Here is a 56,378-nt window from a genome sequence, read left to right on the forward strand (position 1 = left end):
CGTGTTGCGGGTGCGGTCGAGCGTAGCCAGGGCACGGATCTGCCCATTCTTCACGAAGGGCGCCTGGGAGGCGATGCCTTCGACCAGGAAGTCCACATTGCCCGCCATCATGTCGGCATAGACCAGGCCAGCGCCGCGATAAGGCACATGCACTGCCTGGGTGTTGGTGCGCATGTTGAGGAGATGCGCACCGAGATGGTTGATGCCGCCGGTGCCGGAGGAGCCGTAGGTGAGCTGGCCCGGACGTTCGCGCATCAGCGCGATCAGCTCCGGCAGGCTGCGGGCCGGCACGTGGTTGCCGACGGTCAGCACCATCGGCAAGGTCGCGACCAGCGAGACCGGTGTGAAGGCGGTGCGTGGATCGAGCCGCGGGTTGCGGATCAGTCCTGCGTTCAGCACCGCGTTGGTGATGCTGAAGAAGGCCAGGGTATGCCCATCGGCCGGTGCCGAGATCACCGCCTCCGCGCCGAGCACGCCGGCGGCGCCGCCGCGATTCTCGATCACCACGCCACGGCCACCGAGCCGCTCCTGCATGCCGGGTGCCAGGATGCGGGCGATGATGTCCGTGGTGCCGCCGGGTGCGAAGGGCACCACCAGGCGGATCGGCTGGCGCGGGAAATCGGACGCGCCCTGCGCCCGCGCCACCGCCGGCAGCGCGGCGCCCAGGGCCGCAAGGCCCCGGCGTGTGACGTTCATTGTGTTTCCTCCCCGATAGTGATTTCAGGCGAGCACGAACTGGGCCCCGCAGCCGGCGCAGATGTCGCGGATCTTGGCGACGAGCGTCCCCGGCACCGGGATGCCGTCGCGCAGGCGCGCGGCGCGGGATGCGGCTTCCGGATCACCCGGGACCAGCACCGGCAGTGCCGGGTCGGCAGGCGTCGTCGCGTGCAGCACGTCGATGGCATCATCGAGATCGGCCTCGAACTCGCCTTCGTCGCGGAAGGCCTCGGGGTTGAGCGCCATGAAGAAGTGGCCGAGATTGTCGGGATCCTGCGGCCGCTGCGTCTTCACCCGCAGCGGTGAGAAGGAGGCGCCGGACAGCACGCCGCCCAGGATATGCACCATCATGCCGAGGCCGTAGCCCTTGTGGCTCGCCATCGCGGCGGTGCCGCCGACCGGGGTCAGCCCCCCTTCGTCGCGGTTCTTGATGGTGTCCCAGGCTTCGGCGGCATCGGTGACCGGATTGCCCTTGCCGTCCAGCACCCAGCCGGCCGGCAGCGCTTTGCCCTGTAGGTCGTAGACCTTGACCTTGTTCGCCGCCGTCGTGCTGGTCGCCATGTCGAGCCGGAAGGCACGGTTGCGCTTGGCGGGGGCGGCGAAGGCGATCGGGTTGGTGCCGAGCACCGGCACCGCCGCCCGGGTCGGCACCACGGAGATGGTACGCGTCGCGCTGGTGACGAATCCGACCAGACCTTGCTGCGCTGCCATCTCGGCGTAATAGCCGGCCGCGCCGAAATGGTGGGAGTTGCGCACCGTCACCACGCCGACGCCGGCAGCCTTCGCCTTCCCGATCGCGAGTTCCATGCCGAAGACCGCGGCCGGATGGCCGAGCCCGGCATCGGCATCGACCAGCGCAGTCACCGGATTCTCCCGCACCACGCGCGGCCTGGCAGCGAGGTTCAGCTTCCCCTTCCGGCGCGAGTCGTCATAGTCCATCAGCATCGAGATGCCGTGGCTATCGACGCCCGCGAGGTCGGTTTCGATCATCACCTCGGCGGTGGTCGCGATCAGCGCCGGGTCCATGCCCCAGGCGGTGAGCACTGCGACGATCTGGGCGCGGCAGGTTTCGGCGGGGATACGCTGCACGTGGGTCTTCTCCTTCAGGCGACGCGGCTGAGCGCCGGACGACCGGCCAGCACATCCAGGACCTGCCGCGCGACCAGCTCGGAACTGCGCGCCTGGGTCTCCTCGGTACCGCCGGCGGCATGCGGCGTCGCGACCAGGTTGGGCAAGGAGAGCAGCGGCGTCGATTCGAGCGTCGGCGGCTCCACTTCGAAGACGTCGAGGCCGGCGCCGAACAGGCACCCTTCGCGCAGCGCATCATAGAGCGCTGCCTCATCGACGATGCCGCCGCGCGCCGCATTCACCAGGACGGCGCCCGGTTTCATCAGCGCCAGCTCGGCGCGGCCGATCATATGCCGCGTCTCGGCGTTCAGCGGGCAATGGATGGTGAGGATATCCACCTGCGGCAGCAAGGCCTGCAGCGTCGGCGCCCGCTCATGCGGCAGATCGGCCCAATGCGTCGCGGGTACGTAGGGATCGTAGCCGATCAGGCGCAGATCGAAGGCGCCGCGCCATTTGCGCGCGACCCGGGTGCCGATATTGCCCATGCCGATGATGCCGACGGCACGGCCTGAGGCTTCGAGGCCGAGATAGTCGTCGCGCCGCACCTTGCCGCCGCTGCGCACCGCGCGGTCCATCTCCGCGACGCGGCGCGTGACGGCGAGACCCAGGGCCAGGGCCAGCTCCGCCACCGCCTCGCTGTTCACGCCCGGCGTATTGCAGACCGCGACGCCATGGGCGGCGGCGGCCGCGAGATCGATGGTCTCGATGCCGACGCCCTGCTTGACCACCACCTTCAGGCGCCGTGCACGGGCGAAATCCTCAGCCCGCAATGGCGTCATGCGGACCATCAGCGCATCCGCCTCCTCCCGCCAGTTGACGACGGCGGGATCGTCCCAGAGCACCAGATCCGCCTCCTCCGCAGCGATGGCGATGCCGGCCGGGTGGAAGACGTCGAGGACGAAGATCTTCGAGCGATTGCTCACGTGCCGGGCTCCGCCAACGCCTTGCGCAGGCCGGTGGTCCATTGGCTGGCCGCGGCGGTCAGGAAGCCGATATCGGTCTGGGTTGTGACGAAGCGCACGCCGCGCCGGATCGCCGCCGCCTGCCGCGCCACGTCGCGGTTGCCGCCGCAGCCGGCATGGATGCCGTGCTTCTCGGCCGCCGCGATGGCGCGGTCCATCGCTTCGGTCACCGCGGGATCATCGAACCGTCCCGGCTTTCCAAGCGAGACCAAGAGGTCGTTGGCGCCGACATGGATGACGTCCACGCCGGGCACCGCCGCGATCTCCTCCAGCGCCGCCAGGCCCTGCGCGGTCTCGATCATGCAGACGACGAGGGTCGCGCGGTCGAGCGCGGGCACCGCCTCCGCGATCGGCATGCTGCGGTAGTCGAACTGCGGATAGCCGCCGGAGACGGAGCGGCCGCCGATCGGCGGAAAACGGCAACGGCCGACGGCGCGACGCGCCTCCTCGGCGCTATTGACGTCGGGGAAGACGATGCCGGAGACGCCGTTGTCGAGCAGCAGCGAGACATCCGGGTCGTCGACGCTGCGCACCCGCACCACCGGCGCGACACCGATCGCGAGCGCGGTATGGGCAATGCCGATGATGGTCTCCAGGTTGAAGATCGAATGCTGGACATCGATGAAGAGGAAATCATGCCCGGTCGCCTTGGCGATGCGCGCGATGTCGGGGGAGCGCGCCAGGCGCACGCTGAGGCCGAGTGCGGCCTCCCCGGCCTGCATCCGCTCCTTCACGGGGTTGATCAGCATGAGCACTCCTCCGGATCTATTCGGGCTTGAGGCCAGCGATCTCGACGCCACGCCGGGCCTTGGCGATCTCGGCCTCGAGATAGGGGATGAAGCCTTCCGGCCGTTGCTGCGCCGGCGTCGCCAGCGCACCGCCGAGGGCGAGCAGCCGCGCCTGGATCGTCGCGTCGGCCAGGGTCGCGACCAGCGCCTCCTGCAGGCGCGCCAGCGCCGGTGCCGGAGTGCCGGCAGGGGCGGAGACGCCGACGAAGGCTTCGGCGGTGAAGCCCCCGAACCCCGTCTCGATGAAGGTCGGCACCTCCGGCAACGCGGCGGAGCGTTCGGGCGCGGCCACCGCGATGATGCGGGCCCGGCCGGTGCGGTGCAGGTCGAGCACGCCGGACAGCTCGGTCAGTGCGCCGGAGACGGTGCCGGCGACGATGTCCGGGATCGCAGCACCGCCACCGCGATAAGGCACATGCATCAGCCCGGCGCCGGTCGCGGCGTTGAAGAGCTCCAGCGGCAGGTGATTGGCGCCACCGATGCCAGAGGTCGCGATGGAGATGCGCCCGGGCTGCGCCTTGGACAGCGCGACCAGCTCGGCGAGGCTGCGCGCCGGCACGGCATTGCCGAGGATGATGACCATCGGCATGCGGCTGATCAGCCCGACATGGGCGAAGTCCCGCAGCGGATGATAGCTGAGGTTCGCCTGCACCAGCGGATTGATGACCAGTGGTCCCGCCGTGGCGCCGAGCAGCGAATGGCCGTCCGGCCGCGCACGGGCGATCTCCGCCGTCCCGATGCTGCCACCGGCACCGGGCCGGTTGTCCACCACCATCGGCTGGCCGAGCCATTCGGCGAGGCCCGCCGCCGCGATGCGGATCGTCAGGTCGCCATTGCCGCCCGGCGCGAAGGGCATGACGATGCGCATGGCCCGGTCAGGCCAGGCCCAGGCGCGGTTCGCGGCCAGCGTGCCCGCCGCCGCCAGGCCGGCCATGATTCCGCGACGATGGATGCTGCGCATGCGCCTGGCCGTGCCCCCTCGCGCGCCGTCGCCGGCGCTGTCCTTGTGCGGAAGCCTGCGGGGGGCATGCCGGATCGGTCCAATCGCAAGACCGCCGCAGCCCATAGACGCATGCTATGGGCGAGTGACCAGCGCGTCCGCCACCGCGTCCAGGATCAGCGCCGCCAGCGACTGGCCGAGGCATTCGCCGAGCCGGTCGGCGGCGGCGACCCGGCCCTCGCGCGGGGTGCGCTCCAGGTCGATGCTCTCATTGTCGGCCCAGTGCTGCATCAACTCGTAACGGTTGAAGAGCGGCACGCCATGGGTGGCGGCGGCGATGCGCAGCACCGCGCGATAGGGTTCGATATCCGCATTGGCACGCATGAATCGGGAGAATTGCTGGTCCATCAGCACCGCGTCGATGCCGCGCTCCCCGAGCTTCGTCAGCCCGGCATCCAGCCGGGTCGCGAGCCAGTCGGTATCGACACCGCGTGCCGCCTCGACCGTGCCAGCCTGCCAGATGACGAGGTGCGGCGGCGGGTTCGCAGCGGCATCGAGCAGCGTCAGCATGTCGGCCGCCGTCAGGCCGCGGCCACCCCGCACCGCGACCTCGACGCGCAGGCCTGGACGCAGAGCACGCAGCCGCGCTTCCAGCCGCGCCGGCCAGGCGGCGGCAGGACCGCTGCTGCCGGGGCCGAGGACGGAGGCGGACCCGACCACCAGGATGCGCAGCGCCCCCTCTCGCACGGCTTCAGCCGTGATGGGCAACGGTGCGTCGGAATCCAGCCATTCCGCTGGCGCGTCGCAGGGTCCGGCCTGCACGGGGGAAGCCGCCGTCGCCAGAAGCATCAGGCCAAGCAGGGCGGCACAGGGGATCCGCATCAGGCCGGCCTCCCCGGGGTGACGGGCTGCGGCGTCGCCGCGCGGGGCGCACGTTCCCGTTCCTTATACCAGGCGGCCAGCGCGCCGACGGCAACGAGGCTCAGCAGGCCAGCCAGGTTGACCGCGGCCTGCATCGTCCAGCGGTCCGACTGCTCCAACGCCAGGCGGCCGAGAAAGGCGAACAGGATGCCGCTGCAGAAGACCGGCAACCCCTGCTTGCCCATCAGCACGAAGGGCGCGGCCATCCGGGAGCGGAGCCATGCAGCGCCGATCGGCACCGCATGGGCCACCAGATAGGTCAGCGCCAGGATCGAGAGCAGCCGGAAGGGATGCAGCGAGGTCTTGTCCACATCGGTCAGCAGCCCGGTGAACCAGCGCGGTGCCAGCAGCCCGAGGTTGGGGCGGTGCCAGCCGAGGAACAGCAGCACGAAGGTGAAGACCAGCCACAGCGCCACGGCGGCGCCGAGCAGCCAGTGCCAGCGGATCGCCAATGGCGGGCGAGCGCCGTCGGGCGCCCGGTAGCCAAGGGTGCAACCGATGAAGAACAGCAACTGCCAGGCGAGCGGGTTGAAGAACCAGCCACCACCCGCCCAGGTCGGCAGCTCCAGATTGAAGGCGCGCACCACCGCATAGAAAACCACCGCCAGCGCCAGCAACAGGCGCGGATGGCGCAGCAGCGGCAGCAGCAGCGCGAATTGCAGCAACAGCACGATGTAGAGCGGCAGGATGTTCAGGAAGGCAGGCTGGAAGCGCAGCAGCAGCGCCTCCAACAACGCGCGGTAGGGCTCCTGGCCGAAGGCGTCGAGGTGCAGCTCGTCGATGTAGATCGCGGCGTCCAGCGTCGCGGCTGAAAGCCCGACCTGGGCTGTGAACATCACGAACAGCACGATATGCGCGACGTAGAGCGTGCCGACGCGCCGCACCACCTGGGCGCCGGCGAAGAGCCAGCCGTCGCGATCCAGCGCGGCACCATAGGCGATCCCGGCGGCATAGCCGGCGAGCAGCACGAAGGCCTCCGTCGCATCGCTCAGCGCCAGGTTGCGGAGCGTCAGGTTGCCGAGCCAGTTGCCCGGGATATGGTCGATGAAAATGAACCAGAGCGCCATGCCGCGAAAGAAATCCGCGCGGAGGTCGCGCGGGCGGCGATCGCCGGCGGCCGGCGGGGCGCGGGTCGAACCGTCCATGGCGCGTCTCCTTCCGGGAGGAGGAAGGCACTCCGGATCGTTAATGGCGAGGCAAAATTCCGTGGCGGATGACTTGGCGGCGCCGCGCCTTGCAGGCCATGATGCCCCATGCCCCGCCTCCCCCGCCGCGCGGCGCTTCTGGTCGCGCTGGTCCTGACCTCCTTCCCTGCCTGGGCTGCCTGCCCCGCTCTGCCGGTGCCGGGCTTCACGCTGCCGGCCACCCGGATGGCGGTGGCGGAGGGGCGGCCGGTGAGAATCCTCGCCTTTGGCTCCTCCTCGACCGAGGGCTTTGGCGCGAGCGGACCGCTGGCCACCTATCCCGCGCGGCTCCAGGCGCGGCTGCGGGCCGCCCTGCCCGGACAGCGGATCAGCGTGATCAACCGCGGCAAGGGCGGCGAGGACGTGTCGGAGATGCTGGCGCGGCTGCGGCGGGACGTGTTGGACGCCGGGCCGACGCTGGTGATCTGGCAGGCCGGCGCCAACGCCGTTCTGCGGCACATGGACCCGGCGGCATTCCGTGCCGGCATGGAGGCTGGGCTGGACCAGCTTCGCGAGGCGGGTGTCGAAGTGCTGCTAATGGACAGCCAGGTCGCGCCCCGCATCAACGCCATGCCCGGCCACCGCCGGTTCGAGGTGATCCTGGCCGAGATCGCCGCGGAGCGGCACCTGCCGATCTTCTCCCGCGCGGCGCTGATGCGCGGATGGGAGCATTCGGGGCTGGCCAACACTGCGGTGATCGGGCCGGACGGGCTGCACCATACCGATCTCGGCTATGATTGCGTCGCCGGGGCGCTGGCGGAGGGCATCATCGGGGCCCTGCGCCCACCCACTACCGCCGCCAGGCGGTAGTATTTGCTGCCCTCAAACGCCGGGCGCCGGCATCCGCCGGCTTGGCTTCCGCGCTGTCAGGGCGCGCTGGCGATAACGGTCGGTCGCGCGCGGGGCCGCATTCGCGGCCCCGGAGCATCGGCTTCGCCTCGCTCCGCCGAACCGGATGGCGGCCTGCGGCCGCGGCACTTGCACCGTCCGCTATTTTATCTGGGCCGGTGCAGCACGGGGCGCTGGCGCGTCACCGTGCGGCGGCCGCGCTTGTAGGCCATCAGAACCGGCGCCACGCGGCGCAGCGCCATCACCTCGTCCGACGCGTCCAGCACGACGAGATCGGCCGGATTGCCTTCCGCGACGCCATAATCGTCCTGGCGCAACAGCTTCGCCGCATCCTCGGTGATCATGCGCCAGATCGCGGCCACCTCCGCGTCGCTGCCGCGCTGGGTGACAATGCCCTGCATGTTCGCCTGACGCAGGAGCTGGCCGTCGCCGAAGGGCGTGAAGGGGTTCAGGATGTTGTTCGAGGCGACCGAGCAGAGCACCCCATGCTGGGCAAGGCGGTTCGCGTCGACCACGCTGCGCGGCACATCGGCGTCGCGGTGGCGGCCACCGAGGTAGAGATCGGTCGCGGTCAGCACCGTCAGCGCAACGCCGGCGCCGGCCATGCGCTTCGCCACCTCATCGACGCGGGCCGGTGATGCCGCCGCTAGCTTGGTGACATGGCCGACCGCGACGCGGCCGCCATAGCCGTATTGCTCCGTCAGATCGCAGACCAGCAGAGTATCGAGATCATCGGCACTGGCACCGCTGTCGAGATGCATGTCGATATCGGCGTCGAAGTCGCGCGCGATCTCGAAGACGCGGCGGATCTGCGCGGCACGGTCGCTGTCGTAGTTGGGTGCGGCGCCGACGACGCGGGCGCCGGCTTGCATCGCAGCGACCATCAGCGCGTCGGTGCCGGGATTGTTGGTCAGTCCTTCCTGCGGCATCACGCAGATCTCGAGGTCGATGGCCCAGGCATAGGCGGCGATCAGCGCCTTCACGCCCTCCAACCCGCGCAGCGCGACCTTCGGGTCGACCTCGACATGGGTGCGCATGCGGGTGGCGCCGTGCAGGATGCAGTTCTCGATGGTACCGGCCGCGCGCTCGGTCACATCCTCCACGGTGAATGTGTGCTTGACCTCCGAGACGCGTTCCATCGCGCGGTGCGGCATGCGCGTCGCTTCGCAGGCGCAGCGGGCGAGGATGCAGGATTTGTCGAGGTGGATATGCGTCTCGACGAAGCCGGAGCAGACTAGGCGGCCCTCGGCATCGGCCTCCTCCCGCGCTGCGGCGGCGAGGCGCGGGGCGATCGCTGCGATGCGGCCATCCTTCACGCCGATATCGAGTAGGGGGTCGGACGGCGCTGCCTTGGGCAGACGCGCCTGTCGCAGGATCAGGTCGAAATCCATCATAGTCTCCGCTGTCGCGTCCTCTGGGTGTCGATGGGACCACGCGGCACGGTGATTGCAAAGCCTGCGCCAGAGCGTCTCTCGACATGGAGCTTCCGGACATGCCTTCCGTCATCCTTCCGCGCCGGGCCCTGCTGGGTGGTGCGGCCCTGCTCGCGGCCCCTGCGGCACTGCGCGCGCAACCCGCCTGGCCGGAGCGGCCGATCCGCTGGATCGTCAACTTCCCGCCGGCCGGGGCCGCCGACATCCTGTCCCGCGCCATGGGCGACTGGTTCGGCAACCGGCTTGGCCAGCCTATCGTCATCGAGAACCGGCCCGGCGCCGGCGGCATGGTCGGCAGCGACCTGCTGGCCAAGGCGCGTGGCGACACGCATATGGTGATGATGTCGAATGCCGCTTCGCACGGCATCGGGCCGGTGCTCTACGCGAATGTGCCCTATGACCCGCTCGGCGATTTCACCCATCTGCACCTGGTCGGCACCTTCCCGAGCGTGCTGCTGGTGAGCCCGAGCTTCCCCGCGCGGACGCTGGCCGAGTTCATCGACCGCGCGAAGGCGCCGGGCGGGCTGCAATACGCCTCCGGCGGCAACGGCACGATGAACCACCTGGTCGGGCAGTTGCTGGCGCGCGCCGCTGATGTCGAGCTGACCCATGTGCCGTATCGCGGCTCGGCGCCGGCGATGACCGACGTCATGGGCGGCCAGCTTCCGGCGGTGATGGAGAGCCTGCCGACCGCCATGGGCCACATCCGTGCCGGCCGGCTGCGTCCGCTCGCGGTCAGCGAGGCCGAGCGCGATCCGACCTTGCCGGAGGTGCCGAGCTTCTCCGAGGCCGGACTGCCGGCGGTGACCTCCACCAACTGGTTCGGCTTCTCGGCCGCTGCCGGCATCCCCGCCCCGATCGGCGCTCGCTGGCAGGCGCTGATCGCCGAGGCGCTCGCCTCCACCATGGTGAAGGAGCGCTTCGCCGCGATCGGCGTGCGGCCGGGCGCACTGGCTGCCGCCGAATACACCGCCCTGATCTCCGGCGAACTGACCCGCTGGCGCGAGGTGATCCGCAGCGGCGGCATCCGGGCGGACTGAGCACGCCGGTGCGGCAGGTGCTTCCAATCCTGCCACACCACCCCATCTGCGCCACCGACGGAGCGAGGAGCAGGCGCGATGTTCGAGATCATGGTGAACGGCACGGCGCGACGCGTCGATGTGGAGGCGGACACCCCGCTGCTCTGGGTTCTGCGTGACACGCTCGGCATGACCGGCACGAAGTATGGCTGCGGCGTCGCGCAATGCGGCGCCTGCACCGTGCTGATCGATGGGCAGGCGACGCGGTCCTGCCAGGTGCCCGTGGAGAGCGTCGGGACGGCGCAGGTCACCACCATCGAGGCGATCGGCGCGGATCCGGTCGGTGGCCGCGTAGTCGCGGCCTGGGTGAAGAACGAAGTGCCGCAATGCGGCTATTGCCAGTCCGGCCAGGTGATGGCGGCGACCGCGCTGCTGAAGGCGACGCCCAGCCCCTCCGCCGAGGACATCGCCTCGGCGATGACCAACCTCTGCCGTTGCGGCACCTACAACGCGATCGCGGCGGCCCTCGCCGACGCGCAGAGCGCGGGCTGAGGGAGACGGCGATGGACACCCATATGGATGGCCTGGCGCTCCTCCTCCAAGGCGAGGGTGCGGCCCTGAACCTCTCGCGGCGCGGCACGCTCGGCGCCATGGCGGCGGGCGGGCTGCTGCTGGCGCTCGGCATCCCGACCCGGCCGGCGCGCGCGCAGGAAGGGCCGGCGGTCATGGCGCATGCGACCAAGGTCGCCGCCTATCTGGCGATCCGTCCGGATGGTTCGATCACGTTGCAGAATCCCTTCGCCGAGGGTGGGCAAGGCATCCACACCGCGATCGCGCAGATCGTGGCCGAAGAACTGGACGCGGATCTCGCGCGCTTCGCGGTGGAGGTCGCGCCGCCAGGGCCCGACTACCTGCTGCTGATGGGCGGCAACGCGCGCTTCACCGGCGGCAGTTCTTCCGTCCGGTCGTCCTATGCGCATTTCCGCAAGCTCGGCGCCACGGCGCGCGCGATGCTGGTGCAGGCCGCGGCCACTGCCTGGCAGGTGCCACCGACGCAGGTCACGACCGAACCTGGCCGGTTGCTGCACGCGGCCAGCGGACGCAGCGCCGGCTATGGCGACTTCGCGGCGGCAGCGGCGGCGCTGACGCCGCCTGCGGATGCGGTCCTGAAGGACCGGGCCCAGTTCCGGCTGATCGGCAAGCCGGAGAAGCGCCTCGACGTCCAGGACAAATCCACGGGGCGCGCGCAATACGCCATCGACATCAAGGTCGAGGGCATGCTGCACGCCGCGGTCGTGCATGCGCCGCGCGCCGGCGCGGAGCCCGGGGCGGTGACCAATGAGGCCGCATTGCGCGCCATGCCCGGCGTCGTTTCGGTGCATCGTCTGCCGGGCGCCGTCGCGGTGGTCGCCGACAGCTTCTTCCGCGCCCGCAAGGCCGTGGAAGCGGCGGAGGTGCAGTGGACCGCGCTGAGCGGCACGGTGCTGCCGGAGAACTTCTCCTCCGCGAGCCTGTTGGAGACCTTCCGCGCCGCCGCCGACCAGCCGGGCAATCCGGCACGCGATGCCCTGGGCGACGCGCCGGCGGCGCTCCGGGCCGCGGCACGAGTGGTGACGGCGGACTACGACGCCCCTTATCTGGCGCATGCGCAGTTGGAGCCGCCGTCCTCCATCGCGCGCTTCAACGCCGACGGCACGCTCGATGTCTGGACCCCGAACCAGGCGCCGGAGCTGTTCCAGGGTGTCGCGGCGCGCACGGCGGAGATCCCGCCCGAGCGGGTGCGCATCCATTCGCCACTGCTCGGCGGCTTCTTCGGCCGGCATTTCGTCTACGGCCCGGCCAACCCGATGCCGCAGGCGGTGCTGCTCGCCAAGGCCACGCAGCGGCCGGTGAAGGTGATCTGGACGCGGGAGGAGGAATTCGGCCGCGACGCCTATCGCCCGCTCTCCTTCGCACGGCTGCGGGCCGGGCTGGATGCGCAAGGCCGCATCACCGGCCTGCATGCGAGCTGCGTCGGAGAAGGGCCGATCGGCAAGCATTTCGGTGCCGCGGCACTCGGCGATCCGCCGGTCGACGGCTCGGTCGTGGAGGGCGTGGCCTTCAAGCCCTATGCGATCCCGGCGCGCCGCATCGACCACGTCGTGGTGCCGCAGCCGGTGAATATCGGCTTCTGGCGCTCGGTCGGGCATTCGATGAACGACTTCTTCTACGAGAGCTTCCTCGACGAAATCGCGCATGCGACCAGCCGCGACCCGCTGGCGCTGCGACGGGAGCTGCTGGCACGGAGCCCGCGACACCTGGCGCTGCTGGATGCGGTGGTCTCGCTGTCCGGCGGCTGGCGTCCGGCCGCCTTCATGGCCGAAGACGGCACGCGGCGAGCACGCGGCGTGGCGATGGCCTCGCCCTTCGGATCGGAAGTCGCGACCATCGCCGAGGTCTCGGTCGCCGATGGCGAGGTCCGGGTGCATGACGTCTGGGTGGCAATCGATCCCGGCAGCATCGTGAATCCGGCGATCGTGGAAGCCCAGGTGCGGTCGGCGGCGGCGATCGGCCTCTCCTCGGCATTGTATGAGGAGGTGGTGTTCGAAGGCGGGCAGCCGCAGCAGCGCAACTTCGACACCTACCGCATCCTGCCGCCGGACCGGATGCCGCGCGTGCAGGTGCGGATCGTCGAAAGCGGTGCGCCGATGGGCGGCATCGGCGAGCCGGGCACACCCGGCGTGCCGCCGGCGGTCGCGAACGCGGTCTTCACCCTGACCGGCACGCGGCTCCGACGCATGCCTTTCGCGAACACGCGCCTGTCGGCGTCCTGAGAGGTGGTGCCGGACCACGCGCCGGCGCCACCATAAATCTGTCGCTTGACCCGGCCCCCCGCCTCTCGGGACAGTTGCGGGCCGGTGCGATGCGTGACCGTCGCCCTTGCGGGAAGGCAAAGGGGGTGTCGTCATGGCCGACTTCACAACCGAAGTCCGGGAACGGTTCAAAGCGACGAGCAAGGACCGCGCGGCAGTGCGGCGCCTCGTCGCTGCCGGGCGACGCGTGGACGCGGAGCCGAGCATCGACCGCAGCCGGGCCTTCGTCCGCCGCCGCATGCGCCGGGTCGCGCCGCGCGGCCCGGAAGCCTTTACCGGCGACATGATGGAGGCGCTCGGCACCAATTTCCTGTCGGAAGGGGCGCAGATCCGCCGCGCCGTTGGTTATGTCGAGGTCAACGCTCCACGGCGCTCGGTGACCGGCAGCGGCTTCCTGATCGGCGCCGGCCTTTTCATCACCAATTGCCACGTCATCGAGGACGCGGCCGCGGCCCGCGGCACCCAGGTCATTTTCGACAAGGAGATCGACGAGCTGGGTCGACCACGCGCGACGACGACCTTCCTGCTCGACCCCGACCGCCTGCTGCTGCTCTCGCCGCCTGAGGAGCTGGACTATGCCGTGGTCGCGCTGGGCCAGCGCAGCAACGGCATGGCGATGCCGGAGGAGCTCGGCTTCTGCGCGCTGTCCGACAGTCCGGACCGCCATGCACTCGGCATCAACGTCAACATCATCCAGCATCCGCGCGGCTGGTCGAAGATGGCGGCGCTGCGCAAGAATCTGCTCGTCGCGCGAACCGACACAACCTTGCACTACGAGACCGACACCGACCAGGGCTCCTCCGGCGCCCCGGTCTTCAACGATGACTGGGACGTCATCGCCCTGCATCACTGGGGCGAACCCTTCCTCGCCATCGAGGATGACAATGGGCATCCGATCGGCGGCAACCTGAACGAAGGCGTGCGGATCAGCGCCATCTACCGCGACCTCGAGGCCAGACTGACGAAGCTGGATGCAGAAGGCGGCAAGCTGCTGGCCCAGGCGCTCGACAAGGGAAAGCCGCAGACGGCCCTCACCGGCGCCCGGCGCCTCACCCCGCCCCGCCCCGCCGTCCATCGCGAAGAAGCGCACAGCCTGATTGGAGCCAAGCCCATGAGCACACCCTCCGAGCCCGGCACCATCCGCATCACCCTGCCACTCGAGATCACGATCCGGATCGGCGATGGCATGGCGCCGGCGCTGCAGGCCCCGGCCGTCGTCGTGACGCCGCCAGCGCGAAGCCTGACACGGGCAGCGGAGGCGCTGCGCCGCGACAACGACTACGCCAATCGCGAAGGTTACGATGCGGACTTCATCGCCGGCCACGCCCTGCCGCTGCCCAAGCTGAATGCGCGGCTGAAGAAACAGCTCGCGCCGCTGCGCGACGGCGAACCGGATGCGAAGGATGGCGAGCTGAAATACGTGCATTTCAGCGTCAAGGTGAACAAGATCCGGCAGATGGCGATCTTCACCGCCACCAATATCGACGGCGAGACCTATCTCGCCGTGAACCGCAAGACCGGCGCGGTCGAGGATGCGGCCGAGGGCGACACCTGGTTCAACGATCCCCGCGTCAGCGGCAGCTTCGTGCTCGGCCAGCCCTTCTACGGCGAATGGTCGCACCTCTTCGACCGCGGCCACCTGACGCGGCGCAGCGATCCGACCTGGGGCGATGCGGAAGACGCGGAGCGCGCCAACGCGGATACCTTCCACTTCACCAACTGCTCCCCCCAGCATTTCCGCTTCAACCAGGCGGCGCGCTTCTGGCAGGGCGCCGAACGCTACGTTCTGGAGAATGGCGTACTGGCGGCCGGGCAGGGCAAGCGGATCTCGGTATTCCAGGGGCCGATCTTCGACGACCGGATCGATCTTTCGGCCGGCGAGGTGCAGATCCCCTCCTGCTTCTTCAAGATCGTCGCCTGGGAAGGCGCCGACGGCCTGAAATCGGTCGGGCTCGTCGTCGACCAGAAGAATCTCCTCGCCGAAGAACGGAGGTTCATCGGCACGCCGAACGACCTGCCCTCGGTTGATGTGGCCCAGTGGCGGGTGAACATCGACACGATCGAGAAACGCACCGGACTCGATTTCGGCGATGCGATCCGCGATGCCGACACGATCCGCACGAACGGCCAGCCGCTGGTGGGCGGAGAAGCGCAGATCCTGGTGCGCGACTTCGCCGATCTGCTGCCGGTGTAAGAGCCCGCGACGGTCGGTTGTCGGCCGGTGAAAAGCCCGTATCCTCTCGATCAAGATCCTGGAGGAACACGGAATGACGACACGCCGCACCCTGCTCGCCACGTCACTCGCGCTGCCGGCGCTGGCCCGCGGCGCCGCCGCGCAGGGGCAATGGCCGGAACGCGTGGTGCGGGTGATCGTGCCCTGGCCGCCCGGCGGCTCCACCGACGTGATGGCGCGCATCCTGTCCGAACAGCTCAGCCAGAAGCTCAGGCAGAATTTCGTCGTCGAGAACCGGCCCGGCGCCGGCGGCAATATCGGCCACGACGCCATCGCGAAAGCCACGCCGGACGGCTACACCCAGGGCCCGATCACGGTCGGCGGGTGGTCGATCAACCAGTATCTCTATTCGCGCCTGCCCTATGACCCGGACCGCGACATCACCCCGGTCTCGATGCACTGGGAGCTGCCGAACATCCTGGTGGTCTCGGCGCAGCACAACCCGACGCAGAGCTTCGCGGAGTTCCTCACCTGGGCGAAGGCGCAGCGCAACGGCGTCAGCTATGGCAGCCCGGGCGTCGGCACCACCGGGCACCTCTCGGGCTCCATGTTCTGCAACCGCATGGGCATCGACGGCCAGCACGTGCCGTTCCGCGGCGCCGCGCAGATCATTCCGGCGCTGCTCTCCGGTGACTTGACCTTCGCACTCGACAACCTCGCGAGCTACGTGCCGGTGATCGCCGAAGGCCGGCTTCGCGCCTTCGTCATCTCCGGCGCCGAGCGCTGGCCGACGCTGCCCAACATCCCCGTGATGCGGGAGGTCGGAGTCGAGGATTTCGTCGTCACCTCCTGGTGCGCCTGGGCCGTGCCGAACGGCGTGCCGCAGCCGATCATCAACCGCGTGAACACCGCCATGAAGGAAGTGACCGACAGCCCAGAGCAGCAGCAGCGCTTCCTGCGCGCCGGCGCCCGCACCGTCTGGGCGACGCCGGAGGACACGCTGGCCCGCGCCCGGCGCGAGCGCAGCATGTGGCAGGAGTTGGTCCGTATCTCCGGCGCCCGGCTGGAATAATGCTGGCGGCACGAGTAGTTGCTCGTGCCGAGCGCCCGAATGGGCGCCGCCGGTAGTCCGGCGAAGCCAAGGCCGGCGGAGCCGGCCGCCCGGCGTTTGAGGGGGCGTCGGTCGCTCTTCGGGATCGACGCCACTCGTATAATGCGTCCCGGGACGCTACATGGGCGGCATGCCGGACGCCGCCCTCCCCGCCGCCAGGCCGCCCCGCCGGCGCTGGCTCAACAGCCTTTTCGTCGACCATGCGCTGCTGCGCATCGGCTGGCGGAACTGGGGCGTGGTGGCGCCAGGGCGGCTGTATCGGTCGAACCACCCCCTACCCTGGCAGATCCGCGCCGCGCAGCGGCGTTTCGGCATCCGGACCATCATCAACCTGCGCGGCCATCGCCTGGATTGCGGGTCGGATGCGCTGGGGCGGACGGCGGCGGCTTCACTCGGCCTGACCCATATCGACGCTCCCTTCGAAAGCCGTGGGGCGCCGCACAAGGACCGGATCCTGCGCCTGGTGGATATCCTGACGCGGGTCGAGGAGCCGATCCTGATCCACTGCAAGTCGGGCGCCGATCGCACCGGGCTGGTGGCCGGCATCTGGCTGCTGCTGCAGGGCCGGTCGGCCGCCGAAGCCGCGGCACAGCTCACCCTGCGGCACGGCCATGTCCGCCAGGGCAAGACCGGCATCCTGGACGCCTTCTTCGCCGAGTACGCGAAGGCCGGGGACAAGCCCTTCCTCGACTGGCTGCGCGAGGACTACGACGAAGCAGCGCTCCGTGCGCAGTTCCGCAGCCAGCCCTGGGCGGACCGGCTCCTGGACGGCGTGCTCAGGCGGGAATGAACGTGCCGGCTTGAGGCCACTTCGGCCGCAAAGCCCAGGCGATCAAACGGCAAGCACGTCCGAAAAGGCTTGGGTGCGGACCAGCCGGGCATAGAGGCCGCCGGCCGCCATCAGCGCGGCATGATCGCCCTGCTCCACCGCGCGGCCATTCTCCATCGCGACGATCAGGTCGGCATCGCGCACGGTGGACAGCCGGTGCGCGATGACGAGCGTGGTGCGCCCGGCACGGAGCCGGGCAAGTGCTTCCTGCACCAGCCTCTCATTCTCGGCGTCGAGCGCGCTGGTCGCCTCGTCCAGCAGCAGGATGCGCGGGTTGCGCAGCAGCGCGCGGGCCAGCGAGACGCGTTGCCGCTGCCCGCCCGAAAGGCGGGAACCGCCGGAGCCGAGCACCGTGTCGTAGCCCTGCGGCAGGGCGGCCAGGAACTCATGCGCCGCGGCGGCACGGGCGGCGTCCTCCACCGCGGCGCGCGTCGCGCCGGGGCGGCCATTGGCGATATTCGCGAAAGCCGTATCGTCGAAGATCACCGCCTCCTGCCCGACATAGGCGATGGCGTCGCGCAGGCTGACGAGGGTGACGCTGCGGATATCGGTACCGTCGATGCGGATCACGCCCTCCGTCACGTCGTGCAGGCGCGGCACGAGCGCGAGCGCCGTGGACTTGCCAGCGCCGGAAGGGCCGACCAGCGCCACGGTGCGGCCGGGCTCCGCGATGAAGGCCAGGCCGGTCAGCGCCGCATCCGTGCCGCCGCCCTCGTAGCGGAAGCCGACGGCATCGAATTCGATGCGGCCCCTGCCTTCCGGCAGCGGCACCGCGCCGGCGGCGTCGACGATGCGCGGGCGTTCATCGATCACCGCATAGACGCGGGCGAGGCCCGCCAGGCCTTCCTGCAGCGCCGCATTCAGCGACCCCAGCGCGCGCACGGGGCGGGAGGCGATCAGCAGGGCCGCGACGAAGCCGGTGAACTCGCCGATGGTCCCGGCGCCCGAGCTGACCCGCCAGCCGAGGAAAGCGATGACGGCCGCGACCGCGATGCCGCCCAGCGCTTCCAGCATCGGGTCGAGGCTGGAGCGGGTGCGGGCGATGCTCTGCAGGCTGTCGCGCAGCCCCGCGAAGATGCGGGCGGCGCGCGCCTCCTCCTGGTCCTCCAGCCGATAGGCGCGGACCACCCGCGCGGCGGCGAAGCTTTCGGTCAGCACCGCGGCGGTCTCGCCCACCCGGTCCTGCACGCCGCTGGAGGCGCGGCGGATGCGCTTGCCGAGCTTGGTGATCGGCAGGATCGCGATCGGGTACATCAGCCCGGCGATCAGCGAGAGCTGCCAGTCGAGCCACACCATCGAACCGATCAGCCCGACCACGGTCAGCACATCGGCGATGGCGTTGATGGATTTGGTCAAGGCTTCCCGGATCATCGCGGCATCAGCGGTGAAGCGGGCCGCATGGCGCGCCGGCGCATCACGCGCCACCGTCGCGAGATCGGCCCGGGTGAGCGCCCGGAACAGGTCCTGCTGCAGCCCCTCGATGACGCGCAGCACCACCGACTGGATCGCCACCGCCTGGCCGTACTGGGCCGCGGATTTCGCGAGGGTGACCGCGATGATCGCCGGCGGGATGAGCCAGAGCAGATCCATCCGGTTCGCGGTGAACAGGTCGAAGCTCTGCTGGATCACCACTGGATAGAGGGCGGTCAGCCCCGCCATCACCACCGTGCAGACCAGCGCCAGCACGATCCCCGGACGGTGCCGGCGGACCTGCTCCTGCCAGAGACGCAGGGTGAGGAGGCGGGTGGACGCGGGAAGCGGCTTGGCCATGGGCGCGGCTTAGAGCAGATCCCGTTCGGGTGAAATCACCCGAACGGGTGAAGATGCTCGCAAAACAAAAAGGTTGGAGCGGCCGAAGTGGGCGCCGCGAAGCTGAAGCCGCTCCCGCTGGTGCGGCGGTGATGCGCCGGCGGCCCGCCCCGGGGCCGCGGCGCCTTTCGAATTTCCGCTTGCGCCGGGCAAGGCGATGCAGTAGTTCTCTTTTTGTTCCGAGTGGTCAGACAGGCGGCGGGGTCGATCCCCCTCTCCCCTAGGCCCCGTCGTCTGCTTCTCGGAGACGCCGCGCGAGTTCGGCGCGGCAAGCTTCGGCGTCGTCGACGCAGCCCCGGTCCATCCACCATTCGCGCACGGCGGCCAGCAAGGCGCCGACCCTGGGGCCTGGCGCAGCGCCGAGCGCCAGTGCGTCGCGCCCATGCAGCGGGAATTCCGGGACCGGCAGGGCCATCAGACGGGCACGAAGCAGCGTGCGGTCGGTACCCTCCCGCGCCTCGGCCAGTGCCGTGCGGGCCAGCAAGGCGTCCCGACCATGGATCGCAAGAGAGCGTCGGAGCATGGCGTCGTCGCCCTCCGGCGCCGGACCGCGTGTTGCGGCGAGCGTTGCTTCCTCGGCCCGGGAGAGCTTCAGGCGGCGGGCCAGGCCCGCGATGTCGGCATCGTCCCGCAGCAGGGCCGAAAGGCGGAGCAGCGGGTCCGCCGCGGCGATCCGGGCCAGCACGTCCGGTGGACCGGCCTCCGGCAGGATGGCGGGCAGCACGCCGGTCGTGGCCATCAGGGCCAGCGACTCGGCGGCCAGTGGCCCGGCGAGAAGACGCTTCAGCTCCATCCAGACCCGCTCGACCGAAAGCCGCGCCAGGCCCGGGACCGCGGCCCGGATGGCCGCCAGGGCGTCCGCATCAGGCGCGCCGCGGCCGTAGCGCGCCTGGAACCGGAAGAAACGGAGCGCGCGCAGATAGTCTTCGGCCAGCCGCGTCGCGGGGTCGCCCACGAAGCGCACCCGCCCGGCCGCCAGATCTTCCCGCCCCCCGAAATAGTCGAACAGCGCGCCATCCGGGGCGAGCGACAGGGCGTTGATGGTGAAGTCGCGCCGCGCCGCATCCTGCCGCCAGTCGGTGGTCCATTCGACCTCCGCGTGGCGGCCATCGGTCGCGATGTCACGGCGAAGCGCCGTGACCTCCACCGGCACGCCGCCGCGGACCGCGGTGACGGTGCCATGCGCCAGCCCGGTCTCGATCACCTTGAGGCCGGCGGCGCGCAGCAGGCGGGCGATCTCCTCCGGCGGCAGCGGGGCCGCGACATCGACATCATGTACCGGCAGCCCGGCCAGCGCGTCGCGCACCGCGCCGCCGACCGCGCGGCTGCCGGGCAAGGCGGCCAGCACGGCCGCAGGGGCCGGCTCCGCCAGGGCCGGCGGCGGCGGGACATGGGCGACAGGCCGATCGGCACTCACCGGACCGGCTCCGTATGCCCGGGGATGATGCGGCCATCCTGCACATGCGGTGCCACGTAGTGGCCCGGGGCTTCGCGGCGGGACAGGCCGTACCAGGCGGCGAAGCCGACAGCGGCCAGCACCGCCACGGCCGCGAAGATCAGCACCGCGGCGGAGGGCTCACCGTCCGGGTTCCGCTTTCGCCACAGGACGAAGGCCGCGAAGGGGAGCAGGAAGAACAGGATGGCGACGACGAAGGACACGACGCCATCCTAACCACAAAACGCAGTCAGGAGGCGTCGTTGAGGTGGCAGGCGCTGATATGACCGGGTGCGATCTCCCGGAGCGCCGGACGTTCCACCTTGCAACGCGGCATGGCATGCGGGCAGCGCGGATGGAAATGGCAACCGGGCGGCGGGTTCAGCGGCGAAGGGATCTCGCCCTGCACCACCGAGAAGGCGCGCTTGCGGGAGTCGATCCGCGGCACCGCCGAAAGCAGCGACACGGTGTAGGGGTGGTTGGCGCGGGCGAAGACCTCGGCCGCCGGCGCGGATTCCACCACGCGGCCGAGATACATGATGACGACGCGATCGGAGAGGTGTTCCACCACGCCGAGGTCGTGGCTGATGAACAGATAGGTGAGGTCCAGCTCCCGCCGCAGCTTCATGAAGAGGTTCAGGATCTGCGCCTGGATCGACACGTCGAGTGCCGCCACCGCCTCGTCACAGACCAGGAAGTCGGGTTTCACCGCGAGCGCGCGGGCGATGCCGATGCGCTGGCGCTGCCCGCCCGAGAACTGGTGCGGATAGCGGCGCTTCAGCGCCGGGTCGAGCCCGGCGCGCCGCAGTTGCTCGTCCACATAGTCGTTCCAGTCGCGGCCGGAGACGATGCCATGCACATGCGGCGCCTCACCCACGATGTCAGCGACCCGCATGCGCGGGTTCAGCGAGGCGTAGGGATCCTGGAATATCATCTGCGTGCGCAGCTTCGCCTCGCGCGCATCCTGGGTGTTCAGCACCGTGATGTCGCGCCCCTGGCGCAGCACGGTGCCGTCCGAGGGCGGCAGGATGCCGGCGACCATGCGCCCGAGCGTCGACTTGCCGCAGCCGGATTCACCGACCAGCCCGACCACCTCACCCTTGGCGATGCTTAGGTCGACGCCGTCGACGGCGTGCACGATTTCTTCCCGCACCGGCGCGCCCAGGCGCTTGGCGATGCGGCCGGCGAAGTCGAGCTTCTTCTCGAAGCGGCGGCTGATGCCGCGCAGCTCGATCATCGGCGCAGCGGCGGGGGCCAGGGTCGTGGCACTCATGCGGAGGCGACCTCGGCGGCTTCGAGGATGGGGCGATGGCAACGGGCGTCGCGGCCGGGCAGGATTTCGCGGATCGGCGGTTCGATGCCGCATTCCTCGCCGGCGCGCGGGCAGCGCGAACGGAAGGCGCAGCCCGCCGGCAGCGAGAGCAGCGACGGTGTCATGCCGGGGATCTGGCGCAACGGTTCGCCGCGCTTGTTGCGCGACGGGACGCTGCCGATCAGGCCCGCGGTATAAGGATGCAGCGGGCGGTCGAGCACCTGTTCGACCAGGCCATGCTCGACGACGCGGCCGGCATACATGACGGCGATCTCGTCGGCGAGGCCGGCGACGACCGACAGGTCATGCGTGATCCAGATCAGCGAGGTGCCGGTGGTCGCGGCGAGCTTCTGCACCTCGGCGAGGATCTGGCCCTGGATGGTGACGTCGAGGGCCGTGGTCGGCTCGTCGGCGACGATCAGCTCTGGCCGGTGCAGCAGCGCGATCGCGATCGCGACGCGCTGGCGCATGCCGCCCGAGAACTGGTGCGGATAGGATTTCAGCCGCTCGTCCGGGGAGGGGATGCCGACCATGCCGAGCGTGTCGCGCGCGCGCTGGCGCGCCTCCTCATGACTGACCTTGGTATGCGCCCGGACCGTCTCGATCATTTGGGTGTCGATGCGCAGCACCGGGTTCAGCGTCATCATCGGATCCTGGAAGATCATCGCGATGCGGTTGCCGCGCAGGTGCCGCATCTCCTCCTCGGACAGGCTGGCCAGGTTCTTGCCTTGATAGAGGATCTCGCCACCGACGATGCGGCCCGGCGGATCGACCAGGCCGATGATCGAAAAGCCGGTGACCGTCTTGCCGGAACCGGATTCGCCGACGAGGCCCAGCACCTTGCCGCGCGGCACGGTGAAGGAGACGCCGTCTACGGCCTTCACCACGCCGGCGCGGGTGAAGAAATGCGTCTGCAGGTTCCGCACCTCGAGCGTCGGTGCGGCGGAGATGGGGCTGGCGGAGATGCTGGCGGCGGTCATGCCTATTTCTTCAACCGTGGGTTCAGCACGTCGCGAAGCTGATCGCCGACCAGATTGATCGAGACGATGGTGATGAGCAGCGCGATGCCGGGATAGAAGCTGATCCAGTACTTGCCACTCAGCATGTACTCATAGCCATTGGCGATCAGCAGCCCGAGCGAGGGCTCCGTGATCGGCACGCCGAGGCCGAGGAAGGACAGCGTCGCTTCCAACGCGATCGCGCGCGCCACCTGCATGGTGCCGACGACGATCAGCGGCGGCAGGCAATTGGGCAGCAGATGGCGGAACAGGATGCGTCGCGTCGGCAGCGCGAGGCATTGCGCCGCCTCGATGTATTCGCGCCGGCGCTCGACCAGCGCGGTGCCGCGCACGGTACGGGCGTAATAGGCCCATTCGACGATGACCAGCGCGATGACGACATTCGTCACGCTCTTGCCGAGGAAGGCCAGGATCATCAGCGCGGCGAGGATCGCCGGAAAAGAGAGCTGGAGGTCGACCAGACGCATGATCGCGCTGTCGGTCTTGCCACCTGCATAAGCGGCCAGCAGCCCGAGCGAGGCACCAACCAAGCAGGCGATCAGCGCCGAGCCGGCGCCGACGGTGAGCGAGATGCGCAGCCCGTACATGATGCCGGACAGCATGTCGCGGCCCTGATCGTCGGTGCCGAGCCAAAAGGTGAAGCCGTCGCCGCCGACCGTCCCCGGCTCCATGCGCCCGTCCATGATGTCGAGCTGGGCGAGGTCATAGGGGTTCTGCGGCGAGATCCAGGGCGCGAAGATCGCGATCAGCGCGATCAGCGTGAACACGATCAGGCCGCCGAGCGCGATCTTCGATTCCGCGAATTCCGAGACGAAGCGCCGGAACGGCGTCTCGACCTTGGGCGGTACCGCAGGAGCAGCGGGAGCCGCGGGAAGCGTGGTGGTGCTCATCACTTGCCCTCCAGCCGCACGCGCGGATCGAGCACGGAATAGGTGAGATCCACGACCAGGTTGATGGTGATGAACATCAGCACGATGATCATCAGATAGGCGACGATCACGGGACGGTCGAGCACGTTGATGCTGTCGATGATCAGCTTGCCCATGCCGGGCCAGGCGAAGACGCTTTCCGTCACCACGGAGAAGGCGATGGTGGAGCCGAGCTCCAGACCGACCACGGTCACGACCGGGATCAGGATGTTCTTGAACACATGCACGAAGGTGACGCGGGCCGGGCTCAGCCCCTTGGCGCGCGCGAACTTCACGTAATCCATCAGCATGGTCTCGCGCACCCCGGCCCGGGTCAGCCGGATGACGAGGCTGATCTTGAACAGCGCCAGATTCAGCGCCGGCATGGCCATATGGGCGAGCCCGTCCCTGGTGAGGAAGCTCCAGCGCATGCCGAGGATCTCCCGCGTCTCACCGCGGCCGGTGGAGGGCAGCCAGCCGAGCTGGACCGCGAAGACCATGATGAGCATGAGCCCGACCCAGAAGGTCGGCAGCGAGAAACCGAGGATGCTGCCGGCCATGATCCCCTTGCTGACCGGCGAGTTCGGCTTCAGCCCGGCATATAGGCCGAGCGGCAGCCCGACCAGCAGGGCCAGGAACATGGCGCCGAAGGCGAGTTCCAGCGTCGCCGGCATGCGGTTCAGGATGAGCTGCAGCGCCGGTTCGTTGAACACGAAGCTGCGGCCGAGATCGCCACGCAGCGCGTTGCCCAGGAAGGACAGGTACTGGAGCCAGAGCGGCTTATCGAGGCCGAGCGCCACGATCGCGCGCTCACGCTCGATCTGGTCGGCGTCCGGGCTGATCAGGATCTCGACCGGGTCGCCGATGGCGAAGACGCCGATGAAGACGATCAGCGACATCACCAGCACGACACCGAGCGCCTGGATGAGGCGCCGCAGAAGATAGACGCTCAAGCTCTTACTCCTTTACCGCTCCGCGGCGGGCTCCTTTGCCGCTCCGCGGCGCGCTTCTTATCGTGCCGCGGCGGGGCGCGCGTCCTGCGCCAGGGTCAGCTCGTCGGCACGCGCGTTGTAGGCGATGCCGCGCCGCGTCGCCCAGATATTGGTCTGGATGTGCAGGGGAATGACGCCGACATCCTCGGCCGCGATGCGCTGCGCCTGGATCACCAGCTCCTCGCGCCGTTCTTCGTTCAACTCGGACAGCGATTGCAGCAGCAGGGCATCGACCTGCTGGTTGGAATAGCGGCCGCGGTTGGACGAACCCCAGCCGCGGTCCCGGCTCACCGTCGCCAGGATGTTGCGCAACGGATGCGAGCCATCCGGGTTGCTGCCCCAGCCGATCAGGTGGGCGGAGGTGTCGGCCCGGCCGGCGCGGGCCACGAAGGTGGTCCAGGGCTGCGCATCGACTGCCGTGCGCACGCCGATGCGGGTCCACATCTGCCCGACGGCCTGGGCGATGCGGGCATCGTTGATGTAGCGATCATTGGGACTGGAGAGCGTGATACGGAAGCCCTGCGGATAGCCGGCCTCGGCCAGCAGGCGACGGGCACCGTCGGCATCGAAGGCGACCGGCGGCAGGTTGGGGACGAAGCCGTAGGTGCCTTCCGGCAGGAATTGCCCCGCGGGGACGGCAGCGCCTTCCATCACGCGGTCGACGATGGCGCGGCGGTCGATCGCCATGGAAAGCGCGCGGCGCACCCGCACATCCTGCAGCGGGTTGCGGCCGAGCGGCTGGCCATTGTTGTCCGTGATGAACGGTGAATTCTCGTTGGCGGCGCGCAGGTGATCGAGGCCGATGAAGATCAGCCGCAGGCCGACCCTCTCGGAAATCGACACCCGCTGGTCCTGACGCAGTCGCGCGAGGTCGCTGGTCGGCACCTGGTCGATGAGGTCGACATCGCCGGCCAACAGCGCCGCGGTGCGGGCCGCATCATTGGTCACCATACGATAGTTGACGCGGGCATAGGCGGGACGCTCACCCCAATAGGTGTCGTTCCGCTCCAGCTCGATGCGGTCGCCCATGCGGTGGGAGACCACGCGGAAGGGGCCGGTGCCGATCGCCGCGCGGCCGGCGTTGAAATCTTCGGTCGTCGAGCGCTCATGCGTCTCGCGGTCGAGGATGCGGACATTGGTCATGTCGAGCGGCAGCAGCGGATAGGGCTCGGCCGTATGGAAGCGGATGGTCAGCGGATCGACGATCTCGATACGCTGGATCGGGCGGGAATAGGCCGCGAAGGAGGATGGGCTGTTCGGCACGTTCGGCAGGCGGCCGAGCGTGAAGGCCACGTCCTCGGCCGTGAAGGCGCTGCCGTTCTGGAAGCGCACATTGGGCCGCAGCTTGAATTCCCAGACGGTCGGTTCCACCGCGCGCCATTCCAGCGCCAGGCCAGGCTCCTGGCGCGATCGCTCATCGGTGTTGACCAGCCGATCGAAGATCATGTCCGCCGCGGCGTTGTTCGGGGACAACTGGTGGTAGTGGGGGTCGAGGGAGGTGACCGGCGCACCGACTGCGATGGTGAGTGTCTGCGCCTGGGCGCTGGCCACGGCAAAAACGCCGAAGGCAGCGGCGACCGCCACTTTCTGCAACATCTTCATATAGCCCCCAGAACCGTCCCTAAGCCTCCCTTGTAGCAGCGCGATCAAAGCCTCGCTAGGCTCAGCTCGTCTATACAGCCTGGAGAAACACCGGATGCGTACGACCACACGCCGCGCCCTGGTCACGGCGCTGGCCCTGCTGCCTTTGGCGGCGCCTGCCGGGGCGCAGAACCTGACCATCGGCATCGGCGGCTCGGTGACGTCCCTCGACCCGCATTTCTACAATGCGTCGCCGAACAACAGCCTCTCGATGCATCTCTTCGACCGGCTGGTGGAGCGCGACGCACGCGCGCAGCCCTATCCGGGGCTCGCCACCGAGTGGCGGGCGATCGAGCCGACCGTGTGGGAGTTCAAGCTGCGCCCAGGGGTGAAGTGGCATGACGGCCGCGACTTCACGGCCGACGACGTCGCCTTCACCATCGAACGCACGCCGAACGTGCCGAACAGCCCGGGCGGCTTCGGTGGCTTCGTGCGCGCCATCCGGCGGGTCGAGATCGTTGATCCGCTGACCATCCGCTTCCATACCGCAGCGCCGCATCCATTGCTGCCGACCGAGCTCGCCTCGGTCGCCATCATCTCCCGCCACGCCGCGGGCAACGCCACGACCGAAGACTACAATGCCGGGCGCGCCGCGGTCGGCACCGGCCCCTATCGCCTGGTCTCCTACGCCAATGGCGATCGCACCGAGCTCGCCCGGAACGACGCCTATTGGGGCCAGCGGCAGCCCTGGGCGCGGGTCTCCTACCGGATCATGGCCAATGACGGCGCGCGCAGCGCGGCGCTGCTGGCCGGCGACGTGGACGTGATCGACCAGGTGCCCTCGACCGATCTGGAGCGCCTCGGCCGCGACCAGCGCGTCGTGCTGAGCCGCATCCAGGGCCTCCGGGTGATCTACCTCCAGGCCGATTTCTCACGCAGCGCGAACGTACCCTTCGTGACCGACAATGCCGGCCAGCCGCTGGCACGCAACCCCTTCCAGGATGTGCGGGTGCGCCGGGCACTGTCGGGCGCGATCAACCGCCAGGCGCTGGCCGAGCGCGTGATGGAGGGCACCGCGGCGCCGACCGGGCAATGGCTGCCGGAAGGCACCTTCGGTTACAACCCGGAGGTCGCGCCGCCGCGCTTCGATCCCGACGGCGCCCGCCGCCTGTTGGCCGAGGCCGGCTTCCCGCAGGGTTTCCGCATGACCCTGCACAGCCCGAACGACCGCTACCCGAACGACGCCAAGACCGCGCAGGCGGTCGCCCAGATGTGGACCCGCATCGGCGTGCAGACCCAGGTGGACGCGCTGCCCTGGGCATCTTTCGCGCAGCGCTCGAGCCGCCAGGAATTCGCCATGCGCCTGCTCGGCTGGGGCAGCGTGACCGGCGAGGCGAGCTACATGCTGGTCAATGTCCTCGGCACCTTCGACCGCGAGGCGCGCACCGGCGCGTCCAACATGGGCCGCTACTCCAATCCGCAGCTCGATGCGCTGACCGCGCGCGCGGCATCCACGCTGGATGACGGCCAGCGCGCGGCACTGCTGCGCGAGGGCGTGCAGATGGCGATGGACGATGTCGGGCTGATCCCGCTCTTCCAGTTGGTGAACATCTGGGCGCACCGGCGCACCATCGCCTTCGATCCGCGCATGGACGAGCGCACCCTGGCGATGAGCGCGCGTCCGGCGAACTGAGCGTCCGATCCGGCTGGAGCGGGGCGCGCTTTCGCGCACCCCGCTCAATCCTGAGGCAGGAAGCGGCGCCTCCGGAGAAAGGATATCGAGACATGGCGTAGCGGAGCGGAGTGGGAACGCTCTAGTTTCGCCGCTTCCTGTTTGCCGGAGACATCATCGATGCGCGTGACTTGCTGCCGAGCCCTGCTCGCCTCCTTCGCCCTGTTGCCCTTGGCGATGCCGGCGGCGGCCCAGACCCTGACCATCGGCATCGGCGGTGCGGTCACCTCCCTCGACCCGCATTTCCACAATGCCGCTCCGAACAACAGCCTCTCCATGCATCTCTTCGACCGGCTGGTGGAGCGGGACACCCATGCCCGCCTCTATCCCGGCCTCGCGACCGAGTGGCGCGCGATCGAACCCACCGTCTGGGAGTTCAAGCTGCGCCCCGGCGTCAAATGGCATGACGGCCGCGACTTCACGGCCGAGGACGTCGCTTTCACCATCGAGCGCACGCCGAATGTCCCGAACGCACCGAGCGGCTTCGGCGGCTTCGTCCGCTCGATCCAGCGCGTCGAGATCGTGGATCCGCTGACCATCCGCCTCCACACGGTCGCACCGCACCCGCTGCTGCCGACCGAGCTCGGCTCGGTCGCGATCATCGCGCGCCATGCGGCGATGGACGCCACGACCGAAGATTTCAACGCCGGCCGCGCGGCGATCGGCACCGGTCCCTATCGCGTGATTTCCTATACCAGCGGTGACCGCACCGAACTGGCGCGGAACGACGCCTTCTGGGGCGGGCGGCAGCCTTGGGAACGCGTCTCCTACCGCTTCCTCGCCAATGACGGTGCCCGCAGCGCCGCCCTCCTGGCCGGGGATGTGGACGTGATCGACCAGGTGCCGAGCGGCGACCTGCCGCGCCTGCAGCGCGAGAGCCGGATCAGCCTCGCGCGCATCCAGGGCCTCAGGGTGATCTATCTCTCGCCCGACCGCTCCCGCACCGGCAGCGAGCCCGGCGTCACCGACAATGCCGGCCAGCCGCTGGCCAGCAACCCCTTCATCGACCTCCGCGTGCGCCGCGCGCTGTCCATCGCGATCAATCGGGACGCCCTGGCCGAACGCGCGATGGAAGGCACCGCAGCCGCCACCGGCCAGTGGCTGCCGGAAGGGACCTTCGGCCACAATCCGGCGGTCCCCACGCCTGCCTTTGATCCGGACGGCGCGCGCCGGCTCCTCGCCGAGGCGGGCTTTCCCCAGGGCTTCCGCCTGGTGTTGACCACCCCCAATGACCGCTATCCGAATGACGCCAAGACCGCCCAGGCGGTGGCGCAGATGTGGACCCGCATCGGCGTGCGGACCGAGGTGCAGGCGCTGCCCTGGTCCTCCTTTGCGGGGCGGTCCGCACGCCAGGAATTCGCCATGCGCCTGGCCGGCTGGGGCAGCTCGACCGGCGAGGCGAGCTATACGCTGGTGAATATCCTCGGCACCTATGATCGCGAACGCCGCATCGGCGCCTCGAACGCTGCCCGCTACTCCAACCCTGAGCTCGATGCGCTGACGGCCCGTGCCGTCGCCACCCTCGATGACGGGCAGCGGGAGGCGTTGCTGCGCGACGCCGTGAAGATGGCGACGGACGACCTCGGGATGATCCCGCTGTTCCAACTGGTGAACATCTGGGCGCATCGCCGGACCATCGCCTTCGAGCCGCGGATGGATGAGCGGACCACGGCGATGAGCGCGCGGCCGGCGAATTGAGGGATCCGGGGCCGGGCACCGTTCATGCCCGGCCCCGACCTCTCCCGCGATTGAATCCTGGAAAAGCGCAGCAGAGACCTTCTAGGCTCACCGCATCCGGATCGCCGGGGGACCCATCGGATGCGCATGACCTCAGGCCGTGCCCTGCTCGCGGCAGTTGCCCTCCTGCCTCTGACCGCGCCGGCGGGGGCGCAGACCCTGACCATCGGCGTTGGCGGCTCGGTCACCTCGCTCGATCCGCATTTCTATAACGCGGCGCCCAATGCCAGCCTGGCGGTGCATATCTTCGACCGACTGGTGGAGCGCGATGCCCGCGCGCGACTGACGCCGGGCCTCGCCGCGGAATGGCGCACGGTCGAGCCGACCGTCTGGGAGTTCAGGCTGCGCCCGGGCGTGAAGTGGCATGACGGCCGCGACTTCACGGCCGAGGATGTCGCCTTCAGCATCCAGCGCATCCCCAATGTCGCGAACAGCCCCGGCAGCTATGCGGGCTTCGTCCGGGCGATCACCCGGATCGAGATCACGGATCCACTGACCATCCGCTTCCACACCGCGGCCCCGCACCCACTGCTGCCGACCGAACTCGCCTCGGTCTTCATCATCTCCCGCCACGCGGCGGCCAGCGGCTCAACCGAGGACTTCAATACCGGTCGCGCCGCGATCGGGACCGGCCCCTATCGCCTGGTCTCCTATGCCAGCGGCGACCGCACCGAGCTCGCGCGCAACGATGCCTATTGGGCCGGCCCGGAACCCTGGGCACGCGTCTCCTACCGCCTGATGACCAATGACGGCGCCCGCAGCGCCGCCATCATGTCGGGCGATGTCGACGTCATCGACCAGGTGCCTTCGAGCGACATCCCGCGGCTTCGCCGCGACCCGCGCATCGGGATCGCCCAGATGCAGGGCCTCAGGATGATCTATCTCTCGCCCGACCGGTCACGCAGCGCGGCCCCGCCTGGCGTCGCCGACAACAACGGCCAGCCGCTGTCGGCGAACCCCTTTAATGACCTCCGCGTCCGCCGGGCACTGTCGATGGCGATCGACCGCGAGGCGCTGGCGGAGCGCGTCATGGAAGGCACCGCGGTCGCTTCCGGCCAATGGCTGCCGGAAGGCGCCTTCGGCTATAATCCGGAGGTGCCGCCACCCCGCTTCGACCCGCAGGGCGCGCGCCGGCTGCTCGCCGAGGCAGGCTTCCCGCAGGGCTTCCGCCTGACGCTGACCTCCCCCAATGACCGCTACCCCAATGACGCCAAGGCCGCGCAGGCGGTCGCGCAGATGTGGACGCGGATCGGGGTGCAAACGCAGGTGGATGCGATGCCCTGGGCCAGCTACTCCGCCCGCGCCAGCCGGCAGGAATTCGGCATCCGGCTGACCGGCTGGGGCAGCTCCACCGGCGAAGCCAGCTATGCGCTGGTCAACATCATGGGCACCTATGACCGGGAGCGCCGCACCGGCGCTTCCAATGGCGGCCGCTATTCGAATCCGGAACTCGATTCCCTGACCGCCCGCGCCGTCGCCACCATCGACGACGAGGAGCGGGAGATGCTGCTGCGCCAGGCGGTGCGGATGGCTATGGACGACGTCGCCCTGATGCCGCTGTTCCACCTCATCAATACCTGGGCGCATCGCCGCAGCATCCAGTTCGAGCCACGCATGGATGAAAGGACGTCCGCGCAGAGTGCAAGACCCAATAATTAGGCCTCAAGCGCCGGCGCCGGCATTCGCCGGCTTGGCTTCCGCGCTGTCGGGTATGCTCTGGCGGCAACTGTTGGTCGCGCGCGGGGCCGCATTCGCGGCCCCGGAGCATCGGCTTCGCCTCGCTCCGTAGAAACCAGTGGCGGCCTACGGCCGCGTGGTGCTGACTTTTGTGCCGCTACGGCTGCCGCGCGACGAAGCGTTCCAGCCAATGGATCGTATAATCGCCGGCCTGGAACTCCGGATCCTCGACCACGCGCTGGTGCAAGGGGAGCGTGGTCTTGATGCCGGCGACGACCATCTCGCTCAGCGCCCGGCGCAACCGGCCGATCGCCTCGGCGCGGTTCGGCGCGTGCACGACGAGCTTGGCGACCAGGCTGTCGTAATGCGGCGGCACCGTGTAGCCGGCATAGAGCGCGCTGTCGACGCGCACGCCGAGGCCGCCGGGCGCGTGGTACTGCGTCACCCGGCCGGGGCTGGGCGCGAAGGTTTCCGGATCCTCGGCGGTGATGCGGCATTCGATCGCATGGCCGGTGAAGCGGATATCCTGCTGCGCATAGCCGAGGGCCTGGCCGGCGGCGACGCGGATCTGTTCCTTCACCAGGTCGATGCCGCAGACCATCTCGGTCACGGGATGCTCGACCTGCAGGCGGGTGTTCATCTCGATGAAGGCGAACTGGTCGTCCTGCCAGAGGAACTCCAGCGTGCCGGCATTGCGGTACCCAAGCTTGCGCAGCCCCGCGGTGACGGTGGCACCCAGCGCGTCCCGCGCCGCGGCGTCGAGCACGGGGCTGCCCGCCTCCTCCAGCAGCTTCTGGTGGCGGCGTTGCAGGGAGCAGTCGCGCTCTCCGAAATGCACGACATTGCCGTGGTTGTCGGCCAGCACCTGCAGCTCGATATGGCGCGGGCGGTCGAGGTACTTCTCGAGGTAGACGCTGTCGTCGCCGAAGGCGGCCTTGGCCTCGGTGCGGGCGACCCGCCAGGCCTCCTCCAGCTCGTCCTCGGAATGCGCGACCTTCATGCCGCGGCCGCCGCCGCCGGCAGCGGCCTTGATGAGGACTGGATACTTCACCGTGTCGGCGACCGCCCGCGCTTCCTCGAGCGTCACGAGCGCGCCGTCGGAGCCGGGCACCAGCGGCACGCCGAGCGAACGCATCGCGGTCTTGGCCGCGATCTTGTCGCCCATCATCCGGATATGGTCGGCGGTCGGGCCGATGAAGGTCAGGCCATGCGCTTCGACCATCTCGGCGAAGCGGGCATTCTCCGACAGGAAGCCGTAGCCGGGGTGGATCGCCTCGGCGCCGGTGATCGTGGCCGCGGAGAGGATGGCGGCGACGTTCAGGTAGCTGTCGCGCGCCGCCGGCGGCCCGATGCAGACGCTCTCATCGGCAAGCCGCACATGCATGGCCGTCGCGTCGGCGGTCGAATGCACGGCGACGGTGCGGATCCCCATCTCCTGGCAGGCGCGATGCACCCTGAGCGCGATCTCGCCCCGGTTCGCGATCAGGATCTTGCTGAACATGCGCACTATTCGATGATGAGCAGCGCTTCGCCGAACTCGACCGGCGTGCCGGTCTCGATCAGGATGCGGGTGACAGTGCCCGCGCGCGGCGCCTTGATCTGGTTGAAGGTCTTCATCGCCTCGATCAGCAGCAGCGTCTGGCCCTGCGCGACCTTGGTGCCGGTCTGGATGAAGGGCGCGGCCCCGGGCTCCGGCGCCAGATAGGCGACGCCCACCATCGGACTGGTGATCGCTCCGGGATGGGCCGCAGCCTCGGCCTCTGCGACCGGGGCGGCCACGGCGCTGGCCACCGGTGTGGCGGCCGCGGCGACGGGGGCGGCCGCCTGCACCATCACCTGCGGCGGGGCTGTGACGACCCGCGCCACCCGCAGCCGGCTGTCCTTCTCCACCAGCTCGATCTCGGAGAGATCGGTCTCCCGGAGAATGTTCGCGAGCTCGCGGATTGCCTTGGGGTCGAACTGGATTCCGCCTGCCATTATTCGTCGTCCTGCGCCAACAGCCCCGCCATGGCCCGGATCGCGAGGGCGTAGCCCTCGACCCCCAGCCCGGCGATCACGCCGGTGGCCGCCTTGGAGACGTAGCTGTGCTGCCGGAATTCCTCCCGGCGATGAATGTTGGTGATATGGACCTCGATCACCGGCAACTCGACGGCCAGCAGCGCGTCGAGAAGCGCGATCGAGGTGGTGGTGTAGCCCGCCGGGTTGATGATGATCCCTTGCGCGCGACCCCGGCATTCCTGCACCCAGGTGACCAACTCGCCCTCGCTGTTGGTCTGGCGGAAGTCGAGCGCCAGGCCGAACTCATCCGCCGCCTCACCGCACAGCGTCTCAACGTCATCGAGCGTCGTGCTGCCATAGATATGGGGCTGCCGGGTGCCGAGCAGATTGAGGTTCGGGCCGTTGAGGATGGCGACGAGCGGGGGCGTCAAGGGCGGAGTCCCGGTGTTTGGGGTCGCGACGGGCTAGCACGGGGGGTTTCCAGGGGGCAAGCGGCGCCGGACGGATGGGCCCGGGCCAAGGCCATGATCATGCCTGCCCCTTCCCCGCCGCGCCTTGCCCGGGGCAGCCCGGGCGGCCATGTTGCGCGCCATGGGAGAGACCATCCAGATCGCGATCAATGGCGAGGGTCGGTCGGTGGGCGCCGGTGCCACCGTCGCCGCGCTGCTCGCCGAGCTCGGCCTCGATACCCGCAAGGTGGCGGTCGAGCGGAACGAGGAGATCGTGCCGCGATCGACCTATGCCGCCCAGGCGCTCGCGGAGGGCGACCGGCTGGAGATCGTGCACTTCATCGGCGGGGGTTGAGGGTCCATGGACGGCATGCAGAACAGCACGGACGACACCTGGGAAGTGGCCGGGCGCCGCTTCCGCTCGCGCCTGATCGTCGGCACCGGACGCTACAAGGACCTGGAGGAGACGGCGGCGGCCATCCAGGCCTCCGGCACGGAGATCGTAACGGTGGCGGTCCGGCGGGTGAACCTGTCGGATCCCAAGGCGCCGATGCTTCAGGATTACGTCAGCCCCAAGGACTACACCTACCTGCCGAACACCGCCGGCTGCCACACCGCGAGCGAGGCGGTGCGGACCTTGCGCCTGGCGCGGGAGGCCGGTGGCTGGAACCTGGTGAAGCTCGAGGTGCTGGGCCCACCGCCCTTCCTCTACCCCGACATGCCCGGCACCTTCGAGGCGGCCGAGGCGCTGATCAAGGACGGCTTCGAGGTGATGGTCTATTGCGCCGACGATCCGCTGGCCGCCAAGCGGCTGGAGGAGATGGGCTGCGTGGCGGTGATGCCGCTCGGTGCCCCGATCGGCTCCGGCCTCGGGGTGGTGAACCCCTACATGATCGGCAACATCATCGAGCAGGCGAAGGTGCCGGTGCTGGTGGATGCCGGCGTCGGCACCGCCTCCGACGCCACCTATGCGATGGAGCTCGGCTGCGATGCGGTGCTGCTGAACAGCGCCATCGCCCATGCCCGGAATCCGGTGGTCATGGCGCGCGCGATGAAGGCCGCGGTCGAAGCCGGGCGGCTCGCGCATCTCGCCGGGCGGATGCCGCGGCGGGTCGCGGCCGACCCTTCCTCCCCGCTGGCCGGGCTGATTCGCTGATCGGATAGGATCTCAGGCGGCTTCCAGCGGCGCGTTCAGCCGGACAGTGCCGGGCACGATGATGCCGCCGCGATCGCCGATCGTGACGCTGCCGTAGCGCTGCGCGAAGACAGCTGGCAGCGGCCGCGCGCCGGGCACCGCGAGCCAGAGGCGCAGCAGGTGCCGCCGGCGCTCCGGCTCGGCAAAGTCCTCGAAGCCCGTGCGGTCGTGCAGCAGGGTGTGGTTGTGCACGAGTTGCACGTCGCCTGGCCGGAACTCCATGTGCAGGTTCAGCGCCGGGTCGTTGGCAAGATCGTCGAAGAGGTTCAGCGCCTCGACATGGGCGGGCGTCAGGCGCGGCGCTTCCGGAAAGCGCTGGGCGCTGTCGATGTATTGCCGCTGGTAGAGGGCGGTCAGGAAGCCCTCATGCCAGGAGAAGACCGGGATCTCGAACCAGGGCTTCATGCCGGCCGGCACCTCGCCGCGCCGGTCAGTGGCGATCGGGCCGAACAGCAGCGGCAGCAGGTCCGGACGGCGGCGGCGGATCTCGTTGAAGATGGTCGTGGAGCTGACCAGGGTGGAGAACCCGCCGCGCTTCGCAGTCTTCAGACAGAGCAGCCCGACGACGTCGCAGCTATCGGTGTGGTAGGTCTGGCGCTCCGCGGTCTGGTAGATGCGGACATTCGGATCGCTGGAGGACAGGCCCATGTCCTTCACATGGCCAAGCACATGGCCCTTCGCATTCTGCGACCGGGCATGGCCGATATGAGCGCCGATGCCGAAGAAGGCCGCGGCACTCTCCCGCATCGACCAGCGCTCGACCGGCAGGCCGCGCAGCAGGGCGAAGCCGCGACCATGCAGAAGATCCTCCCGGATGGCGGCTAGGCGCGGGGCAAGGATGGGCAGCGGGAAATCGGCCGCCGTGACGGTCGCGATGTCGATCTCCGCGGCCGCGAGGCGCCTCGCCGCTGCGTCGACCTCTGCGATCTCCGCGGGGGTGAGCGGGATGGCCCAGGACGGGTCGGCGGCCATCGCCGGCCCATACCAGGCGCCAGGGCCGGTCTGCTCCGACGGCAGCGTGATCGGCGCTTCGATAGCGTTCATGGGGCATCCGCTCCGTGTCGTTTCCTCTTGGCGGTCAGCATAATGGCTCTCAGGCGTCTGGAAACGGGCCTGGAGACGACGCGCCAGTCAGCACCTTGCACGCGCGGCGATCCCTCAGCCCTTCGGCGGGACGCTTAGGCCCAACTGTGATATTTCACAGTGAAATTTCACACTTGCAGCCACCGCGATCCGCCGCCAAGCTCCCGACGCCGCTACCGATCGCTGAGGAGTATCCCGCATGGCCGAGTTGAAGCCCGTCCTGATCGCCGGCGCGGGGCCGGTGGGACTCGTGGCGGCGGCCAGCCTCGTGCGGCGCGGCGTGCCGGTGACCGTGCTCGAGGCCGGCGCCGAGCTGTCCGGTGAGATGCGCGGCTCCACCTTCCATGCACCCACCCTCGACATGCTGGAGGCGCTCGGCGCCGCGGAGGCGATGATCGCCCAGGGGATCGTCGCGCCGCGCATGCAGTACCGCAGCCGGGACCAGGGCGTCATCGCGGATTTCGACTTCGGCGTGCTCGCCGACGTCACCCGCCATCCCTATCGCCTGCAATGCGAGCAGTTCAAGCTGACACGCATCCTGCACGGCCTGCTACTGGAACAGCCGGGCTTCGCGTTGCGCTTCGGCGCCCAGGTCACCGGCTGCAGCGATCAGGGCGATCATGTCGTCGCGACGCTCGATGATGGCACTCGGATCGAAGGGTCCTACGCCATCGGCGCCGACGGCGCGCGCAGCGCCGTGCGCAAGGCGGCCGCAATCGAATTCGAGGGCTTCACCTGGCCCGAGCGGTTCCTGGTGCTGTCGACACCTTTTGATTTCGCCACCCTGATCCCCGATCTCGCCGACGTCTCCTACTACGCGGATCCGGAGGAATGGTTCTTTCTGCTCAAGGTGCCCGGCGTCTGGCGCGCCATGTTCCCGGTGCCGGCGGAGGTGCCGGACGAGGTCACCTTGACCGAGGAATTCGGCCGCGCCCGCTTCGGCCGCATCATCGCGGGCCGCGACGACTACCCGACGCGCCACCGCACCCTCTATCGCGTGCATCAGCGCGTCGCGAAGACCTATCGCCAGGGCCGCATCCTGCTGGCCGGCGACGCCGCGCATATCAACAACCCGCTCGGCGGCATGGGGCTGAACGGCGGCGTGCACGACGCGGTCAACCTGGGCGAAAAGCTGGCCGCCGTCTGGCATGGCGAAGCGCCGGCGGCGCTGCTCGATCTCTACGACCGCCAGCGCCGCGGCGTGACGGTCGAGCATGTGCAGCGGCAGACCATCGCCAACAAGCAGAACCTGGAGGCCAAGACGCCCGAGGCGCAGCAAGCCTTCCGGGAGCGCATGGCGGAGGCCGCCGGCGATCCCGCCAAGGCGCATGCCTATCTGCTCGGTGTCTCCATGATCAACAGCCTGCGCCGCGCCGCGGAGATCGTCTGACATGACCACGTTGACTTTCGACTTCCAAGCCGGCGATGCCGCCGAACGGCGCAGCATCGCGATCGGCGACCTGGTGATCGCCGGCTGGACCGGCCGCGACCCGTACAAGGTGCAGGAGCATGTCGAGGAGCTGCGCCTGCTCGGCGTCGCGCCGCCGGCGAGCACGCCCTGCTTTTATCGCGCCGGCGCGTCCCTGCTGACCACGGCCACTGCGATCGACTGCTTGGGCGGAGAGTCGAGCGGCGAGGCGGAGTTCGTCATCCTCGTCGCCGAGGATAGTGGCTGGTGGGTCGGCGCCGGATCCGATCACACCGACCGCAAGGTGGAGAGCTACTCCATCCCGGTCTCGAAGCAGCTCTGCCCGAAGCCGGTCGCGCCGACGCTCTGGCGCTTCGAGGACGTGGCGGATCACTGGGACCGGCTGGAGCTCCACGCCTGGGTCGACGAGGATGGCAAGCGTGTCCCCTACCAGGCAGGCAGCGTCGCCGCGATGCGCGATCCCCGCGACATCGCCGCCGCCTACCGCGCGCTGGGCCATGAGCTCGCGCCGGGGACGATCATGTTCGGCGGCACGCTGCCGGTGATCGGCGGCATCCGCCCGTGCCGTGACTTCAGCTTCGAATTACGCGACCCGATCCGTGGCCGCACCATCACCCATGGCTATGCCGCCCGCTGGCTGGCGGACTGACGGAGACAACCATGCCGATCACCAAGGAACATCTGGAGTTCCACGTCCCCGATATGGGCAGCGGCTGGCACACGCCGGCCGGCTACCCCGCCGGCATCGAGCAGAAGATCCTGGCCGGTGCGCTCGACGAGGCGAACAAGCGGGGCCACCGCACGCGGCTGCTGCGCTTCCAGCCCGGCGAATTCACAACGGCCCCCTTCGTGCATGACTACTGGGAAGAAGTCTGGCTGGTCTCCGGCGACCTGATCGTCGGCAATGATGCCGAGGGGCGTGGCGGCGAGGCCTTCGCCAAGGCCGCCTATGCCTGCCGTCCGCCCGGCGCCTATCACGGCCCCTTCAAGTCGGAGACCGGCTGCGTCCTGCTCGAGATCCACTACTACGACGAGACGCCGCAATAGCCACGGGAATGCCAGCGCATGGTCGCGCCCCGGGACCGGACCGCAGAGCCCCGGCCCAGGGCCTGTCGACGCGATCTTCAGGAGGCTGAGTTGATAAAGCACGCAGACCGGAACGCCGCCGTGGCGCGGCCCGGAGCTTGGATGAAGGCGCTGCTGGGTGTCGCCGCCAGCGCGCTGATGGCGGCGGGCGCATCGCAGCCGGCCGCTGCGCAGTCCGCCTGGCCGGAGCGGCCGATCCGGATGATCGTGCCCTTCGCGCCCGGCGGCGTGACCGACAGCATCGGGCGGCTTTCCGCCGAGTGGCTGGGGGCCAGGCTCGGCCAGCCGGTGGTGGTCGAGAACCGCAGCGGCGCCAATGGCGCCATCGCGGCAGAAGCCGTCATCCGCAGCCAGCCGGACGGCTATACGCTGTTCACGGCGAGCGCATCGCAGATGGTGATGCTGCCGGCTCTGACCCGGCTGAACTTCGACCCGGCAACCGAGCTGGCGCCGGTCTCTATTGTCGGGAGCAACCCGATGGTACTGGCGGTCTCGGCATCGCTCGGCGTCCGCACCCTGCCGGAATTCGTGGCCCTCGCGCGCCAGCGGGTCGGGCGGCTGGACTATTCCAGCGCCGGCAGCGGTTCCTCCACCCATCTCGCCATGGCGCTGCTGCTCCAGGCCGCGGGGATCGAACTGCAGCACATCCCCTATCGCGGTGGCGCACCGGCGATGCAGGCGCTGCTGAGCGGTGAAGTCGGGGCCTATTTCGGCAACCCCTCCGATATCATCCCGCATCTCGGCGGCGAACGGGTCCGGGTGCTTGGCATCGCCGGTCCTGACCGGCTGCCGAGCCTGCCGGGCGTGCCGACCATCGCGGAGCAGGGCTATCCCGGCTTCCGCGCGGAGACCTGGAACGGCATCGCGGCGCCGGCCAATACGCCGCAGCCGGTGATCCGCCGGATGGCCGAGACCCTCGGCCGGGCCTGCAGCGACGCGAATTTCCGTGCCGCCCTCGAACGCCTCGGCACCACGCCGGTCTGCAGCACGCCGGAGGCCTTCCGTCAGGCGATGGATGCCGATGCCCCGCTGTGGCGCGAGGCGGTGCGCATCTCGGGCGCGACGCTCAACTGAGGCATTCGGGCGGCGTCGCAAGGCGCCGCCCGCGGGAGGAGAAGCGGGTCCGATGCGCGCACTGGAATCGCAAAGCCCGGCTGCCAGTGGTCCCACGGAGGGGTGGCGCACCCTTCCTCTCAAGGACCAGGCCTATGAGGTCATCAAGCACCAGATCATCACCTGCCGCTTCGCGCCGGGTGAGAAGCTGAACGAGGCGCAGGTGGCGGAGCGCCTCGGCCTCAGCCGGATGCCGGTGCACAACGCCCTGGCGCGGCTGCGGCTCGAAGGCCTGGTGACCATCCGCCCGCGCAAGGGCATCGAGGTCCGCCCGATCGATCCCGAGGAGCTGCTGCAGATCATCGATGCGCGCACGGTCAACGAATGCCGCTGCGCGGAGCTCGCCGCCCGCCAGGCGACGGAGGAGGAGCTGGCAGCGATGGCGAATGTCCTGCGGCGCAGCGAAACCGCGCTCGCACGGCGCGACACCGAGGCGATGATGCTGTTGGATCGGGAATTCCATGACCTGATCGCGCGGGCGTCACGCAGCGCGGTCTTCTTCGACATCCTGCGCAACCTGCACGACCGGGCCGTCCGCTTCTGGTTCATCTCGCTCAATGAAGCGGATCACCAGGTGGAGGTGCTGGAAGAGCACGAGGACATCTACCGGACCCTGGCGGCACGCGATCCGCCCGCTGCCGCGCGGGCGATGGCCCGGCACATCGACGCCTTCCGCCGCAATGTCCTGTTGCTGGTCGGTGCAGCGCCAGGCTGAATCGCCTGGCGCCGAACCACGCCACGATCAGCGCCGCGGGCCGACCAGTCCGAACACCGCACCCTGCGGGTCGAGCACGTTGATGACCCACATGCCGCCCGGCACCTCCGCAGGGCCATGGATGACCTGGCCGCCGGCCGCCTCGACCCGCCCCTTGGCAGCGTCGATATCCTCCGCAGCGAAGTAGTATTGCCAGAACGGGGCCGGGATCATCGGCGGCTTATTCATCATGCCGCCATACATCTCCTCACCGCAGCCATTCACCGCACCGCGGCCATAGATCTGATAGGTGCCCATCGGCCCCATATCCATGGCCTCGCCCTTGGCCCAGCCGAACAGGCCGGCATAGAAGGCGAAGGCGCTCTCCCAGTCATCGGCATAGAGCTCGCGCCAGGCGGCAAAGCCGGGCGTGCCCATCGCCGGCGGCAGGGGCGGTGTCTCCGGCCCGTGGGTCGCCTTGAACAGGGTCAGCACCGCGCCCTGCGGATCGGCGATGAGGGAGAAACGGCCGATATTCGGGATGTCCTGCGGCTCCATATGGACCTTGCCGCCGGCCTTGACCGCCTGGACGGTGCTGGCATCGACATCGTCGACTGCGACATAGCCGATCCAACCCGGCCGCTTGCCTTCGGCGAGGCAGGCCTCCGGCAGCGCCATCAGCCCACCGATGCCGGTCTCGCCGACGCTGAGGATGGTGTAGCGCATGTCCGGCATGCCGGCATCCTTGGCGTTCCAGCCCATGACCTTCCGATAGAAGGCCTCCGCCGCCGCGGTATCGGTGGTCAGCAGCTCATACCAGCAGAACTTGCCATGATCATCGGTCATTGCCGTGTCTCCGTTCGGTGGGCCGGTCAGTCGTCGATCGCCTGATAGGCGAGCGTCAGGGCGTCGCTGCTGATACGGGCGTCATCCGGGCCGCGCATCAGGCGCTGGAGGAGCAGCAGCACCACCAGCTCCTCCTTCGGGTCGACCATAAAGGTCGTCCCGAAGCCGCCATGCCAGCCGTAACGTCCGGGCGAGGCCGCGACGTCGTCGCGACGCGTGGTGACGGCACCGCCGAAGCCCCAGCCATTGCTGTCCCAGAAGCCCGGGAAGAAGGGCGAGGCATCCTTCTGCGCCTGGCTGATCTGGTCGGTCATCATCAGCGCGACGGCGGGACGCGACAGGATGCGGTGGCGGCCGTGCCGCCCGCCGTCCAGCAACATGCGCGCGAAGGCGAGGTAGTCGTCGGCGGTGGAAACGAGCTCGGTCCCGAAGGGCGGCGGACGGGACCATTCACCGCCGCGGGCCGCGTCCTGGAGGGACAGCCGGCCATCATCGTCGGTGCGGTAGCAGGTGGCCAGGCGGTCAAGCTTCGCTTCCGGTACGTGGAAGCCGGTATCGGCCATACCGAGCGGTGCGAAGATGCGTTCCGCCAGGAAGTCGCCCAGCGCCATGCCGGTGGCGCGCGCGATCAGCACGGAGAGCACGTCGTAGCCGGTGTGGTAAAGCCAGCGCTCGCCGGGCTGGTGCACGAGCGGCAGCGAGCCAAGCCGTCGCATGTAGTCATCGGCGGTGAAACGGATGGGATCGGGGCTGGGCGCCACCCCGGCCTGCAGCATCGCCTGCTGGATCGGATAGGCGCCGGGCGGCGCCATGATGACGCCGAGACCGAAGCGCATGGTCAGCAGGTCGCGCAGCGAGATCGGCCGCCGCGCCGGCACGGTGTCTTCCACCGGCCCGTCCAGGGCGCGCAACACCTTGCGATCGGCGAGCTCCGGCAGCCAGGGATCGATGGGGTCGTCGAGGCGGAGCCGGGTCTCCTCGACCAGGACCATCGCCGCGGCGGCCAGCACCGCCTTGGTCATGGAGGCGATGCGGAAGATGGTGTCGCGCCGCATCGGCGTGCCGGCGGCGACGTCCTGCGCGCCCATCACCTCCACATGCACCGCGTCGCGGCGGGCGACCAGCGCCACCAGGCCGGCGACCTCGCCGCGCTCGACGGGAATGCGGAGCATGGACGCCATGCGGTCCAGCCGTGGCCGCGATAAGGCTCCGTCCCGCACGCCAGTCACGAGGCGCAGCAGTCGTGCAGCTTCGGGAGCGCCTCGTATTCGTCGTGGCGGCGCATCCAGTCCATGATTCGCGTCTCGTTGCGGCCCATCGGCGCCCGGTCGAGGATCATGTAGGTGCCGATCAGCTCCTCCGGTCCGCGCGCATAGCTGGAATAAGTGTGGAACACCTGGCCATCCTCGCCGCGATAAAAGGCGCTGAGTCCCGGCAGTTCCCCATTCGCGCGCGCGGCATCGGTCTCGGTGAAGTTGTAGAAGACGCTGCCGCGGGCCAGCTCCTCCTCGGTGAAGGAGACGTGGTAATCGCGATTGAAGTCGCTGACCCCCGAGGATACCCAGGGGAAGCGCCAGCCCATACGCGCGCGATACGCCTCGATCTCCGACAGGGGCGCACGCGAGACGGCGATCATCGTCACGTCGTGGTTGTTCAGGTGCACCAGCGCGCCATCGATATGGTCGGCGAGAAAGGAGCAGCCGGGGCAGCCCGCCCCCTGACCGGGCGCCAGCATGAAATGATAGACCATGAGTTGGCTGCGGCCGTCGAAGAGCTCGCCCAGCGTCTTCCGCCCGACAGGCGTGTCGAAGAGATAGGGCTTCTCGACCCGCACCCAGGGCAGCGCCAGGCGTTCGGCGTTCAGCCGGTCGCGCAGCCGCGTCGCCTCCTTCTCCCGCGCCAGCAGCGCGCGCCGCGCGACGAGCCATTCCTCCCGGGACACCACCGCATGCTGCATCGGAAACGCCTCCTGCCCTTGGTCGAGCTTGACTTGAAGGTTTGATATCAACATAATTGGACCATGTCAAAGGCCGCTTTGGTTCCGTTCGAGACAACTCTTCTTGTCCGCGACACCTGTCTCTGCCTTCACGTCCAGCGCGCGGCGCGCGCCCTGGCGCGGCGCTTCGACGAGGCGCTGCGCCCGCTCGGCCTGACCAATGGGCAGTTCTCGCTGCTGATGGCGCTGAACCGGCCGAAGCCGCCGGCGATGGGACCTGTCGCGGCGCTGCTCGCGATGGATCGCACCACGCTGACCGCCGCGCTGAAGCCCCTGGAGCGCCGCGGCCTGGTCTCGGTCGCGCCCGATCCCGATGATCGCCGCGGCCGCCTGCTGGCGCTGACGCCCGAAGGGCGCATCCTGCTGGTCCGCGCGGTGCCGATCTGGGAGAGCACCCATGCGGCGGTGGAGGAGGAGCTGCCCGACGCCGACCCCGATCGCCTGCGGCGGGACCTGCGCGCGCTCTCGGCGTCGGCCGCTCAGCGGCGCCAGGGATTGGTGCGCCAGATCTCCGCATAGGTCTCGGCCTGGCGCTGCACGAAATCCGTCATGGTCGCGCGGTCCATGTGGCGCACCACGACGAAGTCGCGCTCCGCCAGGGCGCGGAATTCCGGATCCGCCGTGGTCCGGCGCACCGCCTCCTCCCAGCGCCGCAGCAAGGGCGCGGGGGCCGCCGCCGGCAGGGCGATGCCGCGCGCCGACCCGGCCACCACCGGGACCCCCTGCTCCGTCGCGGTCGGCAGGTCCGCCGCCTTCTCCCAGCGCTCCCGCTCCAGCAGCGCCAGCACCCGGAGTGCACCCTGGTTGTGCGCGCGCACGGTCAGGCTGACGGTGGAGACCGACCCTGCCACATGCCCGCCCTGGACGAGTTGCATCGCCTGGCCGGCGCCCGGCGTCGGCACCCAGGTGAAGCGCACCCCAGCGGCGCGCTCGATCTGCATCAGCGCAAGGTGTGGCGCGCTGCCGACGCCGGCGCCGGCGATGGTGATCTCCTCCGGCCGCGCCCGCGCCGCCTCGATCAGCGCGCCGAACGTCCGATAAGGCGCGTCCGGGCCGACGAAGACCGTGTAGGGCTCATCGGTCAGCAGGCCGATATAGGCGAAGCTGTCCACGCGGTAGCGCGGTGTGCCGTCATAGAGCGCCGTCACCAGGGCGGGGAAGGAGACCAGTGCCGCCACGCGTCCATCCGGCGCCGCGGCGGCCACCTCATTGAGCATGATCATGCCGCCGGCACCCGCACGGTTCACGACGATCATGGAGGTGCCGCCAAGATACTTCTCGAGAAAGGGCGCCGCCATGCGTGCGGCGAGGTCGATGTTGCCGCCCGGCGAGAAGCCGACCAGGAGCTGGACCGGCCTGTCCTGAGCGCGAGCGGAAAGAGCGGGCAGCGCGAGGCCACCGGCGATCAAGGCGCGACGCGTCGTCAAGGCCGGGCGCTCCGTGAGGATCGAGCGGAGCCTAGCATTGCGATGCAGCATGTCCACAAGAGCCAAGTCGCATCGAAGCTCGCGACGGCGTGTTCGCGGTTCGGATCGCAGGCAGGACAGAATATCCGGGCGTTCCGCGAGTCGGCGGTCAAGAAAGGAAGCCCGGATGAGCGATGTGCCCGCCAATGCGCCGACCGCGCCGCCGACCGTGGAGCCGAGCCTCCACCGGGTCATGGGCCCCTGGCTGCTGCTGCTCTTCATCGTCGGCGACATCCTCGGCACCGGCATCTATGCGCTGACCGGCCAGGTCGCCCGCCAGGTGGGCGGCGTCGTCTGGCTGCCCTTCGTCGTCGCCTTCGTGGTCGCGCTGATCACCGCCTTCAGCTACCTGGAGCTGGTGACCAAGTATCCGCGGGCGGCGGGCGCCGCGCTCTACACCCACAAGGCCTTCGGCATCCACTTCATCACCTTCATCGTCGCCTTCGCGGTGATGTGCTCCGGCATCACCTCTGCCTCGACCGCCTCCCGCGCCTTCGCGGCCAACATGGCGCATGCCTTCAACCTCGACCTCTCGGGCGGCATGGGCATCACGGCGATCGGGCTGATTTTCATGGGCCTAGTCGCCGTGGTGAATTTCCGCGGCGTCGGCGAGAGCGTGAAGGCCAATGTCGTCCTGACCTGCGTGGAACTGACCGGGCTGCTCATCATCATCGTCATCGGACTCTGGGCGATCGGCCTGGGCCAGGGCGACGTCTCCCGCGTCACCCAGTTCCGCACCGTCGATGGCAGCATGTTCTGGCCGGTGATCGCCGCGACGACGCTCGCCTTCTTCGCGATGGTGGGTTTCGAGGATTCGGTGAACATGGCCGAGGAATGCAAGGACCCGACCCGGCATTTCCCGAAGGTGCTGCTGATCGGCCTGTTCATCACCGGGACCATCTATGTGCTGGTCTCGATCTCGGCGATCACGCTGGTGCCGCCGGAGCGCCTGGGCGAGGGCGAGACGCCGCTGCTCCAGGTGGTGCAGGCCGGCGCGCCGGGCTTCCCGCTCTGGATCTTCGGCTTCATCACCATGTTCGCGGTGGCGAACAGCGCGCTGATCAACATGCTGATGGCCAGCCGCCTGGTCTACGGCATGAGCCGGGAGCATGTGCTGCCGCCGGCGCTCGGCCGCGTGCACGCCGGCCGGCGCACGCCCTATATCGCCATCGGCTTCACCACGCTGCTGGCCTTCGCGCTCATCACCTTCGTGGGCGAGGTGCCGGCGCTCGGCGGCACCACTGCGCTTCTGCTGCTCTGCGTCTTCACCGTGGTGAACATCGCGGTGCTGGTGCTGCGCCGGGATCCCGTCGGGCATGAGCATTTCCGCACGCCGACGATCCTGCCGGTGCTCGGCGCCATCTGCTGCGCCTTCCTGGCCGGCCCCTGGACCGGCCGCGATCCCGTGCAGTACCGCGTCGCCGGTGTGCTGATCGGTATCGGCGTCGTGCTCTGGATCGTCACAACCGTCGTCAACCGCATGACCGGAGTGAAGCCCGGAGAGCCTGATGCCGAAGGCATGGGGCACAAGGGACCGGTGAACTAGCCCCTGCCCAGGAACTTCTCCGCGTAGATCCGACGGGCGCGGTCCATATGGCTGACCGACAGCGCCTCCAGCGCCGCGCGGTCGGCGGTCCGCAGCGCCGCGACCATAGCGGCATGCTCCTCGCAGGCCTGGCGCAGCGCGCCCGGGTCGGCGGTGCCGTAGGCGCGGGCCGGAAAGCTCAGCCAGTCGTGCAGGCGGATGGAATCCGCCAGGTAGGGATTGCCGCAAAGCCCGTAGAGCGCACGGTGGAACGTCATGTTGGTGCGGTGGATCGCGATCAGGTCGCCGGTCTTTGCCGCTGCCTCATGCGCAGCCAGCGCCGCCTCCACCACCGCCAACCGCTCCGGTGAGACCGGCATCGGCATGGCACGCACCGCAGCGCGGTGCAGCACCTCCCGCATCGCGTAGAGATCGGCGAGATCCGCCGCGTCGAAGCGCCGCAGCTCCGCGCCGCGGTGGCGCGGCTTCACGACGACACCGAGCCGCTGCAATTCCACCAGCGCCGCGCGGACCACATGGCGCTTGGCGCCGTAATCCTCCATCAGATGGTCTTCGATCAACCGGGTGCGCGGCAGGATGCGGCTGCGGATGATGTCGGTCTCGATCGCCGCGATCACCACCGCGACCTGCTCCGGAAGCTGCGCGTCCTGGCCGGCAAGGTCCGGCATGTTGGATGGGGGCGGGATATGGTTCATGGCATTGTCCAGCCCCTCATGTCGGCGGAATCGCGACATTTATCAATAATCCCATTGCCATGATTGGCGGCATCGACGGTCTGGCCACGCCCGGCCTATGCGCCCAAACCCCTTTGCCATTGCCAAAAGGGGAACGCCCATGGACGCGCTGCCACCAACCGCCACGGATGTGCTGATCAGCATCGACCCGGCCGATGGGTCGGAGGTCGCCCGGGTCCCCTGCACCACCCGCGCCGAGCTCGACTCGATGGTGGACCGGGCCTGGCACGCCTGGCGCACCTCCGGCTGGAAATCGCTGCTGCCGCACAGGCGCGCCGCGGTGCTGCATGAGATCGCCAGCCGCATCGCCGCCGAGAAGGAATCCCTCGCGCAGCTCCAGATGCGCGACAACGGCAAGCCGCTCGCCGAATGCCGTGCCATGGCGGAAAGCGCCGTCGGCACCTTCCGCTATTACGCGGGCGTCTGCGAGACGCTGGAGACGGAGGTCACGCCGCCGCGCAGCGACTACGTCTCCTTCACGGTGCTGGAGCCCTTCGGCGTCGTCGCCTGCATCACGCCCTGGAACTCGCCGCTGATGAACGACGCGACCAAGGTCGCGCCGGCGCTCGCCGCCGGCAATGCCGTGCTGCTGAAGCCCTCCGAGGACAGCCCGCTGCTGGCCCCCGAGCTCGCCCGCATCTGCCGCGAGGCCGGCCTGCCGGAGGGGCTGCTGCAGGTGGTGCAGGGCCGCGGCGCCGATATCGGCGCCGCCCTGGTCGCCCATCCCGGCGTGCGCATGATCTCCTTCACCGGCGGCACCGCGACCGGCCGCGCCATCGGCGAGGTCGCGGGCCGGCGGCTGGTGCCGGCGGCCCTCGAGCTCGGGGGCAAATCTCCGCATGCGGTCTTCGCCGACGCCGATCTCGACCACGCGGTCGCCGCGGTCGTCGCCGGCATCTTCGGCTCGGCCGGGCAATCCTGCGTCGCGGGATCCCGCCTCTTCGTCGAGGCGAGCATCTATGACGAGGTCGTCGGCCGCGTGGTGGAGCGCGCCCGCACGCTGCGCCTGCGGCTACCCTCCGACCCTGCGGTCGAAGTCGGCCCCCTCGCCTCCTTCCATCATCGGGAGCGGGTGATCCGTTTCGTGGAGAATGCGCGCGCCGAGGGCGGCCGCATCCTCTGCGGCGGCGCGGTGCCGACGGGCGGCATCTACGACAAGGGCGCCTTCTACCTGCCGACGGTGATCGACGGGCTCAGCTACAAGGCGCGCGCCTGCCAGGAGGAGGCCTTCGGCCCGGTGCTGGTGGCGCTGCCCTTCCAGGACGAGGCCGACCTGATCGAGCAGGGCAACGGCACCGCCTTCGGCCTCGCCTGCGGCATCTGGACCAAGAGCTTCAAGCGCGCCTGGCGCGTCGGCCGCGCGCTGGAAGCGGGATCGGTCTGGATCAACACCTACAAGATGTCGGTCACCACCACGCCCTTCGGCGGCTTCAAGGACAGCGGCCTCGGTCGCGAGAAGGGCATCGACGGTCTTCGTCTCTATGCACAGGTGAAAAGCATGTATTTCGGTCTGCACGAACAGCCCATGTCGGTGGCGCGGTGAACGCCATGGTCAACAGGGCATCCGCCGCCGTTCCCATCGAGGGCGGCCGCTTCATGGTCATCGGCGGCGCGAGCCTGGTCGGCTCCGCCACCACCGAGGAGTTGCTGGCCCGCGGCGCGGCCGAGGTGCGGCTCTTCGACAACTTCTCCTTCGGCTCCGGCGATGCGATCGCGCATCTGAAGGATGATCCGCGTGTGACGGTGGTGCAGGGCGACATCCTGCGCCTGCACCAGTTGCTGGCCGCGACCGAGGGCCTGGACGGGGTGATCCACCTCGCCGCCTTCATGACGCTGTCGATGGACCGCGACCCCTGGGGCGGGCTCGACGTCAATATCCGCGGCGTGCAGAACGTGCTGGAGGCCTGCCGCGCCAGCAAGGTGAAGAAGCTCATCTTCTCCTCCTCCAACGCCGTCTACGGCTACGGCCCGGGCGTGAAGGGCGACCTGGTCGAGGAGACGCCGTTCTTCAGCGTCGGCGCACCGCCGGCCGCGATCCTCTACGGCGCCAGCAAGATCGTGGGCGAGCAGCTCTGCCGCGACGCCTATCGCCGGCACGGCCAGGACTATGTCGTGGTGCGCTATTCCACCGTCTATGGCGAGCGGCAGCACTACCGCGCAGCGAATGCGCTCTACATCGTCGAGACCCATGACGCGATCAAGCGCGGCGAGCGCCCGAAGGTGATCGGCGACGGATCGGAGACCAAGCACTTCGTCTATGTCGGCGACCTCGCACGCGCCAATTGCCTGGCGCTGGCAGCAGCGGCGACCGATGTCGCGGTGAACACCTCCGGCCCCGCGCCGGTGACGACGCTGGAGCTGGTGAAGCTGGTCGCCGAGCTCTCCGGCCGGCCCGACCTGGAGCCGCTGCTGGTGGAGCCCGATCCAGGCAAGGTCCGCCTGACCTCGGGCGGCGCCTTCCGCATCGACCACAGTGCCGCGAAGGCAGCGATCGGCTGGGAGCCGCAGGTCGATATGCGCGAGGGCCTGCGCCGCCTGCTGTTCTGGCGCGACCGCAACACGGTCTGATCGGAAGCGCCCTGCCGCGGTTGCGGCAGCGGCAGTGGTCGCCACAAGAATGCAATCAAGGGAAGAACGATGCCCAATCACGCATCCAGCCGACGCCATCTGCTGGCAGGCGTCGCCGCCGTCGGCGCAGCCGCCCTCGCCCGGCCAGCGCTGGCGCAACGCCGCGGCAACTGGCCGGAGCGTCCGATCGAGCTCGCGGTCGGCTTCTCCGCCGGCGGCGGCACCGATCTGACGGCGCGCACCTATGCGCGCTTCATGGAACAGGCGCTCGGCGGATCGATGGTGGTGCTGAACCGCCCCGGCGCCTCGGGCGAGATCGCGCTCGGCGCCATCGGCCGCGCGCGGCCGGACGGCTACCTACTCGGCATGACCAATATGCCGGGCCTCGTGACGCTGCCGATCGAGCGCCGCAGCCCGCAATTCCGCCTCGACGATTTCGAGTACATCGCCAACCTGGTCACCGACCCCTCTGCCTTCAGCGTGGCGGCGGACAGCGCGATCGCCAGCATCGCGGCGCTGGTCGAGCGCGCGCGGCGCGAGCCCGACACCATCACCTACGGCTCGACCGGCGTCGGCACCGACGACCACCTGGCACTGGTGCTGTTCCAGGCGGCGGCCGGCGTGAAGCTGGTGCATGTGCCCTTCCCCGGCGCCGGCCCGCTGCGCACCGCGATCCTCGGCAAGCAGGTGGACATCGCCGGGCTGAATATCGGCGAAGTGGCCGGTGCGCCGGACGGGCTGCGCATGCTGGTGCAGGGCGGTGCGACGCGTTCGCCCTTCGCGCCTGATGTGCCGACCTTCCGGGAAGCCGGCTTCGCGATGGACATGGGGTCGGAGCGTGGCATCGTCGCGCCGAAGGCCCTGCCGGTCGAAGTCGTGACCCGACTGCGCGAGGCGACGGCGCAGGTGGTCCGGAATCCGGACTTCGTCAGCCAGGTGCGGACCCAGTTCACCGAACTGGCCTATCTGGACGGCCCTGTCTGGCGGCAGCGCCTGTCCGAGGCGGATCGTGGCTTCCGCGACCTATGGCAGCGCCAGCCCTGGTCGGAGGCCTGAAGGGTCCCGGCCCGCGTCGCGGCAGAGCAGCAGGCGCATCGGGCCGGGCAGGCGGTGCCTCGGACGGTCGGCGGAATCCTGGCTCACTGTCCCTGCCGGAGGTCCCATGCCTGCTGTGCCGCCTGGAGCCTGTCCTGCTTCGCCGCCTCCAGGTCGGCGTAGTCGGCGACATCCGACTGCAGCAGCCTGCCGTCGGGCAGCTCGATGTAGACGGTCTCGTTGCTGGCCGGGCTCTCCGGGAAGATCGGTTCGCCGCTGCCGTTCACGGTGTTCCGGATGCGCCAGGCGATGATGGGCATCCAGCGAGTGATGATGGTCTCCATCGTCGGGCGCCCGGCTTCGGTATCCTCCGCGATCAGCACGGCCTTGGCGCCGGCCGCGGCGGGGATCGTCACGCCGGCCAAGGCGGACGCGTCGATCTCCATGCGGTGCGCCTTGAGCGTCTCGCCTTCGGAAATGAGGCTGTAATGGGAAAAACCCCCGGCCTTCAGGCCGCGCTTCGGCTCGTCCGCCGTGAGCCGCAGCGGCCTGATCTGCTTCACCGTGGCTGCGTTCACCAGGGTGCCGTCGTCGCATTTGATGAAGACCGTCATCCCCGCTCTCTCCTGATCCGCGCCGAGAGCATGATGCGCTCGCATACGCTCACGCACCACGCTCCAGCACCTTGCTTGATCGCGTGATTCAGACTTTTCGGCGAGTCCGCCTCAAGTCATCATGCTCTAGCCCGGCGCCGGTGTTTCCAGTGAGGAAATAACCCCGGCAAGTGCCCGCAACCACACCACGACCGCCATGGCACCGGCATCGGCATTGCCGATCGCGCGGTCGCCGAGATAGCTCGCGCGCCCGACGCGCGGTCGCATCGCGGTGGTCGCCGCGGCTCCGGCTTCGGCGGCCGCGACGGTGCTGGCCATGGCAGCCGCGGGCGCCTCGCCCCGGCCGATCGCGGCGGCGAGGGCTTCCGCCGCCGGCACCAGCGCATCCAGCATGGTCCGGTCGCCCGGTTTGGCGCCGCCGAGCTCCGCCACCGCCTCCACCCCGGCCCGGAACGCCGCTGCCCAGTCGGCTGGTGACGGCGTGGCCGGCAGGGCGCGCGCCGCGCGCAGCAGGGCCGTCGCGTAAAAGGGGCCGGAGCTGCCGGCGATGGCGCGCCGCAGCGCTCCGCCCATTTCGGCCAGCGCGGTCGGAGGATCCGCCCAGGCGGTCTCGGGCAGGATGCGGATTGCCGCCGCGCCGCGCGCCATGCTGATGCCGAGATCGCCGTCGCCGGCCCTGGCATCCAGCTCGGTCAGGCTGACTTCCTCCGCTTCCATAGCGGCGGCGATGGCGAGGGCGGCTCCCTTCAATGCCGGTGCGAGCGGGCCCGCCGCGGTGGATGGGGATGATGCGGCGGCGGCAGGCACCGGGACCAGGACACGGGCGGGCCCGACGGCGCCATTCCCCGGCCAGGCCGGCGCCGAAGCCGGGGCGTCGAGCAAGGCCAGACGTTCATCATTAAGCTTGAGGACCGAGAGCGAGCAGCCCGGCATCTCCAGCGCGGTCAGGAATTCACCGGCCCAGGCACGCTCGACCTTCAGGCCACGCTCGCGCAGCAGGGCGAAGGCGCGGCGGGCAACGATCGCGAGCTCCATCGGCGGCGTGCCGCCAAGGCCGTTTACCAGCAACGCCACGCGGTCACCCGCGGCCAGGCCGCGATCCGCCAGGATGGTGCCGAGCAGCCGCTCCGCCAGGGCGTCGGCCGGCTGCAGCGCGCCACGCTGCACGCCCTGCTCGCCATGGATGCCGAGGCCGATCTCTATCTCGTCCTCGCCGAGGGTGAAGCCCGGCCGCCCCGCAGCGGGCACGGTGCAGGCACCAAGCGCCACGCCCATGCTGCCCAGCGCTGCGGCGGCATCCCGCGCCGCCTGCGCGACCTGCCCCAGCGGCCGGCCCGCAGCCGCGGCCGCACCGGCCACCTTGTGCACCAGTACCGTCCCGGCGATACCGCGGCGGCGATCAGGGCTCACCGTTTCCCGCAGCGCGACGTCATCGGCGACCAGCACCAGCTCGGCCGGAATGCCCTCCGCCCGTGCCAGCTCGGCGGCCAGGCCGAAATTCAGCCGGTCGCCGGTGTAGTTCTTGACGATGAGCAGCGCGCCGGCCGGACCGGCGGCGGCGCGGATCGCCGCCAGCACGGCATCGACGCTGGGCGAGGTGAAGACATCGCCCGCAATGGCGCCGGCGAGCAGCCCGGGGCCGACATAGCCCGCATGGGCCGGCTCATGGCCGGAGCCGCCGCCGGAGAGCACCGCGACCGGCCGCGCCGCCGGTGCCGGCAGATCGGCGCGGATGACGACATCCTCGCCCTCCAGCAGCGCCAGCCCCGGATGCAGGTCGCAGAGGCCTTCCAGCATCTCCCGCACCACGCGGCGCGGGTCATTCACCAGTTTCTTCAACGCCGTGCTTCCCTCCTGTGGTTAGGACGCATGATGCCACAGGCAAGATCAGCGCGCCCGTCGGAGCAGCGTTACTCCGCCCGGATGCCGGCACGCTGCGCCGTGGCGCGGGTGCGGGCCCGCTCCTCGCGCAGCCAGGTCGCGAGCCCTTCCGGCGTCCGCACCGCCTCTTCCGAGAGCTGCGCGCCCACCTCCTCCTGCCGCTGCCGGTAGGCGGGATCGGCGAGCGCCGCGAGCGCCGCCGCATTCAGCGCCGCGATCGCCGCGGCCGGGCTGCCGCCGGTCGCCATCAGCGCCGCCCAACTGCCGCCGGTGAGGCCGGGAAAGCCCTGTTCGATCAAGGTCGCCATGTCGGGCGCCAGCGGCGAGCGGGTGGGGCCGGTGGTCGCCAGTATCAGCGTCAACCCGCCGCGCCAGGTCGGCACCACCGTCGAGATCTCGCCCATCACCACCTGGACATTGCCGGCGATCAGGTCGGGCACCGACTGGCTGCTGCCGCGATAGGGCACATGGGTGAACTGGATGCCGGCCTGCGCCGCGAACTGCTCGATCAGGAAGTGCGTCGCGCTGCCCTGGCCAGAGGAGCCGATGGTGATCGCCCCGGGCCGCGCCCTGGCCGCGGCGATGAGGTCGGCCAGGGTCCGGTACGGGCTGTCCGCCCTCACCGTGACGGTCAGCGGGCTGCGGCTGAGCAGCACGACCGGCATCAGCTCGGCCTCCACATCATAGGGCAGGCGCGGCTGCAGCACCGGATTGATGGTGAGCGGCCCATTGCTGCCGAGCAGCAGCGTATGGCCATCCGGCCGCGCCTTCGCCACCACCTCCGCCCCCACGGTGCCGCCGCCGCCGGCGCGGTTCTCGACGATGATGGGCTGGCCGAGCCGCTCCGTCATCCGGGACGCGACCAGGCGGCCCTGGATGTCGGAGGATGTGCCGGCGGCGAAGGGCACGATGAGGCGGAGCGGCCGGTCGGGGAAGGACTGCGCCCGCGCGAGGGAGGGCAGAGCCAGCATCGTCAACAGCGCGCGACGGCGAAGCAGCATGGCAGGCGTTCCCGATCCCCGCGGATATCCTGCATGCCGGCACAATGTCTGACCAGGGGCATATGCCGGCGCCTTGGAACCAAACCCGTGGACCGGCGTTTCTCCCCCGTCACCAGCGAAGGCCCGTGCCATGCCCCAGTCACCGGAAACGCTCAACGATCCTAGCCACCTGACCTTCCTGGAGCGTGGCCTCTATATCATCGGCGGCCTGTTGCTGGCCGCGGCGGGCGCCAAGCCAAGGCCGAATCCACTGCTGAACATCGCGGCCCTCAGTGTCGGCGGATACCTCGCCTGGCGCGGCGCCGAAGGCAGTTGCCCCGCCAAGGCGGCAATCGCCGAGCTCGACTCCGCACCGACGGCGCGGCGCCTGTCATAGGAGTGCTCCAGGCCGTGCGGCTGGCGCGCCGGGGACGGAGGCGATCAGCGCCTGGGTATAGGGATGCGCGGGAGCCGTGAAGACACGGCCGATCGGCCCCTGCTCCACCACCTCCCCGTCCTTCATCACCGCGACCAAGTCGCAGACCTGGGCCGCGACGCGCAGGTCGTGGGTGATGAAGACGATCGAGAGGCCGAGCCGTGCCCTGAGCTCCGCCAGCAGCCGCAGCACTTGCGCCTGAACAGAGACATCGAGCGCCGAGACCGGCTCATCCGCCACCAGCACGTCCGGTTCCAACGCCAGGGCCCGCGCAAGGCCGATGCGCTGGCGCTGGCCGCCGCTGAACTCATGCGGGAAGCGGTCGGTGGCGGCGGGATCGAGACCGACCAGCGCAAAGAGCTCCCTGGCGCGTGCCATCGCCACCCGGCGCGGCATGCCGTGCACCATCGGGCCTTGCGCCACCAGCTCACCCACGCGGCGGCGCGGGTTGAGGGAGCCGAAGGGATCCTGGAAGACCATCTGGATGCGCTTCGTCGCCTGCCGCATCGCCCTGCGCTTCAGGCCGAGCAGGTCGATTCCGGCAAGGTGCACGGCGCCGCCATCCGGCTGGATCAGCCGCACGATGCAGCGCGCGAGCGTCGACTTGCCGGATCCGGATTCACCGACAATGCCAAGTGTCGCACCCTTCGGCAGCACCAGCGAGACGCCGCGCAACGCCTGCGTCACGCGCGCGCCACGGCCGAGAAAGCCGCCGGTGCGGTAGGTCTTGCGCAGCCCTTCCATCACCAGGATGGGCTCCTCGGCGATCGGGCGCGGCGGCGGCGCGCCGAGCGGCGGCACGGCGGCGAGCAGTGCCTGGGAATAGGGGTGCTGCGGCGCCTCCAGCACCTGCACGGCCGGTCCCTGTTCCACCACCCGTCCATGCTGCATCACCGCGACGCGGTCGGCGATCTCCGCCACCACGCCGAAATCATGGGTGATGAACAGCACCGCGGTGCCGCGGCGGTGCTGCAGGTCGCGGATCAGCGCCAGGATCTGCGCCTGGGTGGTGACGTCGAGCGCGGTGGTCGGCTCGTCCGCGATCAGCACCTTGGGATCGAGCGCCAGCGCCATGGCGATCATCGCCCGCTGGCGCTGGCCGCCGGAGAGCTGATGCGGATAGGCACGGGCCGCGAGACGAGGATCGGGGATCCGCACCTCCTCCAGCAGCGTGAGCACCCGCGCCTCGATCTCCGACCCCGGCAGCGCCGTGTGGATGCGGAACATCTCGCCGATCTGGTCGCCGATGCTGCGCAGCGGGTTCAGCGCCGTCATCGGTTCCTGGAAGATCATCGCGATACCGGCACCGCGGATGGCGCGCATCGTCGCGTCATCGGCCTCGGTGAGGTCCTGGCCGTCGAATACGACGCGTCCGGCCTCGATTCCGACACCGGGCGGCAGCAGCCGCATGATGGCGCTGGCCGCCATCGACTTGCCGGAGCCGCTTTCGCCGACCACGCAGAGGACCTCGTGCGGATGCAGTTCCAGCGTAACGCCTTCCAGCGCGTGCGGGCGGTCGGCGCCCGGCGGCAGCGCGACGGTCAGGCCGTCGAGGCGGAGCAACGCGCTCATCGGCCCCTCAGCCTCGGGTTCAGGGCATCGTTCAGCCCCTGCCCGACCAGCGACACCGCGAGCACGGTCGCCAGAATCGCCACACCCGGGATCGCGGAGACATACCACTGGGTCCGGAGCACGTCGCGCCCGAGCCCGATCAGGTTGCCCCAGGATGCGACATTGGGATCGGAGAGGCGCAGGAAGGCCAGCGCGCTCTCCAGCAGGATCGCGACCGCCATGACGACGCTGGCATAGACGATGATCGGCGGCAGCGCGTTCGGCAGGATCTCCCGGAAGATGATGCGCATGTCGCCCATGCCGAGGGTGCGGCAGGCTTCGACGAACTCCCGCGAGCGCAGCGAGAGGAATTCCGCCCGCGTCAATCGCGCGGGTGCCGGCCAGGAAACGACGCCGATCGCGACGGTGACGGTCGTGATATCCGACCCGAAGACCGCGACCAGGACCAGCAGCAGCAGGAAGTTGGGCAGCGTCTGGAAGGCTTCCGTCACCCGCATCAGCACGTCATCCACCCAGCCGCCGTGATAGCCGGCGAGTGCCCCCACGACG

General features: G+C 69.6%; 53 protein-coding genes (2 of these 53 running past the window's edge). 23 read left to right on the forward strand and 30 right to left on the reverse strand.

Annotation, left to right across the window (positions count from 1 at the left end; all coding sequences use genetic code 11):
- From GXW71_RS09260 to GXW71_RS09290, 7 genes are all read right to left on the reverse strand, one after another.
- On the reverse strand, positions 1–696 hold the 5' portion of the coding sequence (locus GXW71_RS09260; RefSeq protein WP_211852207.1) for a Bug family tripartite tricarboxylate transporter substrate binding protein. 282 nt of this gene lie to the left of the window's left edge; 696 of the gene's 978 nt are visible here — the first part of the coding sequence; the start codon lies at positions 694–696; its stop codon lies off the left edge, out of view.
- A gap of 24 nt (positions 697–720) precedes the next feature.
- Positions 721–1,806: an Ldh family oxidoreductase gene (locus GXW71_RS09265; protein WP_211852208.1), complete on the reverse strand. Its 1,086-nt coding sequence runs from the start codon at positions 1,804–1,806 to the stop codon at positions 721–723.
- Between the two features lie 14 nt (positions 1,807–1,820).
- Complete coding sequence (locus tag GXW71_RS09270) at positions 1,821–2,768, reverse strand: NAD(P)-dependent oxidoreductase (RefSeq protein ID WP_211852209.1); 948 nt, start codon at positions 2,766–2,768, stop codon at positions 1,821–1,823.
- Positions 2,765–3,556 (reverse strand): HpcH/HpaI aldolase family protein, encoded by a 792-nt coding sequence (locus GXW71_RS09275; RefSeq protein ID WP_211852210.1) that lies wholly within the window; start codon positions 3,554–3,556, stop codon positions 2,765–2,767. Before GXW71_RS09275 ends, GXW71_RS09270 begins: the two co-directional genes overlap by 4 nt.
- A 16-nt stretch (positions 3,557–3,572) precedes the next feature.
- On the reverse strand, positions 3,573–4,556 hold the full coding sequence (locus GXW71_RS09280) for a Bug family tripartite tricarboxylate transporter substrate binding protein (protein ID WP_211852211.1): 984 nt from the start codon (positions 4,554–4,556) through the stop codon (positions 3,573–3,575).
- Between the two features lie 114 nt (positions 4,557–4,670).
- On the reverse strand, positions 4,671–5,417 hold the full coding sequence (locus GXW71_RS09285) for an SGNH/GDSL hydrolase family protein (protein ID WP_211852212.1): 747 nt from the start codon (positions 5,415–5,417) through the stop codon (positions 4,671–4,673).
- Entirely contained in the window at positions 5,417–6,601 is a 1,185-nt protein-coding gene (locus GXW71_RS09290) for an OpgC family protein (protein ID WP_211852213.1), read from the reverse strand. The genes GXW71_RS09285 and GXW71_RS09290 overlap by 1 nt, the downstream gene beginning before the upstream one ends.
- Before the next feature lie 108 nt (positions 6,602–6,709).
- On the opposite strand from GXW71_RS09290, the gene GXW71_RS09295 reads away from it, so the two are divergent.
- Positions 6,710–7,450 (forward strand): SGNH/GDSL hydrolase family protein, encoded by a 741-nt coding sequence (locus tag GXW71_RS09295; protein WP_211852214.1) that lies wholly within the window; start codon positions 6,710–6,712, stop codon positions 7,448–7,450.
- Between the two features lie 185 nt (positions 7,451–7,635).
- On the opposite strand, the gene GXW71_RS09300 is transcribed toward GXW71_RS09295, so the two are convergent.
- Positions 7,636–8,880, reverse strand: a complete 1,245-nt coding sequence (locus GXW71_RS09300) for an amidohydrolase family protein (RefSeq protein WP_211852215.1) — start codon at positions 8,878–8,880, stop codon at positions 7,636–7,638.
- A 101-nt stretch (positions 8,881–8,981) separates the two neighbouring features.
- On the opposite strand from GXW71_RS09300, the gene GXW71_RS09305 reads away from it, so the two are divergent.
- From GXW71_RS09305 to GXW71_RS09330, 6 genes are all read left to right on the forward strand, one after another.
- Positions 8,982–9,962 carry a Bug family tripartite tricarboxylate transporter substrate binding protein gene (locus GXW71_RS09305; RefSeq protein ID WP_246526416.1) on the forward strand — a complete coding sequence of 327 codons (981 nt, stop codon included), beginning with the start codon at positions 8,982–8,984 and terminating at the stop codon, positions 9,960–9,962.
- Positions 9,963–10,040: 78 nt separating this feature from the next.
- Entirely contained in the window at positions 10,041–10,493 is a 453-nt protein-coding gene (locus GXW71_RS09310; protein WP_211852217.1) for a (2Fe-2S)-binding protein, read from the forward strand.
- Between the two features lie 11 nt (positions 10,494–10,504).
- Positions 10,505–12,754 (forward strand): xanthine dehydrogenase family protein molybdopterin-binding subunit, encoded by a 2,250-nt coding sequence (locus tag GXW71_RS09315; RefSeq protein WP_246526417.1) that lies wholly within the window; start codon positions 10,505–10,507, stop codon positions 12,752–12,754.
- A 133-nt stretch (positions 12,755–12,887) separates the two neighbouring features.
- Entirely contained in the window at positions 12,888–14,987 is a 2,100-nt protein-coding gene (locus tag GXW71_RS09320) for a DNA/RNA non-specific endonuclease (RefSeq protein WP_211852218.1), read from the forward strand.
- A gap of 73 nt (positions 14,988–15,060) precedes the next feature.
- A complete protein-coding gene (locus tag GXW71_RS09325) occupies positions 15,061–16,038 on the forward strand; it encodes a Bug family tripartite tricarboxylate transporter substrate binding protein (RefSeq protein ID WP_211852219.1) in 978 nt (325 codons plus the stop codon).
- 169 nt (positions 16,039–16,207) lie between these two features.
- Positions 16,208–16,867 (forward strand): tyrosine-protein phosphatase, encoded by a 660-nt coding sequence (locus GXW71_RS09330; protein WP_211852220.1) that lies wholly within the window; start codon positions 16,208–16,210, stop codon positions 16,865–16,867.
- 42 nt (positions 16,868–16,909) lie between these two features.
- On the opposite strand, the gene GXW71_RS09335 is transcribed toward GXW71_RS09330, so the two are convergent.
- The 8 genes from GXW71_RS09335 to GXW71_RS09370 form a co-directional block, all read right to left on the reverse strand.
- On the reverse strand, positions 16,910–18,676 hold the full coding sequence (locus tag GXW71_RS09335; protein WP_211852221.1) for an ABC transporter ATP-binding protein: 1,767 nt from the start codon (positions 18,674–18,676) through the stop codon (positions 16,910–16,912).
- Between the two features lie 259 nt (positions 18,677–18,935).
- On the reverse strand, positions 18,936–20,087 hold the full coding sequence (locus GXW71_RS09340) for a CCA tRNA nucleotidyltransferase (protein ID WP_246526428.1): 1,152 nt from the start codon (positions 20,085–20,087) through the stop codon (positions 18,936–18,938).
- Between the two features lie 41 nt (positions 20,088–20,128).
- A complete protein-coding gene (locus tag GXW71_RS09345; RefSeq protein WP_211852223.1) occupies positions 20,129–20,374 on the reverse strand; it encodes a hypothetical protein in 246 nt (81 codons plus the stop codon).
- A gap of 26 nt (positions 20,375–20,400) precedes the next feature.
- Positions 20,401–21,423, reverse strand: a complete 1,023-nt coding sequence (locus tag GXW71_RS09350) for an ABC transporter ATP-binding protein (RefSeq protein WP_211852224.1) — start codon at positions 21,421–21,423, stop codon at positions 20,401–20,403.
- On the reverse strand, positions 21,420–22,442 hold the full coding sequence (locus GXW71_RS09355; protein ID WP_211852225.1) for an ABC transporter ATP-binding protein: 1,023 nt from the start codon (positions 22,440–22,442) through the stop codon (positions 21,420–21,422). The genes GXW71_RS09350 and GXW71_RS09355 overlap by 4 nt, the downstream gene beginning before the upstream one ends.
- Positions 22,443–22,444: 2 nt before the next feature.
- The gene (locus GXW71_RS09360; protein WP_211852226.1) at positions 22,445–23,371 is read right to left on the reverse strand and encodes an ABC transporter permease; all 927 of its coding nucleotides are present in this window, start codon (positions 23,369–23,371) and stop codon (positions 22,445–22,447) included.
- Entirely contained in the window at positions 23,371–24,342 is a 972-nt protein-coding gene (locus GXW71_RS09365) for an ABC transporter permease (RefSeq protein WP_211852227.1), read from the reverse strand. The genes GXW71_RS09360 and GXW71_RS09365 overlap by 1 nt, the downstream gene beginning before the upstream one ends.
- Positions 24,343–24,399: 57 nt before the next feature.
- Complete coding sequence (locus GXW71_RS09370) at positions 24,400–25,983, reverse strand: ABC transporter substrate-binding protein (RefSeq protein WP_211852228.1); 1,584 nt, start codon at positions 25,981–25,983, stop codon at positions 24,400–24,402.
- Positions 25,984–26,077: 94 nt separating this feature from the next.
- Between GXW71_RS09370 and GXW71_RS09375 the strand changes: the two genes are divergently transcribed.
- From GXW71_RS09375 to GXW71_RS09385, 3 genes are all read left to right on the forward strand, one after another.
- On the forward strand, positions 26,078–27,655 hold the full coding sequence (locus GXW71_RS09375) for an ABC transporter substrate-binding protein (protein ID WP_211852229.1): 1,578 nt from the start codon (positions 26,078–26,080) through the stop codon (positions 27,653–27,655).
- Positions 27,656–27,814: 159 nt separating this feature from the next.
- Positions 27,815–29,392, forward strand: a complete 1,578-nt coding sequence (locus GXW71_RS09380) for an ABC transporter substrate-binding protein (RefSeq protein ID WP_211852230.1) — start codon at positions 27,815–27,817, stop codon at positions 29,390–29,392.
- 126 nt (positions 29,393–29,518) lie between these two features.
- Positions 29,519–31,090, forward strand: coding sequence for an ABC transporter substrate-binding protein (locus tag GXW71_RS09385; protein WP_211852231.1), 1,572 nt, complete (start codon positions 29,519–29,521; stop codon positions 31,088–31,090).
- Between the two features lie 175 nt (positions 31,091–31,265).
- Here GXW71_RS09385 and accC read toward each other — a convergent pair whose 3' ends face one another.
- Genes accC through aroQ form a run of 3 tightly spaced genes read right to left on the reverse strand, consistent with a single transcriptional unit; the run spans position 31,266 to position 33,537 of the window.
- Positions 31,266–32,609 carry an acetyl-CoA carboxylase biotin carboxylase subunit gene (accC, locus tag GXW71_RS09390; RefSeq protein ID WP_211852232.1) on the reverse strand — a complete coding sequence of 448 codons (1,344 nt, stop codon included), beginning with the start codon at positions 32,607–32,609 and terminating at the stop codon, positions 31,266–31,268.
- 5 nt (positions 32,610–32,614) lie between these two features.
- Entirely contained in the window at positions 32,615–33,085 is a 471-nt protein-coding gene (accB, locus tag GXW71_RS09395) for an acetyl-CoA carboxylase biotin carboxyl carrier protein (protein ID WP_211852233.1), read from the reverse strand.
- A complete protein-coding gene (gene aroQ / locus GXW71_RS09400) occupies positions 33,085–33,537 on the reverse strand; it encodes a type II 3-dehydroquinate dehydratase (RefSeq protein WP_211852234.1) in 453 nt (150 codons plus the stop codon). The genes accB and aroQ overlap by 1 nt, the downstream gene beginning before the upstream one ends.
- Before the next feature lie 160 nt (positions 33,538–33,697).
- Between aroQ and thiS the strand changes: the two genes are divergently transcribed.
- Positions 33,698–33,910 carry a sulfur carrier protein ThiS gene (gene thiS / locus GXW71_RS35405; RefSeq protein WP_211852235.1) on the forward strand — a complete coding sequence of 71 codons (213 nt, stop codon included), beginning with the start codon at positions 33,698–33,700 and terminating at the stop codon, positions 33,908–33,910.
- 6 nt (positions 33,911–33,916) lie between these two features.
- Positions 33,917–34,711 carry a thiazole synthase gene (locus GXW71_RS09410; RefSeq protein ID WP_211852236.1) on the forward strand — a complete coding sequence of 265 codons (795 nt, stop codon included), beginning with the start codon at positions 33,917–33,919 and terminating at the stop codon, positions 34,709–34,711.
- 12 nt (positions 34,712–34,723) lie between these two features.
- On the opposite strand, the gene GXW71_RS09415 is transcribed toward GXW71_RS09410, so the two are convergent.
- Positions 34,724–35,794, reverse strand: coding sequence for a TauD/TfdA family dioxygenase (locus GXW71_RS09415; protein ID WP_246526418.1), 1,071 nt, complete (start codon positions 35,792–35,794; stop codon positions 34,724–34,726).
- Positions 35,795–36,032: 238 nt separating this feature from the next.
- On the opposite strand from GXW71_RS09415, the gene GXW71_RS09420 reads away from it, so the two are divergent.
- The 5 genes from GXW71_RS09420 to GXW71_RS09440 all read left to right on the forward strand — a co-directional run bounded on the left by GXW71_RS09420 (position 36,033) and on the right by GXW71_RS09440 (position 40,176).
- Complete coding sequence (locus tag GXW71_RS09420; protein WP_211852237.1) at positions 36,033–37,223, forward strand: FAD-dependent oxidoreductase; 1,191 nt, start codon at positions 36,033–36,035, stop codon at positions 37,221–37,223.
- Between the two features lies 1 nt (position 37,224).
- Positions 37,225–37,911, forward strand: coding sequence for a DUF2848 domain-containing protein (locus GXW71_RS09425; RefSeq protein WP_211852238.1), 687 nt, complete (start codon positions 37,225–37,227; stop codon positions 37,909–37,911).
- An 11-nt stretch (positions 37,912–37,922) separates the two neighbouring features.
- Positions 37,923–38,309, forward strand: coding sequence for a cupin domain-containing protein (locus GXW71_RS09430; RefSeq protein WP_211852239.1), 387 nt, complete (start codon positions 37,923–37,925; stop codon positions 38,307–38,309).
- A 141-nt stretch (positions 38,310–38,450) separates the two neighbouring features.
- Entirely contained in the window at positions 38,451–39,422 is a 972-nt protein-coding gene (locus GXW71_RS09435) for a Bug family tripartite tricarboxylate transporter substrate binding protein (RefSeq protein ID WP_211852240.1), read from the forward strand.
- A gap of 52 nt (positions 39,423–39,474) precedes the next feature.
- Entirely contained in the window at positions 39,475–40,176 is a 702-nt protein-coding gene (locus tag GXW71_RS09440; protein WP_211852241.1) for a GntR family transcriptional regulator, read from the forward strand.
- A 27-nt stretch (positions 40,177–40,203) separates the two neighbouring features.
- Here the strand turns inward: GXW71_RS09440 and GXW71_RS09445 are convergent, their stop codons facing one another.
- From GXW71_RS09445 to GXW71_RS09455, 3 genes are read right to left on the reverse strand one after another with little or no spacing between them, the layout of a single operon-like run.
- A complete protein-coding gene (locus GXW71_RS09445; RefSeq protein WP_211852242.1) occupies positions 40,204–41,001 on the reverse strand; it encodes a VOC family protein in 798 nt (265 codons plus the stop codon).
- Between the two features lie 26 nt (positions 41,002–41,027).
- A complete protein-coding gene (locus GXW71_RS09450; protein ID WP_211852243.1) occupies positions 41,028–42,173 on the reverse strand; it encodes a serine hydrolase domain-containing protein in 1,146 nt (381 codons plus the stop codon).
- A 53-nt stretch (positions 42,174–42,226) separates the two neighbouring features.
- A complete protein-coding gene (locus tag GXW71_RS09455) occupies positions 42,227–42,958 on the reverse strand; it encodes a DUF899 domain-containing protein (RefSeq protein ID WP_211852244.1) in 732 nt (243 codons plus the stop codon).
- A gap of 63 nt (positions 42,959–43,021) precedes the next feature.
- Between GXW71_RS09455 and GXW71_RS09460 the strand changes: the two genes are divergently transcribed.
- Positions 43,022–43,516 (forward strand): MarR family winged helix-turn-helix transcriptional regulator, encoded by a 495-nt coding sequence (locus tag GXW71_RS09460; protein ID WP_211852245.1) that lies wholly within the window; start codon positions 43,022–43,024, stop codon positions 43,514–43,516.
- On the opposite strand, the gene GXW71_RS09465 is transcribed toward GXW71_RS09460, so the two are convergent.
- On the reverse strand, positions 43,477–44,424 hold the full coding sequence (locus tag GXW71_RS09465; protein ID WP_211852246.1) for a Bug family tripartite tricarboxylate transporter substrate binding protein: 948 nt from the start codon (positions 44,422–44,424) through the stop codon (positions 43,477–43,479). The two genes, GXW71_RS09460 and GXW71_RS09465, sit on opposite strands and share 40 nt — an antisense overlap.
- 166 nt (positions 44,425–44,590) lie before the next feature.
- On the opposite strand from GXW71_RS09465, the gene GXW71_RS09470 reads away from it, so the two are divergent.
- On the forward strand, positions 44,591–46,009 hold the full coding sequence (locus tag GXW71_RS09470; RefSeq protein ID WP_211852247.1) for an APC family permease: 1,419 nt from the start codon (positions 44,591–44,593) through the stop codon (positions 46,007–46,009).
- Here GXW71_RS09470 and GXW71_RS09475 read toward each other — a convergent pair.
- Positions 46,006–46,743: a GntR family transcriptional regulator gene (locus GXW71_RS09475; RefSeq protein WP_211852248.1), complete on the reverse strand. Its 738-nt coding sequence runs from the start codon at positions 46,741–46,743 to the stop codon at positions 46,006–46,008. The genes GXW71_RS09470 and GXW71_RS09475 overlap by 4 nt on opposite strands.
- 100 nt (positions 46,744–46,843) lie before the next feature.
- On the opposite strand from GXW71_RS09475, the gene GXW71_RS09480 reads away from it, so the two are divergent.
- The 3 genes from GXW71_RS09480 (at position 46,844) to GXW71_RS09490 (ending at position 50,367) form a co-directional block, all read left to right on the forward strand.
- Positions 46,844–48,286, forward strand: coding sequence for an aldehyde dehydrogenase (locus tag GXW71_RS09480; RefSeq protein ID WP_211852249.1), 1,443 nt, complete (start codon positions 46,844–46,846; stop codon positions 48,284–48,286).
- Positions 48,287–48,291: 5 nt separating this feature from the next.
- Positions 48,292–49,311, forward strand: coding sequence for an NAD-dependent epimerase/dehydratase family protein (locus GXW71_RS09485; protein WP_211852250.1), 1,020 nt, complete (start codon positions 48,292–48,294; stop codon positions 49,309–49,311).
- Between the two features lie 69 nt (positions 49,312–49,380).
- Positions 49,381–50,367: a tripartite tricarboxylate transporter substrate binding protein gene (locus GXW71_RS09490; protein WP_211852251.1), complete on the forward strand. Its 987-nt coding sequence runs from the start codon at positions 49,381–49,383 to the stop codon at positions 50,365–50,367.
- Positions 50,368–50,450: 83 nt separating this feature from the next.
- On the opposite strand, the gene GXW71_RS09495 is transcribed toward GXW71_RS09490, so the two are convergent.
- The 3 genes from GXW71_RS09495 to GXW71_RS09505 all read right to left on the reverse strand — a co-directional run bounded on the left by GXW71_RS09495 (position 50,451) and on the right by GXW71_RS09505 (position 53,842).
- The gene (locus tag GXW71_RS09495; protein WP_211852252.1) at positions 50,451–50,960 is read right to left on the reverse strand and encodes a hypothetical protein; all 510 of its coding nucleotides are present in this window, start codon (positions 50,958–50,960) and stop codon (positions 50,451–50,453) included.
- A gap of 126 nt (positions 50,961–51,086) precedes the next feature.
- Entirely contained in the window at positions 51,087–52,799 is a 1,713-nt protein-coding gene (locus GXW71_RS09500; RefSeq protein WP_211852253.1) for a dihydroxyacetone kinase family protein, read from the reverse strand.
- A gap of 71 nt (positions 52,800–52,870) precedes the next feature.
- Positions 52,871–53,842 carry a Bug family tripartite tricarboxylate transporter substrate binding protein gene (locus GXW71_RS09505; RefSeq protein WP_211852254.1) on the reverse strand — a complete coding sequence of 324 codons (972 nt, stop codon included), beginning with the start codon at positions 53,840–53,842 and terminating at the stop codon, positions 52,871–52,873.
- Positions 53,843–53,972: 130 nt separating this feature from the next.
- Here GXW71_RS09505 and GXW71_RS09510 point away from each other — a divergent pair, with 130 nt between their 5' ends.
- The gene (locus tag GXW71_RS09510; RefSeq protein ID WP_211852255.1) at positions 53,973–54,218 is read left to right on the forward strand and encodes a hypothetical protein; all 246 of its coding nucleotides are present in this window, start codon (positions 53,973–53,975) and stop codon (positions 54,216–54,218) included.
- On the opposite strand, the gene GXW71_RS09515 is transcribed toward GXW71_RS09510, so the two are convergent.
- Together GXW71_RS09515 and GXW71_RS09520 are read right to left on the reverse strand one after the other, a co-directional pair.
- Entirely contained in the window at positions 54,213–55,829 is a 1,617-nt protein-coding gene (locus GXW71_RS09515; protein WP_211852256.1) for an ABC transporter ATP-binding protein, read from the reverse strand. The genes GXW71_RS09510 and GXW71_RS09515 overlap by 6 nt on opposite strands.
- Positions 55,826–56,378, reverse strand: the 3' portion of a protein-coding gene (locus tag GXW71_RS09520) for an ABC transporter permease (protein ID WP_211852257.1). Its footprint extends 278 nt past the window's final position; the window shows 553 of its 831 coding nt (coding positions 279–831); its start codon lies off the right edge, out of view; the stop codon is at positions 55,826–55,828. Before GXW71_RS09520 ends, GXW71_RS09515 begins: the two co-directional genes overlap by 4 nt.

The sequence above is a fragment of the Plastoroseomonas hellenica genome (genome assembly GCF_018129085.1).
Lineage (GTDB): Bacteria > Pseudomonadota > Alphaproteobacteria > Acetobacterales > Acetobacteraceae > Plastoroseomonas > Plastoroseomonas hellenica.

Coding starts and splice junctions, on each gene's coding strand:
- GXW71_RS09470 (WP_211852247.1), top strand. CDS start 44,591: ATGAGCGATGTGCCCGCCAATGCGCCGACCGCGCCGCCGACCGTGGAG.
- GXW71_RS09310 (WP_211852217.1), top strand. CDS start 10,041: ATGTTCGAGATCATGGTGAACGGCACGGCGCGACGCGTCGATGTGGAG.
- GXW71_RS09335 (WP_211852221.1), bottom strand. CDS start 18,676: ATGGCCAAGCCGCTTCCCGCGTCCACCCGCCTCCTCACCCTGCGTCTC.
- GXW71_RS09360 (WP_211852226.1), bottom strand. CDS start 23,371: ATGAGCACCACCACGCTTCCCGCGGCTCCCGCTGCTCCTGCGGTACCG.
- GXW71_RS09370 (WP_211852228.1), bottom strand. CDS start 25,983: ATGAAGATGTTGCAGAAAGTGGCGGTCGCCGCTGCCTTCGGCGTTTTT.
- GXW71_RS09350 (WP_211852224.1), bottom strand. CDS start 21,423: ATGAGTGCCACGACCCTGGCCCCCGCCGCTGCGCCGATGATCGAGCTG.
- GXW71_RS09305 (WP_246526416.1), top strand. CDS start 8,982: ATGCCTTCCGTCATCCTTCCGCGCCGGGCCCTGCTGGGTGGTGCGGCC.
- GXW71_RS09475 (WP_211852248.1), bottom strand. CDS start 46,743: ATGTCGCGATTCCGCCGACATGAGGGGCTGGACAATGCCATGAACCAT.
- GXW71_RS09410 (WP_211852236.1), top strand. CDS start 33,917: ATGGACGGCATGCAGAACAGCACGGACGACACCTGGGAAGTGGCCGGG.
- GXW71_RS09325 (WP_211852219.1), top strand. CDS start 15,061: ATGACGACACGCCGCACCCTGCTCGCCACGTCACTCGCGCTGCCGGCG.
- GXW71_RS09275 (WP_211852210.1), bottom strand. CDS start 3,556: ATGCTGATCAACCCCGTGAAGGAGCGGATGCAGGCCGGGGAGGCCGCA.
- GXW71_RS09490 (WP_211852251.1), top strand. CDS start 49,381: ATGCCCAATCACGCATCCAGCCGACGCCATCTGCTGGCAGGCGTCGCC.
- GXW71_RS09505 (WP_211852254.1), bottom strand. CDS start 53,842: ATGCTGCTTCGCCGTCGCGCGCTGTTGACGATGCTGGCTCTGCCCTCC.
- GXW71_RS09375 (WP_211852229.1), top strand. CDS start 26,078: ATGCGTACGACCACACGCCGCGCCCTGGTCACGGCGCTGGCCCTGCTG.
- thiS (WP_211852235.1), top strand. CDS start 33,698: ATGGGAGAGACCATCCAGATCGCGATCAATGGCGAGGGTCGGTCGGTG.
- accB (WP_211852233.1), bottom strand. CDS start 33,085: ATGGCAGGCGGAATCCAGTTCGACCCCAAGGCAATCCGCGAGCTCGCG.
- GXW71_RS09285 (WP_211852212.1), bottom strand. CDS start 5,417: ATGCGGATCCCCTGTGCCGCCCTGCTTGGCCTGATGCTTCTGGCGACG.
- GXW71_RS09450 (WP_211852243.1), bottom strand. CDS start 42,173: ATGCTCCGCATTCCCGTCGAGCGCGGCGAGGTCGCCGGCCTGGTGGCG.
- GXW71_RS09460 (WP_211852245.1), top strand. CDS start 43,022: ATGTCAAAGGCCGCTTTGGTTCCGTTCGAGACAACTCTTCTTGTCCGC.
- GXW71_RS09315 (WP_246526417.1), top strand. CDS start 10,505: ATGGACACCCATATGGATGGCCTGGCGCTCCTCCTCCAAGGCGAGGGT.
- GXW71_RS09480 (WP_211852249.1), top strand. CDS start 46,844: ATGGACGCGCTGCCACCAACCGCCACGGATGTGCTGATCAGCATCGAC.
- GXW71_RS09515 (WP_211852256.1), bottom strand. CDS start 55,829: ATGAGCGCGTTGCTCCGCCTCGACGGCCTGACCGTCGCGCTGCCGCCG.
- GXW71_RS09510 (WP_211852255.1), top strand. CDS start 53,973: ATGCCCCAGTCACCGGAAACGCTCAACGATCCTAGCCACCTGACCTTC.
- GXW71_RS09295 (WP_211852214.1), top strand. CDS start 6,710: ATGCCCCGCCTCCCCCGCCGCGCGGCGCTTCTGGTCGCGCTGGTCCTG.
- GXW71_RS09455 (WP_211852244.1), bottom strand. CDS start 42,958: ATGCAGCATGCGGTGGTGTCCCGGGAGGAATGGCTCGTCGCGCGGCGC.
- GXW71_RS09300 (WP_211852215.1), bottom strand. CDS start 8,880: ATGGATTTCGACCTGATCCTGCGACAGGCGCGTCTGCCCAAGGCAGCG.
- GXW71_RS09445 (WP_211852242.1), bottom strand. CDS start 41,001: ATGACCGATGATCATGGCAAGTTCTGCTGGTATGAGCTGCTGACCACC.
- GXW71_RS09385 (WP_211852231.1), top strand. CDS start 29,519: ATGACCTCAGGCCGTGCCCTGCTCGCGGCAGTTGCCCTCCTGCCTCTG.
- GXW71_RS09420 (WP_211852237.1), top strand. CDS start 36,033: ATGGCCGAGTTGAAGCCCGTCCTGATCGCCGGCGCGGGGCCGGTGGGA.
- GXW71_RS09425 (WP_211852238.1), top strand. CDS start 37,225: ATGACCACGTTGACTTTCGACTTCCAAGCCGGCGATGCCGCCGAACGG.
- GXW71_RS09415 (WP_246526418.1), bottom strand. CDS start 35,794: ATGAACGCTATCGAAGCGCCGATCACGCTGCCGTCGGAGCAGACCGGC.
- GXW71_RS09290 (WP_211852213.1), bottom strand. CDS start 6,601: ATGGACGGTTCGACCCGCGCCCCGCCGGCCGCCGGCGATCGCCGCCCG.
- GXW71_RS09380 (WP_211852230.1), top strand. CDS start 27,815: ATGCGCGTGACTTGCTGCCGAGCCCTGCTCGCCTCCTTCGCCCTGTTG.
- GXW71_RS09495 (WP_211852252.1), bottom strand. CDS start 50,960: ATGACGGTCTTCATCAAATGCGACGACGGCACCCTGGTGAACGCAGCC.
- GXW71_RS09330 (WP_211852220.1), top strand. CDS start 16,208: ATGCCGGACGCCGCCCTCCCCGCCGCCAGGCCGCCCCGCCGGCGCTGG.
- GXW71_RS09435 (WP_211852240.1), top strand. CDS start 38,451: ATGAAGGCGCTGCTGGGTGTCGCCGCCAGCGCGCTGATGGCGGCGGGC.
- GXW71_RS09430 (WP_211852239.1), top strand. CDS start 37,923: ATGCCGATCACCAAGGAACATCTGGAGTTCCACGTCCCCGATATGGGC.
- GXW71_RS09355 (WP_211852225.1), bottom strand. CDS start 22,442: ATGACCGCCGCCAGCATCTCCGCCAGCCCCATCTCCGCCGCACCGACG.
- GXW71_RS09440 (WP_211852241.1), top strand. CDS start 39,475: ATGCGCGCACTGGAATCGCAAAGCCCGGCTGCCAGTGGTCCCACGGAG.
- accC (WP_211852232.1), bottom strand. CDS start 32,609: ATGTTCAGCAAGATCCTGATCGCGAACCGGGGCGAGATCGCGCTCAGG.
- GXW71_RS09485 (WP_211852250.1), top strand. CDS start 48,292: ATGGTCAACAGGGCATCCGCCGCCGTTCCCATCGAGGGCGGCCGCTTC.
- GXW71_RS09320 (WP_211852218.1), top strand. CDS start 12,888: ATGGCCGACTTCACAACCGAAGTCCGGGAACGGTTCAAAGCGACGAGC.
- GXW71_RS09280 (WP_211852211.1), bottom strand. CDS start 4,556: ATGCGCAGCATCCATCGTCGCGGAATCATGGCCGGCCTGGCGGCGGCG.